General features: G+C 45.4%; 53 protein-coding genes, 1 other RNA gene and 2 pseudogenes (2 of these 56 cut by a window edge). 32 read left to right on the top strand and 24 right to left on the bottom strand.

Features of this window, described 5'->3' with window-relative positions:
* From C4S39_RS06165 to C4S39_RS06140, 7 genes are all read right to left on the bottom strand, one after another.
* Positions 1–322 carry the 5' portion of a DUF4156 domain-containing protein gene (locus C4S39_RS06165; protein WP_103966154.1) on the bottom strand. 8 nt of this gene lie to the left of the window's left edge, so 322 of the gene's 330 nt are visible here — the first part of the coding sequence; it begins with the start codon at positions 320–322; its stop codon lies off the left edge, out of view.
* 287 nt (positions 323–609) lie between these two features.
* Positions 610–1,266 (bottom strand): peroxiredoxin, encoded by a 657-nt coding sequence (locus C4S39_RS06160; protein ID WP_103966153.1) that lies wholly within the window; start codon positions 1,264–1,266, stop codon positions 610–612.
* A 136-nt stretch (positions 1,267–1,402) separates the two neighbouring features.
* The gene (locus tag C4S39_RS06155) at positions 1,403–1,612 is read right to left on the bottom strand and encodes a hypothetical protein (RefSeq protein ID WP_103966152.1); all 210 of its coding nucleotides are present in this window, start codon (positions 1,610–1,612) and stop codon (positions 1,403–1,405) included.
* Positions 1,609–2,181, bottom strand: a complete 573-nt coding sequence (locus C4S39_RS06150) for a hypothetical protein (RefSeq protein ID WP_103966151.1) — start codon at positions 2,179–2,181, stop codon at positions 1,609–1,611. Before C4S39_RS06150 ends, C4S39_RS06155 begins: the two co-directional genes overlap by 4 nt.
* Positions 2,182–2,236: 55 nt before the next feature.
* Positions 2,237–2,398 carry a hypothetical protein gene (locus tag C4S39_RS15270; RefSeq protein ID WP_181023763.1) on the bottom strand — a complete coding sequence of 54 codons (162 nt, stop codon included), beginning with the start codon at positions 2,396–2,398 and terminating at the stop codon, positions 2,237–2,239.
* A gap of 116 nt (positions 2,399–2,514) precedes the next feature.
* Complete coding sequence (locus C4S39_RS06145) at positions 2,515–3,990, bottom strand: DNA/RNA helicase domain-containing protein (RefSeq protein WP_103966150.1); 1,476 nt, start codon at positions 3,988–3,990, stop codon at positions 2,515–2,517.
* Positions 3,991–4,229: 239 nt separating this feature from the next.
* A complete protein-coding gene (locus tag C4S39_RS06140) occupies positions 4,230–7,628 on the bottom strand; it encodes a M20/M25/M40 family metallo-hydrolase (protein WP_103966149.1) in 3,399 nt (1,132 codons plus the stop codon).
* 160 nt (positions 7,629–7,788) lie between these two features.
* Here C4S39_RS06140 and C4S39_RS06135 point away from each other — a divergent pair, with 160 nt between their 5' ends.
* Entirely contained in the window at positions 7,789–8,874 is a 1,086-nt protein-coding gene (locus C4S39_RS06135) for a TolB family protein (RefSeq protein ID WP_258039310.1), read from the top strand.
* Positions 8,875–9,205: 331 nt separating this feature from the next.
* Here the strand turns inward: C4S39_RS06135 and C4S39_RS06130 are convergent, their stop codons facing one another.
* Together C4S39_RS06130 and C4S39_RS06125 are read right to left on the bottom strand one after the other, a co-directional pair.
* On the bottom strand, positions 9,206–10,519 hold the full coding sequence (locus C4S39_RS06130; protein WP_103966148.1) for a hypothetical protein: 1,314 nt from the start codon (positions 10,517–10,519) through the stop codon (positions 9,206–9,208).
* 18 nt (positions 10,520–10,537) lie between these two features.
* Positions 10,538–10,975, bottom strand: a complete 438-nt coding sequence (locus C4S39_RS06125) for a DUF4124 domain-containing protein (RefSeq protein WP_103966147.1) — start codon at positions 10,973–10,975, stop codon at positions 10,538–10,540.
* Between the two features lie 287 nt (positions 10,976–11,262).
* On the opposite strand from C4S39_RS06125, the gene guaB reads away from it, so the two are divergent.
* From guaB to C4S39_RS06110, 3 genes are read left to right on the top strand one after another with little or no spacing between them, the layout of a single operon-like run.
* Entirely contained in the window at positions 11,263–12,726 is a 1,464-nt protein-coding gene (gene guaB, locus C4S39_RS06120) for an IMP dehydrogenase (protein WP_103966146.1), read from the top strand.
* 13 nt (positions 12,727–12,739) lie between these two features.
* Positions 12,740–14,302 (top strand): glutamine-hydrolyzing GMP synthase, encoded by a 1,563-nt coding sequence (guaA, locus tag C4S39_RS06115; protein WP_103966145.1) that lies wholly within the window; start codon positions 12,740–12,742, stop codon positions 14,300–14,302.
* Positions 14,293–16,770 (top strand): hypothetical protein, encoded by a 2,478-nt coding sequence (locus C4S39_RS06110; protein WP_103966144.1) that lies wholly within the window; start codon positions 14,293–14,295, stop codon positions 16,768–16,770. The genes guaA and C4S39_RS06110 overlap by 10 nt, the downstream gene beginning before the upstream one ends.
* 27 nt (positions 16,771–16,797) lie before the next feature.
* Here the strand turns inward: C4S39_RS06110 and C4S39_RS06105 are convergent, their stop codons facing one another.
* Positions 16,798–19,746, bottom strand: a complete 2,949-nt coding sequence (locus C4S39_RS06105) for an aconitate hydratase (RefSeq protein ID WP_103966143.1) — start codon at positions 19,744–19,746, stop codon at positions 16,798–16,800.
* Between the two features lie 303 nt (positions 19,747–20,049).
* Between C4S39_RS06105 and C4S39_RS06100 the strand changes: the two genes are divergently transcribed.
* From C4S39_RS06100 to nudB, 3 genes are all read left to right on the top strand, one after another.
* Positions 20,050–20,364, top strand: a complete 315-nt coding sequence (locus C4S39_RS06100) for an FmdB family zinc ribbon protein (protein WP_103966177.1) — start codon at positions 20,050–20,052, stop codon at positions 20,362–20,364.
* A gap of 76 nt (positions 20,365–20,440) precedes the next feature.
* Entirely contained in the window at positions 20,441–22,228 is a 1,788-nt protein-coding gene (gene aspS, locus C4S39_RS06095) for an aspartate--tRNA ligase (protein WP_103966142.1), read from the top strand.
* A gap of 11 nt (positions 22,229–22,239) precedes the next feature.
* Complete coding sequence (nudB, locus tag C4S39_RS06090) at positions 22,240–22,695, top strand: dihydroneopterin triphosphate diphosphatase (protein ID WP_103966141.1); 456 nt, start codon at positions 22,240–22,242, stop codon at positions 22,693–22,695.
* 197 nt (positions 22,696–22,892) lie between these two features.
* Here the strand turns inward: nudB and C4S39_RS06085 are convergent, their stop codons facing one another.
* Positions 22,893–23,876, bottom strand: a complete 984-nt coding sequence (locus tag C4S39_RS06085; RefSeq protein ID WP_103966140.1) for a cadmium-containing carbonic anhydrase — start codon at positions 23,874–23,876, stop codon at positions 22,893–22,895.
* A 345-nt stretch (positions 23,877–24,221) separates the two neighbouring features.
* On the opposite strand from C4S39_RS06085, the gene C4S39_RS06080 reads away from it, so the two are divergent.
* From C4S39_RS06080 to C4S39_RS06055, 6 genes are all read left to right on the top strand, one after another.
* Entirely contained in the window at positions 24,222–24,911 is a 690-nt protein-coding gene (locus C4S39_RS06080; RefSeq protein ID WP_103966139.1) for a TIGR04282 family arsenosugar biosynthesis glycosyltransferase, read from the top strand.
* Positions 24,904–25,593 carry a TIGR04283 family arsenosugar biosynthesis glycosyltransferase gene (locus tag C4S39_RS06075; protein ID WP_103966138.1) on the top strand — a complete coding sequence of 230 codons (690 nt, stop codon included), beginning with the start codon at positions 24,904–24,906 and terminating at the stop codon, positions 25,591–25,593. Before C4S39_RS06080 ends, C4S39_RS06075 begins: the two co-directional genes overlap by 8 nt.
* 40 nt (positions 25,594–25,633) lie before the next feature.
* A complete protein-coding gene (locus C4S39_RS06070) occupies positions 25,634–26,680 on the top strand; it encodes a methyltransferase domain-containing protein (RefSeq protein ID WP_103966137.1) in 1,047 nt (348 codons plus the stop codon).
* Positions 26,681–26,682: 2 nt separating this feature from the next.
* Entirely contained in the window at positions 26,683–27,627 is a 945-nt protein-coding gene (locus tag C4S39_RS06065; RefSeq protein ID WP_103966136.1) for a radical SAM protein, read from the top strand.
* 654 nt (positions 27,628–28,281) lie between these two features.
* Complete coding sequence (locus tag C4S39_RS06060) at positions 28,282–28,476, top strand: hypothetical protein (protein WP_103966135.1); 195 nt, start codon at positions 28,282–28,284, stop codon at positions 28,474–28,476.
* A gap of 239 nt (positions 28,477–28,715) precedes the next feature.
* Positions 28,716–29,087, top strand: coding sequence for a hypothetical protein (locus C4S39_RS06055; RefSeq protein ID WP_103966134.1), 372 nt, complete (start codon positions 28,716–28,718; stop codon positions 29,085–29,087).
* Positions 29,088–29,201: 114 nt separating this feature from the next.
* Here the strand turns inward: C4S39_RS06055 and C4S39_RS06050 are convergent.
* From C4S39_RS06050 to C4S39_RS06040, 3 genes and pseudogenes are all read right to left on the bottom strand, one after another.
* Positions 29,202–29,336, bottom strand: a pseudogene (locus C4S39_RS06050) (IS3 family transposase); the annotation flags it as partial.
* 309 nt (positions 29,337–29,645) lie between these two features.
* On the bottom strand, positions 29,646–30,455 hold the full coding sequence (locus C4S39_RS06045; RefSeq protein ID WP_103966133.1) for an NYN domain-containing protein: 810 nt from the start codon (positions 30,453–30,455) through the stop codon (positions 29,646–29,648).
* A gap of 182 nt (positions 30,456–30,637) precedes the next feature.
* Positions 30,638–31,567, bottom strand: a complete 930-nt coding sequence (locus tag C4S39_RS06040) for a LysR family transcriptional regulator (RefSeq protein ID WP_219817920.1) — start codon at positions 31,565–31,567, stop codon at positions 30,638–30,640.
* 96 nt (positions 31,568–31,663) lie between these two features.
* On the opposite strand from C4S39_RS06040, the gene C4S39_RS06035 reads away from it, so the two are divergent.
* From C4S39_RS06035 to C4S39_RS06010, 7 genes and pseudogenes are all read left to right on the top strand, one after another.
* Positions 31,664–32,389 carry an SDR family NAD(P)-dependent oxidoreductase gene (locus C4S39_RS06035; RefSeq protein ID WP_103966132.1) on the top strand — a complete coding sequence of 242 codons (726 nt, stop codon included), beginning with the start codon at positions 31,664–31,666 and terminating at the stop codon, positions 32,387–32,389.
* Entirely contained in the window at positions 32,383–32,865 is a 483-nt protein-coding gene (locus C4S39_RS06030) for a RidA family protein (RefSeq protein WP_103966131.1), read from the top strand. The genes C4S39_RS06035 and C4S39_RS06030 overlap by 7 nt, the downstream gene beginning before the upstream one ends.
* A 153-nt stretch (positions 32,866–33,018) precedes the next feature.
* A pseudogene (locus C4S39_RS06025) lies at positions 33,019–33,279 on the top strand (transposase); the annotation flags it as partial.
* Between the two features lie 286 nt (positions 33,280–33,565).
* A complete protein-coding gene (locus C4S39_RS06020) occupies positions 33,566–35,338 on the top strand; it encodes a hypothetical protein (RefSeq protein ID WP_103966130.1) in 1,773 nt (590 codons plus the stop codon).
* Between the two features lie 129 nt (positions 35,339–35,467).
* Positions 35,468–35,758, top strand: a complete 291-nt coding sequence (locus tag C4S39_RS06015; RefSeq protein ID WP_074721539.1) for a hypothetical protein — start codon at positions 35,468–35,470, stop codon at positions 35,756–35,758.
* On the top strand, positions 35,724–35,960 hold the full coding sequence (locus C4S39_RS15130; protein ID WP_146059748.1) for a hypothetical protein: 237 nt from the start codon (positions 35,724–35,726) through the stop codon (positions 35,958–35,960). Before C4S39_RS06015 ends, C4S39_RS15130 begins: the two co-directional genes overlap by 35 nt.
* Before the next feature lie 66 nt (positions 35,961–36,026).
* Positions 36,027–36,629 (top strand): DUF4202 domain-containing protein, encoded by a 603-nt coding sequence (locus C4S39_RS06010; RefSeq protein WP_103966129.1) that lies wholly within the window; start codon positions 36,027–36,029, stop codon positions 36,627–36,629.
* Between the two features lie 101 nt (positions 36,630–36,730).
* Here the strand turns inward: C4S39_RS06010 and C4S39_RS06005 are convergent, their stop codons facing one another.
* Both C4S39_RS06005 and C4S39_RS06000 read right to left on the bottom strand, forming a co-directional pair.
* The gene (locus tag C4S39_RS06005) at positions 36,731–38,419 is read right to left on the bottom strand and encodes a multicopper oxidase family protein (RefSeq protein WP_103966128.1); all 1,689 of its coding nucleotides are present in this window, start codon (positions 38,417–38,419) and stop codon (positions 36,731–36,733) included.
* Positions 38,420–38,582: 163 nt separating this feature from the next.
* Positions 38,583–40,352 carry a hypothetical protein gene (locus tag C4S39_RS06000; RefSeq protein ID WP_103966127.1) on the bottom strand — a complete coding sequence of 590 codons (1,770 nt, stop codon included), beginning with the start codon at positions 40,350–40,352 and terminating at the stop codon, positions 38,583–38,585.
* A gap of 689 nt (positions 40,353–41,041) precedes the next feature.
* On the opposite strand from C4S39_RS06000, the gene C4S39_RS05995 reads away from it, so the two are divergent.
* On the top strand, positions 41,042–42,577 hold the full coding sequence (locus C4S39_RS05995; protein ID WP_103966126.1) for an ankyrin repeat domain-containing protein: 1,536 nt from the start codon (positions 41,042–41,044) through the stop codon (positions 42,575–42,577).
* A 133-nt stretch (positions 42,578–42,710) separates the two neighbouring features.
* Here the strand turns inward: C4S39_RS05995 and C4S39_RS05990 are convergent, their stop codons facing one another.
* Entirely contained in the window at positions 42,711–42,878 is a 168-nt protein-coding gene (locus C4S39_RS05990; RefSeq protein ID WP_258039309.1) for a hypothetical protein, read from the bottom strand.
* A 177-nt stretch (positions 42,879–43,055) separates the two neighbouring features.
* Between C4S39_RS05990 and C4S39_RS05985 the strand changes: the two genes are divergently transcribed.
* Positions 43,056–43,298, top strand: coding sequence for a type II toxin-antitoxin system ParD family antitoxin (locus tag C4S39_RS05985; RefSeq protein ID WP_103966125.1), 243 nt, complete (start codon positions 43,056–43,058; stop codon positions 43,296–43,298).
* On the top strand, positions 43,299–43,592 hold the full coding sequence (locus C4S39_RS05980) for a type II toxin-antitoxin system RelE/ParE family toxin (RefSeq protein ID WP_103966124.1): 294 nt from the start codon (positions 43,299–43,301) through the stop codon (positions 43,590–43,592).
* A gap of 6 nt (positions 43,593–43,598) precedes the next feature.
* Here the strand turns inward: C4S39_RS05980 and C4S39_RS05975 are convergent, their stop codons facing one another.
* From C4S39_RS05975 to C4S39_RS05945, 7 genes are all read right to left on the bottom strand, one after another.
* A complete protein-coding gene (locus C4S39_RS05975; RefSeq protein WP_103966123.1) occupies positions 43,599–44,684 on the bottom strand; it encodes a tyrosine-type recombinase/integrase in 1,086 nt (361 codons plus the stop codon).
* A 152-nt stretch (positions 44,685–44,836) separates the two neighbouring features.
* Positions 44,837–46,252 carry a replication endonuclease gene (locus C4S39_RS05970; protein ID WP_258039308.1) on the bottom strand — a complete coding sequence of 472 codons (1,416 nt, stop codon included), beginning with the start codon at positions 46,250–46,252 and terminating at the stop codon, positions 44,837–44,839.
* A 238-nt stretch (positions 46,253–46,490) separates the two neighbouring features.
* Positions 46,491–46,851, bottom strand: a transfer-messenger RNA (tmRNA) gene (gene ssrA, locus C4S39_RS05965).
* A 90-nt stretch (positions 46,852–46,941) separates the two neighbouring features.
* Entirely contained in the window at positions 46,942–47,589 is a 648-nt protein-coding gene (locus tag C4S39_RS05960; RefSeq protein ID WP_103966122.1) for an HAD family hydrolase, read from the bottom strand.
* 29 nt (positions 47,590–47,618) lie between these two features.
* On the bottom strand, positions 47,619–48,326 hold the full coding sequence (gene ubiG / locus C4S39_RS05955) for a bifunctional 2-polyprenyl-6-hydroxyphenol methylase/3-demethylubiquinol 3-O-methyltransferase UbiG (RefSeq protein ID WP_103966121.1): 708 nt from the start codon (positions 48,324–48,326) through the stop codon (positions 47,619–47,621).
* A 10-nt stretch (positions 48,327–48,336) separates the two neighbouring features.
* Positions 48,337–49,677 carry a TRZ/ATZ family hydrolase gene (locus C4S39_RS05950; RefSeq protein ID WP_103966120.1) on the bottom strand — a complete coding sequence of 447 codons (1,341 nt, stop codon included), beginning with the start codon at positions 49,675–49,677 and terminating at the stop codon, positions 48,337–48,339.
* A 72-nt stretch (positions 49,678–49,749) separates the two neighbouring features.
* Positions 49,750–50,418 (bottom strand): OmpA family protein, encoded by a 669-nt coding sequence (locus C4S39_RS05945; protein ID WP_103966119.1) that lies wholly within the window; start codon positions 50,416–50,418, stop codon positions 49,750–49,752.
* A gap of 445 nt (positions 50,419–50,863) precedes the next feature.
* Here C4S39_RS05945 and C4S39_RS05940 point away from each other — a divergent pair, with 445 nt between their 5' ends.
* The 9 genes from C4S39_RS05940 to C4S39_RS05900 form a co-directional block, all read left to right on the top strand.
* Complete coding sequence (locus C4S39_RS05940) at positions 50,864–51,595, top strand: ABC transporter ATP-binding protein (RefSeq protein ID WP_103966118.1); 732 nt, start codon at positions 50,864–50,866, stop codon at positions 51,593–51,595.
* Positions 51,596–51,614: 19 nt separating this feature from the next.
* Positions 51,615–52,358: an ABC transporter permease gene (locus C4S39_RS05935; protein WP_103966175.1), complete on the top strand. Its 744-nt coding sequence runs from the start codon at positions 51,615–51,617 to the stop codon at positions 52,356–52,358.
* Between the two features lie 18 nt (positions 52,359–52,376).
* On the top strand, positions 52,377–53,738 hold the full coding sequence (locus tag C4S39_RS05930) for a GldG family protein (protein WP_103966117.1): 1,362 nt from the start codon (positions 52,377–52,379) through the stop codon (positions 53,736–53,738).
* Positions 53,735–54,592, top strand: coding sequence for a DUF4340 domain-containing protein (locus tag C4S39_RS05925; protein ID WP_103966116.1), 858 nt, complete (start codon positions 53,735–53,737; stop codon positions 54,590–54,592). The genes C4S39_RS05930 and C4S39_RS05925 overlap by 4 nt, the downstream gene beginning before the upstream one ends.
* A 14-nt stretch (positions 54,593–54,606) precedes the next feature.
* Positions 54,607–55,440, top strand: coding sequence for a bifunctional DNA-formamidopyrimidine glycosylase/DNA-(apurinic or apyrimidinic site) lyase (mutM, locus tag C4S39_RS05920; protein ID WP_103966115.1), 834 nt, complete (start codon positions 54,607–54,609; stop codon positions 55,438–55,440).
* A 162-nt stretch (positions 55,441–55,602) separates the two neighbouring features.
* Entirely contained in the window at positions 55,603–56,415 is an 813-nt protein-coding gene (gene proC / locus C4S39_RS05915) for a pyrroline-5-carboxylate reductase (protein WP_181023762.1), read from the top strand.
* A 186-nt stretch (positions 56,416–56,601) separates the two neighbouring features.
* Positions 56,602–57,177: a YggT family protein gene (locus tag C4S39_RS05910; RefSeq protein ID WP_103966113.1), complete on the top strand. Its 576-nt coding sequence runs from the start codon at positions 56,602–56,604 to the stop codon at positions 57,175–57,177.
* Positions 57,178–57,188: 11 nt separating this feature from the next.
* The gene (locus tag C4S39_RS05905; RefSeq protein WP_374953016.1) at positions 57,189–57,479 is read left to right on the top strand and encodes a DUF167 domain-containing protein; all 291 of its coding nucleotides are present in this window, start codon (positions 57,189–57,191) and stop codon (positions 57,477–57,479) included.
* Between the two features lie 12 nt (positions 57,480–57,491).
* Positions 57,492–57,671, top strand: partial view of a SixA phosphatase family protein gene (locus C4S39_RS05900; RefSeq protein ID WP_258039307.1) — the 5' end (the start) only. The gene runs 294 nt beyond the window's last position; 180 of the gene's 474 nt are visible here — the first part of the coding sequence; its start codon is at positions 57,492–57,494; the stop codon falls past the right edge of the window.

Genomic DNA, 57,671 nt, shown 5'->3' with positions numbered 1-57,671 from the left:
TTCTTGCCGGAAAACATTGATAGACACCAAAACTGCGCCTTCCCTCAGTAATTTCTGAAATGGGAACAATCGTATCGCCTCTCATCAAAGCCGCTTCATTACGCGCAAGGTCCGCAAGTTCAGCTGAGACTTTATCTGCATCACGGTTAAACACTATTATTTTATTTTCAACTTTGGTATTAACTTGCCCTAATCTCTTGCATGACTCGACTGTGCTGGCTGATTGCACCAGGCGCACACTTTCGCCTCTTGAAGTAACCTTAACCCATGTACAAGAAGACAGTATTAAACCACTACAGATAGCAATAAGGATTTTTTTCATTGGATGCCCCTTTATTGAAGGATATGCCTATATACAACGCAACGATTTACTCATCGAGCGGAATTCTGCATGAGTTTGGCCGGATTTCATCGTCAATTGATTTTCTTAACTTCCGGGAATTATCGAAGAAATATCTGACATTAACAATATGGTAAAAATAAACTGTATTTTGTGCGGAAATAAAAAAGGATTGGCATTTAAGCTAATCCTTTTTTATTGGCAGATCATCGTAGACTAAAACCATCGATCAATGGATTAAAGAGTGTAACCGGGGCTGTATATAAAAATCATGGCTGCTTGACCTTGCGCAGGTATGGCTTTACGGTTTCCCAGCCTTGCGGATAAATCTTCTGCGCCTCCTCATTGCTGATTGAAGGAACAATGATGACATCGTCGCCTTGTTGCCAATTCACAGGTGTCGCGACTTTGTGTTTTGCGGTTAACTGCATTGAATCAATAACACGCAAGATCTCATTGAAATTACGGCCCGTAGTCATGGGATAAGTCATCATGAGCTTGATGTTTTTATCAGGGCCGATGATAAATACTGAGCGAACGGTTGCATTGGTGAGTGCTGTCCGTCCTTCCGCTGAACCCGTCTCATCTGCAGGGAACATATTATAGAGTTTGGCCACATGCAGATCCGTGTCTGCAATAACCGGGTAACGAACGGATGACCCTCCGACATCTTCAACGTCTTTCAGCCATTTCTCATGATCATTAAGCGGATCAATACTCAGCCCGATAAGTTTGGTATCGCGCTTATCGAACTCGGCTTGAATACTGGCCATATATCCCAGTTCCGTCGTGCAAACGGGTGTGAAATCCTTGGGATGAGAAAATAATACGGCCCATTTATCGCCGATCCATTCATGAAAATCGATTCTTCCGTGGGTAGTTTCCGCCTGAAAATTAGGTGCTTGATCATTAATACGCAGTGACATGGCCTCTCCTTAGCTTAAATTTATCGTTATATTTTTGCATGAAATGACTTCAATGGGGTAACTATGTGTCTGCTAACCGAAGACTGATCAATTAATCACCCCATTCTTAATGGGAGCATACAGTAGAGGATTCAGCTTAAAAGCCTCTGCCAGCTTCAGAACCGGCAGAATCTTCTGATGCTTTCGGCGCATCCTCGCCGATCATTACTGGCTTGCCATCCCGCCAGATCACGGCGTAATGGCCCAAGCGACGTTTTCTTTCAAGTGCCTGTGACACGGCTTTTTGCAGCGAATCCAGGATTGCTATACTTTCTTCGGATGGTATTGTTTTAAAAGTGATCTTCATTCCTTGATGCTCTTTAATAACTGTTGATAATAAACTTCGTGGAGAATATCACGACTGCCGTCTTTTTGTTCAAACACTAAAATAGGATTTTCACCATCGTTCATAAAACAAGTGCAGCAATCAACTTTGTGGCTGAATACAGTGAGTAAATTAACTAGGCTACGCGGAAAACGCCGTTCGATATCGCGTAGCGGAATATTGTGACCACCATGCGCAACCCTTTCTGTTACACGCAGTTCCGATATTTTGACGCTGGGCAAGGCAAGATAGATCAATTTCACTTGCCAACTATCACGTTGCAGCCGATTGATCAGACGTAAATAACTACGACCTGAAAGCGTGGTTTCGAATGCAAAATTCTCTTGGCGTTTGATGTTTTCTTCGATTTCGTTCAAAAAAATACGGCTTGCCGCAATGAGTTCTCGCTCCGGTGCCAGCGGAGAAAGACCGGCTGCGATCAGATCGGCATTAACAAAATGTGTACACTCCGCTACCTTGGGCAAATATTCCAATGCAAATGTGGTTTTGCCCGCGCCATTGGGACCGGCAATGATCCAGCAGGTAGGCATTACACAATCTCCCTGTGTTGTTTCGGTGTCCGCCTGAATTCGATGATCGTGGCAGTCATGTGGTTTGTAAGAGTGTACCGTGGATGACGGGTATAATTTTGCCAATGGATGGCGGCGGATCAATTACTGTTTTACCCGCGATGCGGTATTGGCCTGAGAGCGATTTGTACTGCCAGGCAGCAAGCAGCAAGAGTACGATAACAATGTTTCGTTTCATGTCGTCCCTAACGTTTGAATTAGGCCGCAGACTCTCGATTCTTGACATAGTAAGCAACCATTTCTGCAATATCGGTTGGTGTGCTGGCCGCTCATCTGTAAAAATCTGTTAAATGGCTATTGCAGGATGGCGATACATCTATTTAGCAATTCTTCATTGCCTATGATTACTAGATTCAATTTCTTTCTGCACCTTGTGATGTTTTGGAATAGCATCTTAGGCGGGTCGTAGTACGCTCCACCTCTATAGTTCAGATCGCCCTTATCGTTGTAGGAGAAGAACTTATCAATAGTTATCGCTACGCCGTCAAATTCTTGCCCGATTACTTGATGTGATGTTCTGTTGGATGCTTCCGAATATTTCTCGTGATGTTCTTTATTGTATTGTGATGGGGTGAATCTCAAAATTTCCCATTTGCTTTCATCTAGTGCGTCGAGGTAACTCTTTGCGTCTTCGGTGGTGTTGAAATAATTGATTTCAATGTTGCCATTGCTTGATATGGGCAGAGATTTTTTGTTGTTGAAGAGCATTTTTATGAATGCGGCGATTTCTTTGTTTGTTCTTATCTTCTCCGATAGTTTGTATTGGGCGATTGGTTTGATTGAGCCAATCTTCGCGCTAACATCACTCTTTTCTTCCCAGTTTGCTAGCGTTTGAAGTTTGTCGTGTGAGAAGATGCAGCAGCATTTTGCTAGTTTTGCTTTTTCAATGATGGTGTCTAGTTGTTTGGGATAGATTCGTTGAGCTTCATCGATGATAACTAAATCATAATTTGCAAGATCGTGGTTGCTGTAGTTTTTTATTGGAGTGATCGCCCAGCCATTTTTTTTCAACTCTGTGTGGCCGTCATTTAGTTGTCCGCAGTGGATGATGAGCGGCTTTCTTATGCTGCCTATAAGATGCTTTGCGATATCGTATGTTAGTAGGGTCTTTCCTGTTCCCGCGCTGCCTATGATTGAAATGAATTTCGCTGCTTTGGGTGGTTTTAGGGAATCAATGATTTGATTTTTCACATCTTCTTGCTGATGTGTTAGGAAATATTCCCCAGCTAAGAACTTTTTCGTGGAGTTGAAAGGTGAAACTAGGTAGTCTGATGGATTGAATAATGCATCCGGAACTTCCGCATCATCTATCTCCTGCTTGGTGAGTAATTCCGCTAAATGGATAACTTTGATTTTTTCTAGTTGTTCGTCATCCCGCAGGAAGTACAGCTCTTGGGATTCAGACACAAATGTGAAGGTGCAAATTTTTCTTCCAATGAAGCTCAAGTAGTATTTGTTTCGTATTAGTTGCTTCTTAATTTTGTCTTCCGAGCAGTTATTCTTGAGTTCTACGTTTATGATGCATTTTCGGCCAAAGCGCAGCAAGTCAAACTCTTTGCCTATCTGCGGAATTTTGTAACCCACATAAAACCTATCTAAGGCTCCTATGCTGCACTCAATGTCGCTCAGAGCCTTGGCTAGACTTCTTAGGTCTTCAATTTCTGCATCTTTGATTTCTATGCCATAGTGCTTCAAGAACCCATTGAAGCCTTCTTCTTTCAATGAATCTTTTGCTTGTAGTAGCGATTGGATGTTTACTCGTTTCAACATTTCTGCTTGTTTGATTCTTGTGAAGGAGGTTCGGTTAATCCGCGTGAATGAAAAAGTGGCTCAATTAACAATTTACTCGATCTATCATTGAAAAAATGCGAGTACGCGCGGTTCAGTTTAGTATGAAAAAAACTAATCTTTCACAGGTTAATACTCTATTATTTTTGACGGCAAGCTTCATTGGACGGCTCGGTTGCAGCTCCGACAATCGAAGCAATCCGGAATCAGCAATCATGCTGCTACCGTTCCACCAACACCACTTCAGCCACCATAACCGCATCATCCCTCCGATATTTCAATTCTACTTTCTCTCCCGCTTTCAGCGTGCGCAAAACAGCCGCATACGACGCCAAATCGTTAACCGGTTGCCCGGCCAGTTGAATCAGAATGTCGCCTTGTTGCAGTCCTGCTTGTTGTGCCGGGGAGCCGGGGAGGGTGTTGTCGACGCGCACGCCTTCGCCCTGGTATGAGAAATCCGGGACGGTGCCGAGGCTGGCGGTGCGTTTTTCTTTAGGTTTTCTGGATTCGGTTGCTGGTGCGGGAGTTGATGATAACGTGACTGTGAGCGGCTCGATGCGGTTGGCGAGATATTCGGCGGCTTCCTTGAGAATCGCGGCGACTTTCACCAGTCCGGCGGTGTCGATTTTATCGGCGGTGTCGCCAGGAGCATGATAATCCTCGTGCGCGCTGGCGAAAAATTGTACCGCCGGAATACCCGCCTGGATAAATGTGGCTTGGTCGCTGGAGCCGAAATCGTCCTGCACCGCGTTGACCGGAATGCCGGTGACAAAGCCTGCGCCACGGAAAACATGTACCAGTTCGCGTGCGGTGCCGGTGCCGAATATCGTGACCGGGTTATTTTCCAATCGTCCGACGGTATCCAGATTCAGCATTGCGATGATTTTTTCAGCGGGGTAATTTTTGCTGTTGCGAATGTAATGCTGGGATCCCAGCAGATTCGCTTCTTCGCCGGTAAACGCGACAAAAATGACGGTGCGCTCCGGTTGCCATTTGCCAACCACTTGACGCGCCAGCTCCAGCATCACCGCAATGCCGCTGGCGTTGTCATCCGCACCGTGATGGATTTTACCCTGATGTGCGGCGCGCACATCCGGCCAGCCGGTGCCCAGGTGATCGTAATGCGCGCCGATGATGAGGCTTTGTCCGGCGAGCTGCGGGTTGGTGCCGGGCAGAATGCCGACGACGTTACGCAAGGTGATGTTGCCTTTCGGCAAGCCGACATCCTGTTGCCAGGTCTGGAAAAAACTGCCGCTATCGTCGCCCGGCAACAAGCCGATTTGCTGGAATTGTTTGGCGATATAGGTGGCCGCTTCGTCCAGTTCCGGGGTGCCGAGTTCGCGGCCTTTGTACGATTCATGCGCCAGATGATGAATATCCGCCATCATGCGGCTTTCGGAAAAAGCCGGCGGTAGTTCCGCCAATGCGCGGCGTGGCTTGGTGATGCCCGCATGCGTGGTATGCGCGGCATGAAGAACGTAACCGTCTTTTTGCCGTACCGGCTGTGACAGTGGCGATTGCATGATCGGCCATTGTCCTTTGTCGATATTGATCAGCTCGTCGCCTTTAAACACCAGATAGCTGTATTTGCGGTAGTGCGGCAATTTATTGGCCAATTCGGCAATTGCCTTGGGATTGTCGGCGGCGACCCATAACAATGTTTTATCCGCATGGGACGGTTGCCGGGTTGTCAGCACCACAGCATGGTCCGCCTGTGGATAGTTTTTCTGATCCAGCTGCAATTGCTTGCGCTGATGAGTAACGCCGCGATCCGCCAAGGTCTGGGTAACGGCACCGGTAAATTTATTCTGCCACCCCATGATCCAGATGGTACGGTTTGCAGGTAACGTTTGCAGTTGATCGTCGGTGATGACTTCCAGCGGACTTGATTGCGTCTTCTGCCAGTTCATGGCCAAGTCCCGGTACGCTGCCAGAATCGACGGATGTTCCTGCGCGGGCAAAATCAGTAATGGTTTTTCCGCGCCAAAACCTTGCGACAACGCAGAGGGAATCTCGCGGCTATCCAGACGGCGGAATACATCGAAATGCGGATCAAGGTCGATACGCACCGGGCGATTGGCGAATTCCAGGACGATGGTTTGTGTACGCTGGTCGACGAGAATATGCGATTCCACTGCCATGTCATCATTTTCCAACGTGACGGAGAGCGGTACTTTCAATCGATATGGATTGCCTGCCTGGGTTTGTTCGACCGTTAAAGTGAGCTTGAATCCTTGTGCGGCAGGCTTGGTTTCCGCATGGCGCAGCACCAGATCCGGCGCACCGGCGCGGTGTATCCATTGCGCGAATTGCTGCGAAAAATCCTGACCGGTAGTTGCATTGAATGTTGCGAGCAAATCTGCAAAAGTTGCCTGTTTGAATTTGAACTGCTTATAAAATTGCCGCAATACGCGCGTGAAAGCTTCGTCGCCCAATTCCTGGCGCAGCATGTGGAAGAACATCATGGTTTTTCCATATCCCACCGCTTCCGAGCTGGCGCTATGGCGGGATACAAAGCGGATGATCGGAAAATCCTTCTCTTTGCTGACGAAATCCGCGTACTTTTGCAGTACGTCACGGCGGTATTCGTCGCCTTTGCCGCGTTGTTCATTGATCAGATGGTCGGCGAGATAAGCGGTTAATCCTTCCGCCCAATTGCCCTTGGCGTAATCGACGAACACGCCGTTGCCCCAGTAGTTGTGCAGAATTTCATGCGGATACGACGAATGCAAAATGAACGGAAAGCGAATCACCTTGGAGCCGAGCAGCGTGAACGACGGCATGCCGTAGCCGCTTTCCCAGAAATTTTCGACCAGTGCGAATTTATTGTATGGATACGGACCGATCAGTTTGTTGTACATGGCGATGTATTGCGCGGTTGCATCCAGGTACTTTTGCGCCAATGCTTGATCGGCGCTGCGCAGATAAACCAGGGAATTCACCGCGCCGGCGGATTGCGTGTAACGCTGATAGCGCCCGGCGGCGAGATAGATATCATCTTGCGGTTGTTTTTCCTCCCATACGACATTTTGCATCGCATTCGTTTGCTGCTCGCGCAATAATGCGCCCTGGCTTACCACATCCCATCCGGCCGGCAGTTGAATGTCCAGTTGGAACGATACCAGGGCAGCACCAAACTGCGGATACCATGCGCTGGAATTGGCCAGGAACACGCCTTCCGGTGAAATCGCACCCGGTGTGGAGCCGAAGCTGCGCGAATACTCCTGTCCCGGCCCCTGAAGCGCGTGATGGATCTTGCCATTGAATTGCAGCATGAAGGTCTGTTGATCTGGCGGTAATGTGACCGTGTAATGGCGGATCGAAATGGGACGGGATTTCAAGGCGACCTGATTGCCATTTGTCCTGATTGTCGCACCCTGCACATCAGTGATCGTCAAACCGGCATGTAGAAAGAATTCAAGTTGCACCGGTTGTTTTGCATTGCGTACCTGATCAGGGATTTGTATCCGATCCTGAACGCGGATTTCCGAAGTGTCCGGCGACAGTTGGATTTGCATCTGGTGATGGAAAGTTGAGGCACCGGCGGACGCGATCATGCCGCAAAACAGACAACCAGCAATAAAAATACATGCCACGCCGAGGTCAGTTAATTTTTGCATTTTTTATTTAAATCTATTGGGTAGTTTATAAAAATTCGAGCGTTTGGACAAAACGATGTGCTATTGCTACCTGCATTCTATCGCATTGAGTGTTTACTTTCCTTTTGTGCCTATGTTTAAATGTTTTCTATTTATCCGGTTACCAGGTATTTTTAATTTTATGAGAAATTTTATACAAATAACATCTTGCGGTTTGTTGCTGCCATTGGTTTTTCTGACAACAGCCCATGCCGGCGCACTTGATTTCATTACCGGCGAACGCCAGCTTTCCGTCAAGGAAAAACGCGCCGGGGAGGCATACTACCGCGCGGATTCGAAGTGGATGATTTATCAGGCGGAAGTGGCGGATGATAATCCGTTTTATCAGATTTTTCTGAAGAATATTGACAGCGGCGCAGTGCAGCAGGTATCTCCAGGAACGGGTAAAACCACGTGTGCGTGGGTTCATCCGGAGCAGGAAAAAGTATTGTTTTCATCGACTCACGAAGATGCGGAAGCCAAAGCCAAGATGGTTGCGGAGATTGAGCGCCGCAAATCCGGCGAACAGAGGTCTTATTCGTGGGATTATGATGAGTTTTATGATATTTACGAGACCGATTTTTCTGGAAAAAATATACGGAATCTGACCAACACGCTGGGTTACGATGCTGAGGCATCGTGGTCGCCGGACGGTAAACTGATCGCGTTTGCATCGAATCGCCGCGCGTATGACGGTGAATTGTCCGCTGAAGAAGCGGCATTATTCAAAGTTAATCCGGCTTCGATGATCGATATTTACATTATGAACGCCGATGGTTCCAACGTCAAAAGGCTGACGCACACACAGAGCTACGATGGTGGTCCATTCTTCAGCCCCGACGGAAAACGGATCGTGTGGCGGCATTTCTCGGAAAGCGGCCGCGAAGCGGAGATATTCACCATGAACATCGATGGTACCGATCAAAAGCAAATCACGCGCCTGAATGTCATGTCATGGGCGCCTTTTTATCATCCTTCCGGCAAGTACATTATTTTTGCGACAAATCTGCATGGGCATCGCAATTTTGAATTGTATATTGTCGATGCCGACGGACAGAAAGAGCCTGTTCGTGTGACCAATAAGGAAGGTTTCGACGGTCTTCCGGTGTTCACGCCGGATGGCAATCATATCACCTGGACCAGTGACCGCACTCCGGAGAAAAAGGGGCTGTTGTTTCATGGTCAATGGAATCACGCAAAAGCGCTGGAAAGTCTTTCATTGAAATAGTTTAAGGAAACACTGATTAATTCGGCGAACGAGATGAAGCACGAGGCGCCCGGAACGCAGCAACTGAGACATATCAACAAGATAGGCGAAGGCGTGAGTACCGCGCAACGAAGTGATTCGCTCGTGCAGTCAATTAATCAGCTTTCCTTAAAACTCTGAAAAGCTTGCAGCAGCCATTCCGGACGCAACAGGAATATTAAACAGCCGATGGGATGGATTTGCCGCCATGCTCGAAATGGCGTGTATTCAGAGTTGTTTAAAAAATATTTTTGTAAGTTCGGCACAGTGAGGAATTTTTAGAATCAGCATTGCGGATTTTCTCACTGTGTTTTTAACTGGCTGCCGATGTGTCAGAGAAAAACTTTTCTCTGCGTTTTTGTTCATCAAAATAAAGCGATTCATTGGGTTCCAACCTGTGTCCAAGGCTCTGAATTTGCCGCCATATGTCAGGAAATATTTTCATTCTCTTGAAGCGCCGTGCGTTCTTTTTGAAATCCCGCTTATTGTTTGATTTGTATAATAATTCAAATAACATCAGCCAGGTAGGTATGTCGTGTTGATTAGCCGCCAATTGTTTTTGTAATAACTCAATAGTCGCTTCGGGTTTTTCCTGTTCGATGAATGCATGTGCTGCCTGGTTGCGCGCATCAGAAGGATTTTCTGCGGATTGAGCGATTTTTTCGGTGTGCTGCAGCAAAACCTCTGCGTAACGATGCCGTGTGCTAGTCAATGATTCATCCGGGAGCCGCGTAAATCTTTCTTTAATCTTTTTATGGCTGCGCAGCATCATAAAAATGATCAATAAAGTCAGTAAAATCCCAAAAAGAAAAGTAGTGTCCGAAAATAAATCCACATCTAATGAAGCCGCATTAAAGTCATCCGGGGGTACCGAGTTTTCAATCGGCTGCACGATGTCTTCCGCCATGACAATGGCGGCATCTATCGGAGAGGTGCTTTCTTCGGGCTGTATCATTGCAATAACCCGGGGTTCTAGCTCAATCTCCGTAATAAGTTCGACGCTTTCGATTTGTTCCTCTTGCGCGGCCGCAGCTTTCAATAACGACAACGATTGCATCGCGGCAATCTGTGTTTCCATTGATTCAACGTGCCGGGTCAGCAGATTGAGTTGATTGGCTTCGTCATCAGCAATTCGTTCCAATTGTGCAATCAGATTGAGTGTCGATCGATGATCTTTAGGTTTGTACTGAGCGGATTCCTGGGTTGTTTCTTGCGATCCACGTTGGGTTGGATTCTTTTCCGGTCTGTTTTGCCGCGATTGGGTGGCAGGTTTTGCAGACGCGTTGATTGTTCTTAAATCCGGGATATGGAGCGTTGCTCCGGCTGGTATGGGTCGATATGCGCCACCCGGAAAATGTTCCGGATTACTCTGTATAATGGCGCGGACAAGATTCCTGCGGGCATGGATATCTTCAGGAAATATCAGACGTGCAATCTGTAAAATATCTTCGCCAGGTCGGATTTGCCATAGCATTCCGGGCCTTGAGCTTTCTTGTTTGGAGACACCAATATGGCTGGACGGATTGCTATCCGATTCAGAATATGAAACAGGTACTTCAGCCGAAACTGAAGTACCTGTTAGCAAGAAAAGAACAACAGTAATTAATTTACCAATAGTTGCGACCATTTAATTTAAGAATATTGATTATCTACAGAATGTAGCGATTGCTTTATTCGCGTCATCAATTCTCCTTTGCCGCAGATCATCATCCACATAGACAATTCCACCAGTACCGTCGGGAATCGTCAAACGGGGTGAATCGGCGTACATTCTAAGTTGAGTCTGAGCTTCCGTACATTTTTTTTTGTTTATTTCAGCTTGCGCCTGATCTTTGGCTTCGTTTTCTTGCCTTTGCTTCCTGCGTTTTTCAAATTCTTCCCGTTCATCTGACAGGACATTCGACTGGTTGCCGGCCGCCGGTGCTGTATTGATATTTAATTGCTGCTCTTTTGTATTCACATGAGGAGGAGGGGGTTGGTCGGTATAATGTATTTTGCCGGTTTCATCCGCCCATTTGTAAATCTGCGCGCCGACGGAAGCGCTGAATAGCAAGGCGGCCACAGTAAACACAACAATTCTCATTGCATGCTCCAAAAATAATAGATCTGAAATCTATCGGACTCGTATTTAGGCAACTTCAAAAGACTCTGGGAAATATCATTTCGGGCGAGACGGAAAATCTGCTGCATTGATTGTTGAAGATTCCTCATCACGTTTGGAATAACAGCAAATGTGCGTTTCTCCGAGTTTCCTTAATGATTCCGTGCATTAAAACATATTAGCTGGAAATATGCTGTATTCTTGGTTGAATTGGCACGAAAATTGTTGCCGTTTTTGGCTATAATGTCGCTTTGCAAAGGATTGACATTATGCAATTGATTCAAAAAGCACTCACCTTTGATGATGTTCTCTTGATTCCGGCTCATTCGATGGTTCTGCCGCGCGATGTCAGTTTGGCGACACAGTTGACACGTACCATTCGCTTGAATATTCCGCTTATCTCCGCTGCCATGGATACCGTGACAGAGGCGCCTTTGGCTATTGCTTTGGCGCAAGAAGGCGGTATCGGCATCATTCACAAAAACATGTCCATCGAAGCTCAGGCCGCGCATGTGGCGCAAGTCAAACGGTTTGAAAGCGGTGTAGTCAAAGATCCGATCACGATTCATCAGAACATGACTGTGCGCGAAGTGCTCGAACTGATACGCCGGCACAAAATATCCGGATTGCCGGTGGTGAATGGCAAAAAAGTTGTCGGTATCGTTACCAACCGGGATTTACGCTTTGAGACCAATCTTGACCAAGCCATCAAGCACATCATGACACCGAAAAGCCGTCTGGTGACGGTCAAGGAAGATACAACGCGTGAAGCTGTGCTGGAATTGTTGCATAAACACCGTCTGGAACGCGTTTTAGTCGTTGATGACCAATTTGAATTGTGCGGACTGATTACGGTGAAGGATATCATCAAAACTTCGGAATACCCGCTTGCCAGCAAGGATGAACAGCAGCAGTTGCGAGTGGGCGCGGCTATCGGGGTCGGAGAGGGTAGCGAAGAACGTGCATTGGCATTGGCGGAAGCCGGGGTCGATGTCATTGTCGTTGATACTGCGCATGGCCATTCACAAAGTGTTCTGGATCGCATTGCGTGGGTTAAAAAGAATCTGCCGTCGATCCAGGTGATCGGCGGAAATGTGGCGACAGCGGCTGCTGCCAGAGCGATGGCGGATCATGGCGCGGATGCGGTAAAAGTGGGCATCGGCCCCGGTTCCATCTGCACCACGCGTATTGTCGCGGGCGTGGGCATTCCGCAAATAACCGCTATTCATAACGTATCCGAAGCATTAAAAGGGAGTGGTGTGCCGATGATCGCCGATGGCGGTATCCGCTATTCGGGTGATATCGCCAAAGCATTGGCGGCCGGGGCGAATTCAGTGATGCTCGGCGGATTGTTTGCCGGAACTGCGGAGGCGCCGGGCGAAATTGAATTGTTTCAAGGCCGCTCTTATAAGAGCTATCGCGGTATGGGTTCACTTTCAGCCATGCAGCAGGGATCCAGCGATCGCTACTTCCAGGATCAGGAACATAAGAATAACGACAAATTGGTTCCTGAAGGCGTGGAAGGGCGTGTTCCATTCAAAGGCAGTATCGCTGCAGTCATTCATCAGCTAATGGGAGGAGTGCGTTCGAGCATGGGGTATCTGGGGTGTGAAACAATTGCGGTGATGCATGACAAGGCGGAATTTGTCGAAATTACCTCTGCCGGCATCCGCGAATCCCATGTGCACGATGTTCAGATTACCAAAGAAGCTCCCAATTATCACGTCAAATAACGGCCAGCGCATAATGCATCAAAGAATCCTGATCCTGGACTTCGGTTCCCAATATACACAGCTGATTGCCCGTCGCGTCCGCGAAACGAATGTGTATTGCGAATTGCATCCCTATGATGTCGATGCGAAATTTATTAAAGCCTTTGCACCCCAAGGTATCATTCTTTCCGGTGGGCCCGCTTCGGTTATCGAAGATGAAACACCGCGTGCGCGCCAGATTGTGTTTGAACTGGGTGTGCCGGTGCTGGGTATCTGTTATGGTATGCAAACCATGGCGGCACAGTTAGGCGGATCGGTGGAGAGTGCACCGGTACGCGAATTCGGTTATGCGGAAATTCAAACAACGCAGCATGGCATATTGTTTCAGGATATTAAAGATCGAGTCAGTATGGACGGAAACAATATTCTGGATGTCTGGATGAGTCATGGCGATGCTGTGATTGCATTACCGGAAGAGTTTGAGGTCATGGCGCTTAACGCTGCTACGCCTATCGCCGCTATGGCGGACGATAAGCGCCGCTTCTACGGCATTCAATTTCATCCCGAAGTCACGCATACGCCGCAGGGCAAGGCGATAATCGACCGGTTTGTGCATGATATTTGCGGCTTGGGGCGTGACTGGAACATGCCGGACTATGTCGAGGAAGCGATTAATGGAATCCGTGCTGCGGTTGGCAGTGACCAGGTTATTCTGGGATTGTCCGGCGGTGTCGACTCATCGGTGGCAGCGGCGTTGATTCATCGTGCTATTGGCGATCAATTGACTTGCGTATTTGTCGATAATGGTTTGTTGCGTGCCAATGAAGCCAAGCAGGTGAGGGAAACCTTTGCCGGAAACCTGGCGGTTAAAGTGATTCATATCGATGCCAGCCGTGATTTCTATCGCAGTCTTACCGGTATTAGCGATCCGGAAACCAAACGCAAGATTATCGGGCGTGAATTTGTCGAGGTATTTCAGCGCGAATCGGCAAAAATCAATGATGCCAAGTGGCTCGCACAAGGTACGATTTATCCCGATGTGATCGAATCAGCCGGTGGCAAGACCAAGAAAGCACATACGATCAAATCGCATCACAATGTCGGAGGATTGCCGGAAACATTGCATCTGAAACTGCTCGAACCGTTGCGGGAATTATTTAAGGACGAAGTGCGCGAGCTGGGATTGGTACTGGGTTTGCCGCGTGACATGGTATTTCGCCATCCGTTCCCAGGGCCTGGGTTGGGCGTGCGCATTCTGGGCGAAGTCAAATACGAGTATGCCGAACTGCTCAGACAAGCCGATCAAATCTTTATTGAAGAATTGCAACACTCCGGCTGGTACGAGAAAACCTCGCAAGCCTTTGCGGTTTTTCTGCCGGTCAAATCCGTCGGTGTGATGGGAGACGGACGCACTTACGAATACGTGATTGCACTGCGAGCTGTGCAAACCCAGGATTTCATGACCGCCAACTGGGCGGAATTGCCATATTCGCTACTCGGCAAGGTTTCTAACCGTATCATCAATGAAATCCGCGGCATCAATCGTGTCGTTTACGACATTTCTGGTAAACCGCCGGCCACGATTGAATGGGAATAGAGCGCAAGTTCAAACGGCCGGTGAGCTGGTTGGCAGGTAGGGAGCTTCTAGCCAGCCTTGAAAGTATTCTAAGTTATCTATTAAATGGTGAAAAGCAGGATTCCAAGGACTGGATGTTTGCGGAAGCCATTACACTTCCTCACTGTAATGAGGGTAAACAAGAATACTGGTTTGATTATATTGCCGATACCGGCGATGGATCGCGAGCAGTCTATAATGTTGCCTATTTATGCATGAGCGGATTGTGGCTCAAGGATGGAAAGATAACACAGGGACATCCCATTTCACTAAGTCAGACTGGCGAATTTAATCAGCGGCTGCCGCGAGGTGAGTTTTTATTCGTCGGTGGAGATACGGCCTATCATACAGCGGATATTGCTGCCTTGAAAGAACGCTTCCAAACACCTTTCAATTGGGCTTATGAGGATATTGCAGTTACTACCGGAGAAAAGATAGCGCAACGCCCAATTTATGGTATCCCGGCTAATCATGATTATTATGATGCTTTGGATGGCTTCAACCGGCAATTCTGCCGCCCGATTGTGCGAGATATTCATCCTCTTGTTCGCGAACAAGAGGATCTTACCGATCCTCAATTGGGATTGCATGGTTTCAGGCGTGAACAAAAATCAAGCTATGTCTGGTTAAATTTGCCTTTTGGCTGGAGGCTGTGGGGGCTTGATTCACAAGCAGGCAAGATGGATAAGCGCCAACAGGCTTTTTTTGTCAGTCAGTTTTGTGACAAGCTTACCCAGGATGGAAGCTTGTTTGATGAAAACAAAAAAGAGGAAGTGCAGGAAACGCTGCGCAATGCAATTCCCGATAAATTAATTGTTGCCACACCCGAGCCCAGCACTGTATTGGGAAAGTGCGCAGCAAGTCATGCCGCCATGACGGAATTATTTTTACGATTGGGATTAGAGCCCGCTTTTCTGCATGACGGCAGGCTGAGCCGTAACAAGTGCCGTCTGGATATTTCAGGGGATGTCCATCATTATGAGCGTTATTGGGGCAACTCCCATGAGCATGGAGAGCCTGGTAATTATGCTTCCGTGGTGGCAGGCGGTGGTGGCGCCTTTCTGCATCCAAGCCATACGGATGCTGGTGAAATCAAGAAACAAAGCGTGTATCCGGCTGAGATGGATTCGCATCGCGAAGTGACGCAGCGGATTCTCAATCCATGGCAGATCTTCCTGGGTGGTTATGCATGGTTAATTGCTGCAATGGTTGGTTTCATCACCTATTTTGCAGTGACCGTTCCACAAAGCACGTGGTCTTTATTCAAGCTCATTCCCGACAACTTACGCCCGGACCGGGGAAGTCAGGATTTTCTGGCGCGTATTCAGAGAGCACTGACTCTTCCGGATACCCATGCAATCCTCAGCGGATATTGGATCGATTTGATTTACCTCATTTTGTTTGTTGCATTTTTGATCGCATGGCGGCTAATGAGCGTCCCGGAGTTATCGAAAGTTAAATATAGCGATTCACGGGATATCTGGAACAGGCGTCTGGCAACATTTCTCATTCCTGTTGTATTGTGGCTTATTCCCTTATTAATTCTGATCCTTGAGCCGGGAGAGTCGACTCCTCCATTATTCCTGGCGGCTATTTTGATTGGTTTGTCGTGTGTGGCAGGGCTGCTGATATTCAGTCTTATCCGATGTTACAGTGATATTTTATTCGAACGCGCCAGAATCAGAAAAGAAACCTGGTTGGATTTTATTCCCTTATGGATATTGAGCATAATGGGAATTTTTTATATTGCTGTGGGTTTTCTGCATTATGGCGTATACAAGGCATCGATCATGAGTTTTGATTTGCTGGTCATCGTTGTCTGGTCATTAGTCATTCTAGGCTTAACCACATTTCCATTTTTTGCATCGGATAAGCCCGGAGTGGCTAAAGCCAATGCAGGCAAATTTCTGGCTTTGGGTTTTTGGCATGCCATCCTGCAAATCTCAATACCGGTGTGTTTGGCTTTGTATGCCGATTGGGCAAGCTGGCTGATTATTTGTGGTGCTGCGATAGCAATAACATTGATTGCTGGACGCTTGTTTACATCTCAATATTTTTTCAAGGAATTTTCGCCGGATATTCAGAAAAAAATTGGTCAAGGGTTATTGATTTCCTGGATTGTGACCGGAATGGCCGTATTCTTTGCAGCTATGCAACAAGGTGAGCTTGTTGCGGTAGACGCATCGCGTTTGCTGATGGCTTTTTTGTCAGGAGCGATATTTGGCTGTATTTGGCTGGGCTGGTATCTGGCGGTATCCTTGGCATTTAATTGCCATAATAATGAAGCTGGCGGAGGCGCGCGATCCGAGAAATTTCGCCACATGATCCGCATTAAGCTAACAGAAGATACCTTAACCGGATATGTGATCGGGATTGATGTACCAGAAAAAGATATCAGCAGAACCAGGATCTGTCTGGTTGATATGTTTACCCTGAAGGCAGGAAAATAAGGTTATGCTGTGCATATCCGCTCGTGATTAGCTCATTAAATCTCTCAGTACATAAGGCAAAATACCGCCGTGCTTGTAATAATCGACCTCAATGGCGGTATCAATGCGGCACAACAGTTGCACTGATTGACGGCTGCCGTCTTTTTTGTGTATCACCAGTGTGACATCTTTCTGCGGTTGAAGATTATCCAATCCTGAAATATCAAATCGTTCATCACCTTTAATTCCAAGGGTTGCAATGTCGTCATTGTCTTTGAATTGCAGTGGCAGAACACCCATGCCAATCAGGTTGCTGCGGTGGATGCGCTCAAAACTGGCTGCAATCACCGCTTTGACTCCCAGAAGTTGCGTACCCTTGGCGGCCCAGTCGCGGCTTGAGCCAGTGCCGTATTCCTTGCCACCGAAAACAACGGTAGGAATGCCTTGTGCACGATATTTCATTGCGGCATCATAAATGCACATCTGCTCGGGTGCAGCGCCGATTGTACCCTGATAGAGTGTAACGCCGCCTTCACTGCCGGGGATCATCAGGTTCTTGATACGCACATTCGCAAAGGTGCCGCGCATCATCACTTCATGGTTGCCGCGGCGGGCGCCGTAGCTGTTAAAGTCTGCCTTGGTGACATTGTGTTCCAGCAGATACTGGCCAGCCGGAGAAATATCCTTGATTGAGCCGGCCGGACTGATATGATCGGTGGTCACGGAATCACCAAATACGCCCAGTGCAAAGGCATGCTTGATGTCATTGCTGTTGCTGTTGCTGTTGCTGTTGCTGGAGGCTGCCGGTTGCAGCGAAAAATTCTCAAAAAAAGGCGGCTCAGCGATGTAAGTGGATTGAGGCCAGCTGTAGGTTTGTCCGGTGACGGTGGTGACGTTATTCCACAATTCGTGATCTTTGGTAAGGTTGCTGTAGAGTTGCCGGAAAGTATCCGCATTCGTGGCAAATTTCATCAACGTATGAATTTCCGCGCTACTGGGCCAGATATCTTTTAACCATACCGGTTGATTGTTTTTACCGATGCCGACGGGTTCCACAGTCAAGTCTTTCAGCATCGAGCCAGCGATGGCATAAGCAACCACTAGCGGTGGAGATGCTAAAAAATTGGCGCGGATATTCGAATGAATGCGTGCTTCAAAATTGCGGTTTCCTGACAGCACCGCCGCGCAAATCAGATCATTCTTGACGACGGCTTCTTCAATCGGCTCGGCTAAGGGTCCGGAATTACCGATACAGGTGGTGCAGCCATAACCGACGAGACTAAAGCCCAGTTGTTCCAGATAAGGCAACAATCCGGTAACGGTCAGGTAATCGGTAACTACGCGCGAACCCGGCGCCAGTGAAGTTTTGATATGATGTTTGACCGACAATCCTTTCTCGACAGCCTTTTTGGCCAGTAATCCTGCGGCGAGCAGTACGCTGGGGTTAGAGGTGTTGGTGCAGGATGTGATGGCGGCAATCAGGATATCGCCATGACCTAATTCGACCGAAAAGCCATTTAATTTGTGCGCAGATAATTCGATCGGATCGGGTGTGGGCCGATTGCTGGTCATCTCGGCGACGTTGCGGGATGCCATTCGTCGTTCGACAGGCGCCGCATGGCTTGCTGTTGAAGGGCTGTCCTCTTTCGATATCTTACGGGGAACCGGCGATGACAACCGGCTCTCATCCGCATCGCCGGAATCGATATGAGTGCATACCTCGGGATCCTGATCCCGGTTAGTACGGGTCGAGTATCGTTGCTCGATATCGTCATCTTGTTTGCCATAACCGCTTTCGTTAACGGGTTTGTTGAAGAGCTCGGTAAATTTTGATTTAATCGCGCTCAACTCAATACGATCCTGTGGTCGTTTGGGGCCTGCCAGTGATGGCGCAACCGAGCTTAAATCCAGGGTCAGTTCGCTGCTATAGTCGATGTCGCCCTGGTGGGGAATGCCATACATCTGCTGTGCTTGAAAGTAGCTTTGAAATGCTTTGATCTCTTCATCGTTGCGTCCTGTGCCTTTGAAATATTCGATGGTGACATCATCAACCGGGAAGAATCCCATCGTAGCGCCATATTCTGGAGCCATATTGGCGATGGTGGCGCGATCGGGCAATGTCAATGAGGCTGTTCCTGCGCCGTAAAACTCAACAAATTTACCCACTACGTTGGATTTGCGCAGCATTTCTGTGATTGTCAAAACCAGATCGGTTGCAGTGACACCCTCGCGCAACTGTCCCGTGAGATTTACACCGACTACATCGGGCGTAAGGAAATAAACCGGCTGTCCCAGCATGCCGGCTTCTGCCTCAATGCCGCCGACACCCCAGCCCACCACGCCGATACCGTTGATCATCGTGGTATGCGAATCAGTGCCGACTAAAGTATCGGGATACATTAATCCATCTTTTTGATGGATGCCGCGCGCAAGATATTCCAGATTGACTTGATGCACAATACCGATCCCTGGTGGAATTACCTTGAAAGTGTCAAACGCCTGCATGCCCCACTTAATGAACTGGTAGCGTTCATTGTTGCGGGAGAATTCAATTTCCATGTTGTGATTCAGTGCATCTTTGCTCCCGTAATAATCAACCTGAATCGAGTGATCCACCACCAGATCAACCGGCACCAATGGTTCGACCAGTTTTGGGTTTTTCCCCAGTCTGACTGCCGTACTGCGCATGGCGGCGAGATCCACCAGCAATGGCACGCCGGTGAAATCCTGCAATACAATGCGCGAAACGACAAACGGTATTTCGTCTACCCGGGGAGCATCCGGTTTCCACTGTGCCAATTGACGGATATGCGCTTCGGTGATTTTTTTATTGTCATAGTTGCGTAACACCGATTCCAGAACAATGCGAATCGAAATCGGCAGACGGGAGATTTTCCCGGCGCCGTTTTTCTCCAATGCGGGAAGTGAGTAATATTTCACGCGATTTCCATGGGGAAGAATTAATTCATGCAGGCTGTTGAATAAATTGTGATTCATGGCAATCTTCCTGAAGATAAGTGCGACTGGGCGGATAAATAAACGATTCTGGCCATAATATATAATTTTGATCCAATAAAGTCACGTGCGGACAGTGGGTTTTTCCTGTCTGTAGGTGTAAATGAAACACAATTCATCGGCATTATGACAATTTTGATACCATGCGGCGCATTAACGGTAACCGAAAAAATAGAATTCATTGTGGTGAGTATGATTTCCCGTTTCGTAGCGATTGCATACTTAAAACAAAACAGGTTAAGGTATAATCCCCGGTTTCTCAATTTTGGATTGTTGGAGGTCTCTATGCCTATTTATGAATATCTTTGCAATTCATGCGGTGCCGAGAAAGAGCATTTGCAAAAGATTAGCGATGCACCCATTGCCGCATGCCCTGTGTGCGGCAGTAATAACTATACCAAGCTGATTTCTGCTGCGGGATTTCAATTGAAGGGCAGCGGTTGGTACGTAACTGATTTTAAAAATAAGACGAAACCAGCAGAGACTAAACCTGCTGCGAAGGAAAGTACCGAAAGTACGCCATCAGCACCACCTGCAGCTGCGGATGCAGCTGCGAAAAAAGAGAGCAGTCCGGCAACGACTGCAACAGCCGTTGATTGATTGACCTGAGCGTCATCATATCGCGGTGATCAAACCAGAAATTATCGATCTCACTACTTAGACCCTTGAAACAATTATGCGTACAAATTACTGTGGCGCCATTAATGCCGAATATCTAGATAAAACAGTAACTCTCTTTGGTTGGGTGCACCGGCGCAGGGATCACGGAGGCGTGATATTCATTGATCTGCGTGATCGCGAAGGTCTGGTGCAGGTGGTATGCGATCCCGATAACGTGGAAACGTTTCAGGCAGCGGAAAAAATACGCAATGAATATGTACTGAAAATTACCGGTAAGGTACGAAGACGGCCTGAAGGAACGATCAACACGTCTTTGGTCAGCGGTGAAATCGAGATCCTGGTGGCGGCTATTGAGGTTTTGAACATTTCATTGACGCCGCCATTTTTGATGGATGACGATAATATCAGTGAAGTCGTGCGGTTGGAACATCGCTATCTGGATCTGCGCCGTCCGGCGATGCAATCGAATCTCCGTTTGCGTCATAAGGTTGCCATGGCGGTTCGCATATTTCTGGATCAACATGGGTTTCTGGATATTGAAACGCCAATGCTGACCAAATCCACACCGGAAGGCGCGCGCGACTATCTGGTGCCGTCACGGGTAAATGCCGGGCATTTTTTTGCCTTGCCGCAATCACCACAGTTGTTCAAGCAGCTTCTAATGGTGTCAGGTTTTGATCGCTATTATCAGATTACCCGTTGTTTTCGTGATGAAGATTTGCGCGCGGACCGGCAGCCTGAGTTTACCCAGATCGATATTGAAACTTCATTTCTGTCAGAGAATGAAATCATGTCTCTGATGGAAGAGATGATGCGCGGATTATTCAAGAATGTGAGCAATGTGGATTTACCCAACCCATTCCCGCGATTGACCTATGCCGAGGCTATGTTCAAATATGGTTCCGATAAACCGGACTTGCGCATTCCACTGGAATTTACCGAGCTGACCGACATCATGAGAGATGTTCCTTTCAAGGTTTTCCGTGAGGCAGCGGAAAAACCGGACGGACGGGTGGCGGCCTTACGTGTACCTAATGGCGGTGAATTGTCACGCAAGGAGATTGATGATTATACGGCTTTTGTGGCTATCTACGGCGCCAAGGGCTTGGCTTATATCAAGATTAACCGCCTCTCCGATGGTTTGGAAGGATTGCAGTCGCCGATTCTGAAATTTCTGCCGGAAGCTACAATTCAAAACATTCTTGCCCGTACTAAGGCTCAGGATGGCGACTTGATTTTTTTCGGTGCGGACAAGACCAAAATCGTCAATGAATCTTTAGGCGCATTGCGCATCAAGGTTGGTCATCAGCACGGTCATGCCGAATCGGAATGGAAGCCGTTATGGGTAATTGATTTTCCGATGTTCGAGCGGGATGAGGAAGAAAATCGCTGGCAGGCGTTGCACCATCCTTTTACATCACCGGCTGATGGGCATGAGGATTTGCTCGAAACCGATCCCGGCCAGGCGCTTTCCAAGGCTTACGATATGGTTCTGAATGGCTCCGAAATTGGCGGCGGCTCAGTCCGGATTCATCGCCAGGATGTCCAGTCCAAGGTATTCCGTGCTTTAAATATTTCCGAACAGGAAGCGCAGGAAAAATTTGGTTTTCTGCTGGAAGCGCTTCAGTACGGCGCTCCGCCGCATGGCGGCATTGCATTTGGCTTGGATCGTATTCTGACCATGATGACCGGCTCAGAATCTATTCGTGACGTCATTGCGTTCCCTAAAACCCAGCGTGCGCAATGCCTGCTGACTCATGCGCCCAGCACTGTCGATGAAAAGCAATTGAAGGAACTTAATATTCGCTTACGTCAGGTTGATACCAAATCAAGTAGCGGATAGCCATTGTTTTAATGTACAAGATTCCGGTTTCCGTGCTGGTGGTTATTCATGCGATTGATTTGCAGGTTTTATTGTTGGAACGCGCGGATCATCCAGGTTACTGGCAATCGGTTACAGGCAGCCAGGATCCCGGAGAGACGCTACTTCAGACTGCGATGCGGGAAGTATCTGAAGAAACAGGACTCAATTCCGCTGATTATGAATTGACCGATTGGCAGATTCAGAATCGATATGAAATTTACCAGGAATGGCGCTGGCGTTATGGACCTGATGTAAGATTCAACACTGAGCATGTATTCGGTTTACGTTTGCCGGAAGTAACGCCGATTAGAATATCGGCCAGGGAACATTTGAATTATGTCTGGCTGCCTTGGCAGCAAGCAGCTGAACAAGTATTTTCAAGCAGTAATGCTGACGCTATTCTGAATTTGCCCGCGCGCGTGCAATTTGCTCAAACCGACACCTGATCGATATCGCCCGTACCGTGCAACTGTTTGAAATAAATTATTAAAATCTCTTGTATTTTGATTCTAAGATTGATAAACGGATAAAATGCAAAAAGAGGTAGTATCACAACATCACAGCGATGCGCACCTCCCCGTGACAGTCCACGGAGAGGTGGTTCGAGATAGAATTCGTCCCGATAATGTCTCACAAGCCCGAGTTATGCAATTGGGATAATGGGTAAAGATCCATGACCCAGAATCGAGGCAGTGGCTACATTTTGCAGGGTGATGGCTTTGGCGATGCGTTGCTCATCTTCCCCATTAGCGGTTGAATTGATATCCTTTGCCGCGTTGCCGAATGCCCAGGCATCAACTACAAACATGTCGTATTGTGGTCCGTATTTGGAACGAATTGCAGAACGATCCACAGTGGTACCCACCCGTGTATTTAAAGCAATACCTAATTCATTGTGTTGCCCCGTTAACTCTTCATAGACTGCGCCTGTATCCTGCGCGGCCTGGATTATGGATGCCCTGTTTTCAGCGAAGAAACCTGCCTGACTTAAGCGATTCTTGGCCTGTTGAACAATGGATTCTTTTTCTGATCCGGTTATATTAATACCCAGTTGGTTAGTCAGTGAAGCAAGATCATTAATGCGCTCGGTGATATGCTGATATATCGTCGGCGCTTTGGAGCATGCGCCGCAACCGCAGTCACTATGATCGTCGCCATGTACGCCAGTCTGGTGCCCCTTTTCTTTAAGTTTGTTAATGGTTTGTGTGGTTAACTGTTCTTCATTGATGTCAGTGGCGGCTGAATTGCTTCCAAGATCGCCACCGTACACTATGCTTAATGTACCTCCGGCTGCACAAGGAGCACTTTTGCGATAGCCGCTTTTATCGGTACGGCCATCAACACATATTTCCGGTACTGAGCCGTCTACCGGAACATTAAACAAACCGGCTGAGATGGCTTGATACATTTCATTTAAAATTTTCCGGTCAATATCGTTGCGATTGTCAGGTCCAATAGACCCTATGCCTAAATTGAATTGACCCAGGGTAATGTATTGAGCATTACTTTCTTCATCGGTAGTTGATGAAGTTGCCGTTTCTTGCTGCGTGCTGGTACCTGGAGTAGCCGAGGCTGATTCTTGACTGCCTGTAAAATGTTTTAACAGATTCTTTAAACTTTCAAACATTTTATATATCCTTTGTAGTAATTGGTCAGTTGATCATAATTTCTATTTCATACTTGCCATATTCAAAGAAATGCGAGGAAAGGGCAAATCTCGTCAAAGCCACATAACCGGTATGTCATGATTAAAACAGGGTTAATTGACTAGACGACAGAATTCTAACACTACTTTTTCAGGTAACAGGTAGTTATTCTGCATTTTCTGCATCAGGAGCGACGAATTTATAGTATATTTCAGTTTATTTATTTGATTATTATGAGTAAAATATTAAATAGTGCAGTGGTTTGATGTGATTTCCTTATTTTTCATGCAAGGTTTTGAACTGAGAGAATTTATCTTGATGATCACATGAGCAAAGTTATTCTTGTTTTACTGTGCAAGCGGTCGGCTCCCGGAGTAGGTAAGCAAAGGCTGGCTGCGAGCTTAGGTGTGAAAGCAGCTCGGAAAGTTGCTGATGCATTACTGGCCTGCGCACTGGAAGATGCAAGGGCATGGCCGGGCCCGGTAGTCATTTCCCCCGCCGATCAGGGCGACGTGGAGTGGGCGCAAGCCTTATCATTGTCAACTCATTTTCCGGTAACTGTTATGCCGCAGGTGACGGGAAATCTGGGGCAACGGCTCAATGCGCTAGATCGGGCATTGCGTGCGCAAGGTGGTGAGCAATTAATATTTATTGGCAGTGACGCACCAGGATTGACTACGGTAGATTATGAGACAGCGCGCGCCGCACTGCAGCATCATGATATCGTGTTGATCCCCGCTCTGGATGGCGGCGTTGTGCTGATGGCAAATCGATGTGCATGGCCAAACCTGAGCGTTTTGCCGTGGAGCAGCGATCGCTTGGGCATCTCTTTGAGAGACATTTGCCGCAATGCAGGAAAATCCGTGACGACGATAAAACAAGGTCATGATGTTGATGAGCTGAAAGATTTGATAAGGTTGAGTAGTTTGCTGCGACAGGATAAACGGCCTGCGCGCCGTATGTTGCTGGAACTTGTTGATACGATTGTTTCGTCTTCAGAAATACCTTATGGTTAAGTGTAGCGTCATCATTCCCTGCTATCACGATGATGGGGAATTAGCGCGTCTACTGGAGCAATTGCAGCAATTACCGAATGAGCCGTACGAAATTATTGTTGTTGATGCTGCCAATAGCGCCTGCTGCTTAAATATTTGTAAACAATTCAGGGTGCAGCGGTTGGTGAGTGATCCTTGCCGCGGGCAGCAATTGCGCATTGGCGCAAGTCAGGCTACGGGTGATGTGCTGTGGTTTTTGCATGCGGATGCGCAACTCTCAACCGATTCAATCAGAGCGATATCAAGCGCGTTAGCACGAGGCGCGATCGGTGGTTATTTTCGGTTTCGCTTTGCCAAACCGCGTGCCTGGCAAGCTTTTATCCTGGAACCGGCGATTGCGCTGCGATGCCGCTTTGGCGTTCCCTACGGTGACCAGGGGATTTTTATCAAGCGTTCAATTTATCAACAAACCGGCGGACATGCACCTTGGCCGTTATTCGAGGAAGTGCCTTTGGTGCGATCAGTCCGCCGTTGTGGTAAGTTTGTATCTTTGTCCGAGCCTGTTTTTGTAGATTCGCGCCGTTGGCAGCGTGATGGCTGGTGGCGGCGTACCTGGCATAATCGCAGGCTGGCCTGGAATTTTATGCGTGGCGCCAGACCGCAGGAACTTGCCGCAAGATATCGTTCTAAAATTGGTTCGTGAATGACATAATGGTACAAACCATTCAATAAGAGGAAACATAATGCAAGAGAGCGTGCAAAAATATTATGGCGAAACTCTCACGGGTACTCAGGATTTATTGACGAATGCATGTTGCACCGATACCGGGTTGCCGTATTTTGTAAAACCACTGCTGAACCGGGTGCATGCGGAAGTGCGAGCGCGCTATTATGGCTGTGGCCTGGTGCTGCCTGAATTACTGGAGGGATTAACCATTCTGGATTTGGGATGCGGTGCGGGGAGGGATGTGTATGTGCTCTCGCAGTTGGTCGGAGAAAAAGGACGAATTGTCGGCGTGGATATGACTGAGGAGCAATTGGCGGTTGCACGTCAGCATGACAAATATCATCAGAAAGCCTTTGGTTACAAACGCAGCAATGTGCGCTTCCTGCAAGGCTATATCGAACGGTTGCACGAACTTGAATTGGCGGATGCCAGCATGGATTTGATCGTATCGAATTGCGTTATTAATCTGGCGCCGGATAAGGCGGCGGTATTACGTGAAGCCTTTCGTGTATTGAAGCCCGGAGGCGAATTGTATTTTTCCGATGTCTACAGCGATCGCCGCATACCAGCGGCATTGACGCATGATCCGGTGTTGTATGGCGAATGCTTGAGCGGTGCACTATATTGGAATGATTTTTTGCAATTGGCGCGCAAGAATGGCTTTTCCGATCCACGTTTGGTCGATGATCGATCAATTGACACTAATAATCCTGAATTATCAGACAAGATTGGCAGTATTCGTTTTTATTCCGCAACGTATAGGTTGTTCAAATTGCGCGATCTGGAACCAGCTTGTGAGGATCATGGGCAAGCGGTGGTATATAGAGGCACGATTCCCCATTACCCTCATGCCTTCCGGCTGGATAAGCATCATTTCATTGAAACAGGCAAGCAGTTTCCAGTGTGTGGCAATACCTGGCGCATGCTGCATGACACGCGATTCAGGGAGCATTTCGATTTTTATGGCAACTTTGACCGGCACTTCGGTATTTTTCCAGGTTGTGGCATGGGCATTCCGTTTGCTGATGCAACCACCAGTGAGCGAACCAGCGGGTGTTGTTGAGCATGAATGCTACTGTTTTATCTGCATCCGAAAAATTTCATGCTCGTTCTAGGTCATGGTACGTCACACACGACGATAAGCCGCGTGGCTTTATCCGTTCGCATGCTTTAGAAGAACTGTGGTTTCATACCGGTACCGCGTGTAATCTGGCTTGCCCTTTTTGCCTGGAAGGATCAAAACCGGGTGATGATCGTCTGCAGCTCATGCGTCTCGATGATGTTAAACCGTTTATTGACGAAGCGATGGCTCTGGGTGTTAAGCAATTTTCCTTTACCGGAGGAGAACCTTTCATTAATAAGGACATAGTGCGAATTCTTGATCATGCGTTACAGTATCGCCCTTGCATGGTGTTGACCAATGCTACGGAACCACTGATCAGGCGTTTACCGCAATTGGAATCATTGCGTGAGCATTTTCATACCGTGCATTTCCGGGTTAGTTTGGATCATTTCCTGGCGCATGAGCACGATAAAGGCCGTGGTGAAGGAATGTTTTCCATGGCATTGGATGGTTTATGCGCTTTGAACGATATGGGATTCAGTGTATCCGTAGCTAATCAGAAAATTGCCGGCTTGCCGGCAAGTAAAGTGGCCAAGTGCTTTGCCGAGGTCTTTCGCGGTGCGGGTTTGCCGGAAGATTTGCCGCGGATTGAATTTCCTGAATTCTATCCACCCAATGCCGCAGTTCCTGCTCCTCAGATTACACAAAGTTGCATGGTGGATTATCAGACCGAATCGACCCGGCGTAAATTCATGTGCGCTTTCAGCCGCATGGTGGTAAAAAATGCCGGCGAGTGCAAGGTCTATGCGTGTACGCTGGTTGATGATGATGCCGATTATGCGTTGGGGAAAACATTGGCTGAGAGTCTGCAAGAACCGATAAGTATGAAGCATCATCGCTGTTACAGTTGTTTTCGATTTGGTGCTTCATGCAGTGAAATGAAATGATCACGATGGGGTGCCATTGATCGGTTGAGTCAACATGAGCCTTGATAGAGGCCATCTCATGGTGTTTGCGCGTGCTTGAGATCTCTGCATGATTGTCATCCTGTGCCGGATTTCAAATGCTCTCAATTCTTTAATTCCTGTTTTTTCTTATAAAATAAATAGGATACTACATTTTTCTCAATGGGATTTGACTGGATGGCGACCGAGGTTTTTCCCGATAAAACATCTCATAGCATGAGAAAAGAAGGTTATTTAACCGCATAGCAAAAGTTCCGCAGGCTTACTCGCGATCTTGAAATATGGTCGATAGAGATTGTGGAGCTCGTGATTCTAATAGACCATATTCTATGGTGGTGAGAGAGGGGTGAAGGATTCAGTCAGAACATGTTACGCAAGTTATAAAAAAGAAAGGTATATCAGTCCGGGAATTTTTCCGTATTTGCCCAGAGATAAAAAGAAGGTATTTTTGGGGAGGAAATATGTGGACAAAAGCTATTTTGTTGAAATGATACGAAGAGGTTATTCGTGGATATGTATAAAATCAGCTCAAAGCAATGGATGAGATGGAAGGTTTGAGCAACTATCCTTCTTTCAAAAGCTGGTCGATTGCGATCGAGTTTTTTATCCTGAGTTTAATAGAAATGAAAAACGATCATGCAAATTAACTGGATCAAATGCAAAGAACAGATGCCGCAGGATGATGATTCGGACATAATTGTTTCAGATCAAGGGACTTATTACATCCTGCCAAGTTACATGATCAGCAGAATGCGTAGATCTGCAATTATGAATGCTTATGAATGGATACCCTATACAGAAGAAGCCTGGAAGGAATTAACCAGGAAATGAAAGAGATCGCTCCTGGTCATACATACGAACTGAGGCATCTGGATAGTGATCAGGTTCAAAGATTGCAGTTTGTTAACCGAAACCCAACAGTCTTGTAACTGTGAATAGAAAAACAACCGAATTCATTTAACAGATATTGGTAAAGTGATGGTATCAACATAACATTCAATGAGGTAACTAAATGATATACGATATTCTTACGTTGAAAATTAATATGTTAAATGTAGAGAGGTTATCGAATGGCTGACTGGAAAGCATGGACCGGGACTAAAGAACAACTTCAAGAAATGACGATGTCTGAAGATGGATTCATAATGAAGAATATTCTTGGAACCGAATCCCCTGTTCTAAAAGTAACTGACTTTGATTCTGATGAGCATGTTTTGGAATATATTGATAATAATGATTCGACGCATTACTTGATAATTGAATACGATTCATTGCGTAATATAAAAATCAGGCAGGCAGAAACAGGTCAACCAATTTGGTATCGCTCCATATTTTCTTCCAAGGAATTCCCTGGAACGCAGACTTGCTTCCCTAATTGGTATATGAAAGATGTTGAATACTCACTAAAACCGTTCGATGTAACAACCAACTCGCAAGAATAAGAAATCCCGCTGCTTGCGGCGGAGTTCTTTATCTGTATTAGTTTCGAGCTAATCGTACAAAGCACCTGAAATAGGGTGAATCGCCCCGGGTTTCCTGAGACTGTTTGGTTTGAGTCAAATCGCATCGACTGACTCGCTTAGTTGCCGATAATATGCCATTTCAAATTCCACTGGTGGAATATTTCCGATCGGCTCCAGTAACCGGCGATTGTTGAGCCAATCCACCCATTCCAAGGTAGCAAACTCCAAGACAGCCGTTTTTCTGCCTCAACCACAGTTAATCCACTTTCTTTGAAAAATTTAACTGATTGCTCCCTGGATTTCTGACTATATTGTGTGCGGGGTAATTCCATCTCTATCCTCCATTGCATGTTTCTATTTTATGAGACTTCGGATTCCATGAAAATCAGCATACCTCATTATCCAGTCATCAATGTCGAAAATTGTCCACCAGTTTTTAGTTATTCACCTGACATGCAATTGCTGGTGACTGAAATGATGTTGAGATAGGCAGAAATGATTGCCAATGAATCGGCTGCCTAACCGCTGATAAATCTTTCAGTTTTTAGTACGAAGATAGAAAATCTTCCTATTTGATCCTGATGTTTGCCGTTCTTCGGTTTCAAACAGGTCCTTCTTGGCTTTTACGAGATCAGAGAGTTTTTTATAGCCATATAGCCTTGAATCAAAATCTGGTTGCAGTTTAGTCAAGTAGCTACCAAAAACACCGAGGCTTGCCCATCCTGTATCATCTATGGATTGTTCAAGTGCGGTCAGCACAAACTCTTCTGGAAATTGGGGTTTTTGCTCTACTGCCTTTGTAGCAGCTTTAGTTTCTGTAGATTTCTTTTTAGTCTTAGCTTCGGGTGGGGGTTCGGTCAATTCGCTGGCTGAGCTTGAACGCAGAATTTCAGTAAATACAAACTTGTGGCAAGCATTGCGGAAAGCATCTGGCGTTTTCTTTTCACCAAACCCAAGAACCATAAGACCCTCTTCACGAAGTCGTATGACAAGGCCAGTAAAATCACTGTCACTGGTGATCAAACAAAATCCATCAAATTTTCGCGTATAGAGTAAATCCATCGCATCAATAATCAATGCGCTATCCGTAGCATTCTTACCAGTTGCATACGCAAACTGCTGTACCGGCTTGATGGCATATTTTTGCAGCACTTTCTTCCAGGATGAGCTCGCTGAGGCAGTGAAATCGCCATATATGCGTTTTACAGTAGCTTCCCCAAACCTTGCGATTTCGGCAAGAAGACCTTCGATGACGGCTGCTTGAGCATTGTCAGCATCAATCAGAACTGCTAATCGTAGCGTTGGTTCTTCTGGTTCATTTTTTGCTGCAAGTCGTGTAGATGCCAAGATAGCTCCAATTTATAATCACAATCTATCAGTATAGGACAAACATAATGAAACATAAATAAACCTAATCCTCTTAACTTTAAGTGTTGAACTACAGCATTAGTAATAAATAACACAACCGATATTATAATTCTATAAACAATGTGTTAATGCTATTCAATTTTTTAAAGTATCAAGCTCTTCTATTTTTGGGGAATGGGCAGAAATAGCCAAAATGGACTTTTCCATTCCTTTAAAGCTTCAAGAAAGACATGAAGCCGTGAAGGTAGGAATTTCCTTGTTGGATAAACGGTATGGACTACAATTTCAGGAGAAGACCATTCGGGCAAAAGGCGGATAAGCTTGCCGTTTCTGATTTGCTCATCACAATACGTCATCGGCAACAAGCCGATCCCATGCCCCCGATAAGTAAAGTCGCTGACCGACTGAAAATCGCGGCTGGCTATTGAACCAGCTACCTGCACTTTCGCTGTTTTTCGCCCATTTACCAGTTCCCACTCTGTCTCATTATTTCTCCCGCCAAGGATGACGCATTGATGCTGCATTAAATCATGTGGCTTAGAAGGAAGCGATCGCCCTTTTAAATAGTCAGGTGCTGCGACGACATAGCGGATACTCGTACCGATACGTTTGGTAATGAGTGTCGAATCCTTCAATCCCCCAAAACGGATACCGGCATCGATGTTTTCCGCTATTAGATCAAGATAGGAATTGGTAATGAAAAGATCGATTTTGATCTTCGGATAATTGTTCTGGAAGTCTGAAAGAAACTTATAAAACGGTTCTTGCCCCATAATTACCGGCACGGTGATTCTGAGCGTGCCTTCCGGGTTTCTTTGGATCTGCGTTAAGACATTCTCGGCATCATAGAGATCGTTCAGCAGCCCGTTGCACTGATTGTAATAATCGCGGCCCTGTGCAGTGAGGTTCAACTTACGTGTCGTTCTTTGCAGCAGGGTCACGCCCAGCTGCTCTTCAAGGTTGGAAACCGCACGGCTCACGGTTGAGACAGGCATGCTCATAGCCTGCGCGGCGCGACTGAAACTTCTGAACTGCGCCACTTTTACAAAAACTGCGATATCGTTCAAATTCAACATATCCAATTTTTGCATAAATGGAAAAGAGATTCCATAAATTCTCATCTAATCAAATAACTCTATTTGATGCACAATCTTCTTCGTCAACTTAATATAACAAAGGAGAATTTTATGTTTAAGCAAAAAACCATCATTGTCACCGGAGGTTCTCAGGGTATCGGCGCGGGCGTTGTCAATGCCTTTATTGAGCGTGGTTACAATGTCGTTGCGACTTCACGCAACGTAACCAAATCCAAAGAGCTTGTGCAGTCTGACAATTTAGCGTTAATCGACGGCGATATCGGACAGGCCGTTACAGCGCAGAAAGTCGCCGAAACTGCAATCACCAGGTTTGACTCCATCGATGCGCTGGTCAACAACGCAGGTATCTTTTTATCCAAGCCTTTCACCGATTACACAGCAGAAGATTTCAGGTCCCTGATTTCGACCAATGTAGAAGGCTTCCTCTATATCACGCAGTTCGTTGTCAAGCAGATGCTGAAGCAAAAATCCGGGGGTAGCGTCGTTAGCATTACGAGTTCGTTGGTAACACATCCGATTGCTGGTTTAAGCGCTTCGGTTCCCATGATTACCAAAGGTGGCATAACGGCAAGTTCATTAAACCTTGCCAGTGAATATGCAAAGGAGGGCATACGTTTCAACACCGTTGCTGCCGGTATTGTCGATACGCCGCTGCATAAGGATAACCCGAAGGAATTTCTTAAATCACTTTCTCCCATGGGGCGCATTTCGGACACGAAGGAAATCGTCGATGCAGTCATTTATCTGACGGAAGCGCAAGCTATTACTGGGGAGGTGCTACACGTGGATAACGGCGCACATGTCGGCAAATGGTAAGCGCGGAACAGAAACTCAAGACTCTCGGCATTACGCTCCCGTCGATGCCGATGCCGCTCGGAGCTTACGAAATGGCTGTGCAGGCCGACAATCTGCTCTTCCTCACCGGTATGCTTTCGATTAAAAGGCGCGAGCCGAAATTTATCGGGAAGCTTGGCAAGGAACTGAATGCAGAAGCAGGGCGAGAAGCTGCGCGTATGGCAGCACTAAACGCGCTTGCCGTCGTTCGTAAGCATTTAGGTTCACTCGATAAAGTAAAGTGTATCGTCCGCACCAGCTTCTTTTTGGCGGTCTCGAATGATTTTATCGATCACCCGATAGTGGCAGACGGAGCTTCTGAGCTTTTCCGTGATGTCTTTGGTGCGGACAGGCTATCCGTTCGCTCGGTGGTTGGTGTTGTGAGTTTGCCGCTTAACACGCCTGTTGAAATAGAAGTCACTTTTGAAGTTATTCTTGAATCCGCCCCGTATAGCTAATGATAATTTTGACCTGGTCAAGGTGATGTATGCCGTCAAATATGGGGCGGCGAGTAGATTTGCAGAGTGTATCCCGTCAGCGCAAATTGGACAAAATAGCCTGATTGCATAAGAGAGAGTTTTGGCTCATCGTAACTCTAAATAGAAGGTACGATGATGACAGAGAAGAACAATCAAAACCGCAGTGTTGAGAAAACCATACGCGATATACGTCGTGCAACCCGCCGCAATTATTCAACAGAAGAAAAGATCCGCATTGTGCCAGAAGGTCTTCGAGGAGAAGACAGTATTGCAGAGCTATGTCGTCGTGAAGGCATCAATACCAATATTTATTACCGCTGGTCGAAGGAATTTCTGGAAGCTGGGAAGAAGCGATTATCCAGAGATACCGTTCGCGAGGCGGCGTACAATGAATCCTGATTTGATATCCGCGCACTATTCAAACATACACGATTAACCGCTGTCAAATCCGCTAACAAGCCGTCAAAAAACGTTTTCGAGAAAGCCGATGCAAGGTATAAACAGGTGAAAAGGCGCATTTTATAGGTCATTAATGAACCTTTTGATCCTGTTCTTAACACATCGTAACAGCAACGCAGATCGTTTTTCAACGTGCTAATAGCAATTGCGCAATACGGGGTACAATTCCCTTCATAAGCGCATTGATCGTTTCCGAGCCATAACCTTACCGAGGTCATCAATGAATTTTTTGCGACTAAATTTTTGGATGATATGTCTATGGGCGTGGCTTCACATACCGTTGGTATCGGCCAACGATATTGCATGCGAGCAAACCGGTGCGGCACGTATCTGGATTTCGCCGCTGTCTCCTCAAACCGGTCAACCGGTCAAAATCATGGCTGTGTCAATTGACGGCCCGCTATCGGAATTGATTCTGATGGATTCGCAGGACCAGCCAATACCGTTGCAATTCCGGCAGCGCGGCGGGCCACCCTGGAGTTTAATCGCAAGCTTGAAAAACCTGGATAGCGGCCTCTATCGCATCACCGCAACCCGAAATAGCCAACAAGCTGGATGCCGTTCGATGGTCATTGGCGAAGCCGCCGTTCAGGAAAAACCGGAGACATGGAATCTGGCCACCGAAGCCTTTTATTCTGCCTGGATCGAGGAATTATTCGGCGCGCCGCCAGAGGAAAATCTCAGTTTCAATTCGCTGGAACCGGTGTTGCGCAACAACGAGCGAAATTTTCTTCATAATTATTTAGGACTTAATGAAGACAGCAACCTGCCGCTGACGCCGGACTGCGCGGATCTGCCCTACACGTTGCGCGCTTATTTCTCCTGGAAAATCGGCCTGCCGATGGCTTTTCGCGCGTGTGGACGCGGCTCGGCCAAAGCACCGCCGAGTTGCGGCACACCCACCATCATCAGCGAATTTACTCGTGGCGTGCAGTCGCAAACCAATTTCCGCAAGCGCTACCGGCAACTGGCCGATACCGTGCATTCCGGTTCGTTGCGAACCGGTCTCACCGCTGATAATACCGACTGGTACCCGATTCCACTCAGCCGCGAAACGTTATGGCCGGGTAGCGTGTATGCCGATCCCTATGGCCATATTTTGGTATTGGCCGAATGGGTGCCGCAAACAGCCGATCGACCCGGCATGCTGCTGGCGGTCGACGCCCAACCGGATAACTCGGTGGCACGTAAGCGCGTATGGGAAGGAACGATGTTATTTTCCAACACGGAGAATGCCGGGCCCGGTTTTAAAGCATTCCGCCCGGTCGTGCTGCCCGCATCGGGCGCAGGGCGCATGCTGTCGAATCAGGAATTGAATGATCACCCCGATTTTATGCCCTTTTCTTTGGAACAGGACTATCTCACACCCGATGATTTCTATGCCCGGCTAACGCAGTTGATCAATCCGCAGGGATTGGATCCATTGCAAGCGTACGAAGCCATGCTGACGGCACTGGTCGAGCAAGTGGAAACCCGCATCAATTCAGTACAGAACGGTGAAATGTATTTCCACAAAAATCCGCGCAACACAATCGCGATGCCCAGAGGCGCAGCAATTTTTCAAACGATCGGTCCTTGGGAAGATTATTCGACACCATCGCGCGATATGCGCTTGATCATTGCGATCAATGTGTTGAACGGTCTTCCGGAGAAAATCGTGCGACACCCGGAATTATTCGTGCTGAACGGCCAAAGCCCGGAACAAGCCAAGACCATGATCGAACGGCATCACGCCAAGCGCGCCAAGGAACGTAGCATCCGTTATATCCGTTCGAATGGCAGCGAATGGGAATTGACCATCGCTGAGGTACTGGCGCGCAGGCCCGATTTCGAAATCGCTTACAATCCCAACGACTGCGCCGAGATACGCTGGGGTGCGCAACCGGATACCGAAGAGTATGCGACTTGCCGCCGCCAAGCACCTGCGGAACAACGCGCCCGGATGGCGCAATACCGCGTGTGGTTCCGGGAAACGAGCAGACCAGTACCTTGAAAACAGCCGCACTCCGGATTGCAAGTCATTATCGCATTCCTTTGATCAGCAACAATACATGCAGTAATTTTGCTGATACTATGGCCATAGTGAAAGACGTTCAAATTTTATCAACAAGGAGATATTAAAATGACTGACAAATCCATTCCCCAAAGATTACAAGAGGAGCTTACCAATCTGCAATCGGTCGTTGACGAAGTTAAATTGCAAATGCACCTCGGGACTAAGGAACTACAAGATAAACTACAGCCGCATCTGGAAGAACTCGAGCAGGAATTAAGCCAGGCCAAAGAAAAATGGGAGGCTTTTGAAAGCAGCTCGGAAAGCGCGTGGGAGGATATTCAAACCGGCTTGAGAAAATCGTTCAAATCGATGGAGCAAGCGTTTGAAAGAGCGAAACAGCACTTTCCACCAAAATGAAATTTTTCAAACAAGAGCAGTTGCAAAGCCTGTTCGGCCAGATCATGAATGCATTGACTCACCTGGCGAAGATGGCATGATTTGTCCGGCTGAAATAGAAACTGCTAAGATGAATCTTCTTCTTTATGTTTCAATTATGTTTATTCAAAACAGAAGCGCTTTAACTTCAATTGCTAATACTTATGCTTCGAGTGCTTTTTAGCGGCCTGTCAGGAAATATGTTTTAATCCTGCATCGTTCAACAAATACCAGATTAACCGGCAATCATATGACCAGGCAATGCTTCGACAAAGCAAAAGCGCTAATCGACGCAGCGAATTGTGAAGATCCGAACCGCGAAATCAGCGAAGGGAAGGATTGGCCGAAAGAATTGCTTTATTCGCGCCGCATGTCTGACATGCTCGAACGCTATGCGCCCGATGCCGATGATGCCATAAAACTGGCGGTGAGTGCTCAGCACATCCAGCGCTGGAAATCGCCACGCAGCGATTATCCGATGGATCGAAAGGGGTATCATCAATGGCGTACCGAGTTAAACAAATTTCATGCCGACACCGTTGCCGATTTGCTCGCTAAAGCTGGATATGAAAATACATTCATTGCACGCGTAACCCAGGCCGTTGGCAAGAAATCGCTTAAAACCAATCCGGATACACAGTTATTGGAGGATGTTGCCGGACTGGTTTTCTTGGAACATTACCTGCTCGACTTTGCTGGCGAGCACCCTGAATACGACGAACAGAAGTGGCTCGATATCATTCGTAGAATTTGGAATAAGATGTCCGCTCAAGCTCATCAATTCATACTCGCAGGACACATCAGATTACCGGATTCACTGGCGGCGCTGATCAAGCAAGCGGTATCCGAATAAATCACGATTCTGTAATAATGGATAGAAAAGTTGTTTGATGTAGCCGGCCTGTTGAAAAACCCCTGATACAGTCGGATCGGCATCGCAAGTTGTTCTGATGGCTAATGACTATGTGCAATCGGCGTGTTGATCACTTCTTCGATTTCCATCATGCCTAAGTCTTCGTGATCGAGAATGTGGCAATGCATGACAAATTTTCCGGTGTAGGTCTGATAGTGCGTATACACATTGGTCACCGCCGGGCCTTGCACCAACAGCGTATCTTTCCAAACCATTTGCGGTTTACCGTCCGGACCGATTCGCTGCCACTGGAATGGATTGACATGAATATGAAATACATGCGGTAACGGTGGAATAGCACCCGGTACTGCAGCCGGATCACCAACGGTCGTGAGCGACCACATATCGACAGCGCCTAACTCCAATTGACGTACATGGTCGGGATTAAAAGCGCGGTAATTGACTTGGAAATAATTTTTTTTGCCTGCCATGTCCTGACCGAGCTTGAACGCAACTTCCTGCACGCCTATAGCTTGTTTGCTCAAATCGAGATTGCCAAAGGGCGCCAGCGCAGCCATTTCCTCGTTGGTTGGCAAAGCCATGTCGTTGGTTTCGTCAACGACTTTCAGAATGGCCAGTAAATTTTCCGGTTCATCAGCTTGCCGTAGCGATTTCAAACTAGAGGTCGGCTGATCGATGATGCGATATTCTCCTGGCTTCATGCTGGCTTTAATCAAGATGTCGCTACGGTAGCCCGGCTGCAGATCGATCGGCGTTCCTGCTTTCCAGGTATCAATGCGCCCTAGGTAATTGCCGTCCAAAGCAATTTCATGTAAATCATGCTTCTCAACCGCGAATGCGATGGATTCACGAAAAGCGGTATCGATCAAACGCCAGCGTTGTACTTCGCCGCGTTTCATGGTGATGATCGGAACGATCTGGCCATTGATAGTGATACGCCGGTGCGAGCAAGGCCATGTGTCCTTGTTGGTGGCAGTGCTGCAATCTTTCGGATTGGGTGTGGATGGGCCAGGGAACAGGCTGGTGATATTGTTCAGTTCGCCTTTCTGATTGTATAAAATCGTTTGCAGTACGAAGATTTTTTCGTTGGCATTAGCGGCCAACAGCGCTTTCGGCGTGGTACTTGGATTATCCTCAATTACAATGGCGCCAGCCATGCCGCTGCCGACCTGAATCGATGTCGAGCCATGTGCGTGGGCATGATACCAATAGGAGCCGATCGGATGGTCTTTCGGCAACGTCACTTCATAAGGGAAATTACTTTGCGGCGAAATGGCGAGCAGTACATTGTCGCTGTTACCGGTGGGCGATACGTGTAAGCCGTGGAAGTGTACGTTGGTGGTATTGAAAGACGCCGGAATGGTATCCAGATAAGCGTTTTGGTTCTCCTGATCGAATTGTGCCTGAATTTCATCGGGTGATTCTTTCGGCAACTGGTTTTTCAACAACAAATTGACGATATCACCTTGCTTGACACGCAATGTCGGCCCCACCAGTTTTCCTTCATAGGTGCGCAGTTTCACGCCGCAACCTGCGATGCTGGTGGTTTTTGGGTCGGTATATTGTACGGTCAGTACAGTTTCGAGCCTACCATTTTGTGCGTGCAGATCGGGTGGATTCTGGAACGGTTGCTTGCCGTATTTTTCAATATCGATGGGTTCGTAGGCACAAGAGGGATGATTTTTTCCCGCCGAGGCAAAAGAACTACCAAGCAGTAAAGTGGACACGATCAATAAATTCTGTAGGTATTTTTTTGACAAAATTTGCATAGCTTTTCCTTTACTTGAAAATTCTACTGTATTGCACCTTTAATATCGGGGAGGATTATCTTGGGAGCAACATAGCTGTTTGTAAACCGTAGCATAATAGTAATGTGCATCGTTTCAACCTGCGCAACTTGGTAACACAGGTTGAAACAGCATGACATTGCTTTTATGGTTTACTAGTCACGATAGGGCTGGCGTTGAGGAAACCCCAAATGAAGTCTGTTTGCATTACCATCAGGTTGGGACGGCTGTTGTTATCGTTGTAGAACCAGAACGGATTAGGGATACCGTGATGGCTGCGTGCATAGCCAAAGTCGGTCAAATTGCGCTCAAACACTGATAATGCAAGAAAATTAGCTGAGCCATCGCCATTCAGTGCCGCACCTGCTCTTGCGTGACAACTAATACAACTCGAACCATCCATAAAACCAGCTTCGGTTACCGAATTACCCAATAGCGTCGATTGACCCATTGAGTTAACAAACTCCACTTGCGAACCTTTGAGGCGGAAGTTACGCCACGCAATATCCTCCGGATCAGGTTCAATCTGACTCGTGCTGCTGCCGTCGCCAATATTTAATTGAATTAGCAGCTTGTCCCATTCCGGGCGAATTTTTTCCAACGGATAACTTTTGTCAGAATTGAAAACGATACTGGGAGAGTTCAATTGATCGCTATGTTGATTGGGTTTGGTGTAATTATCTGCAGTGCCAGCTGGGCGATTCTTATCGCTGCTTGCATAACCGTAAGCATCATTGCAGCCGGTGATATCACAACGACCTGGCAGGCTAATATGCTCGAAGGTGGTCCATACCCAGTTGGGAATATCTTTAGAAGAAATATGGAATGCCACTAGGTGATGAATCCCTTCCAAATTGCAAGTGAGGGATGATTTGCTGATACCAAGCGCTTGAAGATCAATCTGTGTCTGTAATAATTTGCTAATGTACTGCTTGGGGTCCTCCGGCAATCCAAGTGCAACAGCAAGATCATGATGCAGCCAGTTACTCTTGATCATGATGGCATCTGGCGGTAAGTCTATGCGCGACAACGCACCGGGCTTCCCGCCCTGAGACGAATGATTGGCTAAATGATAAGGTGCTTCTGTTTGCAGATTTTTCTGATTAATCTTAAATATATCTATTACGCCGTTGGCATTATATAAATTATTGGTGAAAAGGTAATCATGAAATACCTTATTGCGAATGGTCAGCTCAGCATTTGTCTGACGAATGACGCGACCTGTACTTTCTGCATCGGATGGATTAAATTTCTTTATGATATCTGGTATCAGATCCTTAGTCTTACCATCGACAGATACCGCAGAACAGGAAGATATCGGTGCATCTGTTGCTTTCTTCATTGACTTCAATTTAACCATACGACCGAGGGGATTAAGTACGTCATGGAAGGGTAGACGGGTATCGCGCTGTAAAGCAGGATCGCGCGCCTGCACTTGCGCTTCCTCTGTCAAAGCATCAGTCAGACTTTTGAGTTTAGCGGCGTGCTGAACCCCTGGATAAACTGGACAATGATCGAGATCGTTGTTTGTTGATCCAGGTTGACAACAATGATCTTTACCAGGGGCTTGTCCAGACTGACAGAGTGCATAGGGCTGTGCTGGCCAATTGTCGTTCTCATCAGCCCAGTTTGACCAGAATTTAGCCTGAACTGCTTCGGCAAATAGCTTCCAGGAAAACATATCCGGACAAGTCATGGCAGCATTGCTTAGTATCTTGCCTGTATTGCTATTAATGGTAAGCAATTCACCATCTTTAACAATCATTGAACAGTATTCAGCATCCTTAATACCGGCCTGAAAATACAAAATTGAATCTACACTTGTAGGTTTATAGTCATCCGCATGGACAGATTGAATGCTACTCAAGGTAATGCCAATCAGAATAATAAACAGTAAATGAGAGCGCAGGATCATAGTGTTTCTTCCAATTAATAAGGAGGGATAAAAAGTTACTGAAGGATCGTAAAAGAAACTCTGTATCGATATCTCGCAGAAAAAAGCGCTTTAAACGACCTTAATCGCTCCTATCCTCATCTAAAAATGTGCTATTAGGTGTCAAAAATCAACATGCAATAAAAAACCCGCTATTACGCGGGTTTTAGGATTGTGTTAGATGTTCTCGGATGTTTAAATGGTACGGCGGGAATCGAACCCGCATCTAATTCTAAAGAATTAATCATTTACTGTTAGCCTTTGTTATTTATGTGCCAATCTTTTTACCCAATTTGGTTGATTCTGTAAATTACTCTAAACCCTATAATACAATTTCTCAATATTTTATTCTTAACAAAGTAATTCAATTTTTTACTCAGAATTGGATAAGCACTTGCTTATAAGAATAAAGTAAGTTTAATATTTAACACGATATAGTAGCATTTTGAAAAGATTCAATCTACTTAGAAACTTTAGATAATTATTTTCGATGGTTTCTCAAATAAACGATAAATCATAAAATTAACAAGGCTGTGTTTAAGTTGTAAACGGGAAGGAATTAGAATTTATTTATTCTTAAATGAATTTTTTGCTGATCCGGTAAATAGCTTTAGCATGTATTATATATTATATGATATTGTAATTTCTTAATGTTTTGAAACAATTATGTTATGAACCAAGATTTTTATTATAAATGTAATAAACTTTCTTTATCTTCTTCAATTCTTTTAATAATATGGTATTTTTTTGGTATTAATATTTCAAAAATAGATTATCTTCAAAATTTTGACATTCAAAATCAACAAATAACATCATATATTTTATTATCGATAATTGCGCTTTGTAATATATTAAGTCTTATAGAATATTCAAAAAATGATTACAATTCTTGGCAATCAAATCTTCAATTAATAATATTCATAGCAATACCTCTAATTTCCCTTGTTATTATTTACCCGAAATTAATTGAAAACACTTTTCTTCAAGAAACTAATAGATTAGATCTCATCATACCTTTCTTATCAGCTATTTTCTCCACAATAGCTGCGCTGCTACTGAATGTTGTTATAAATACTACGTTGGTTTTTTATAAATTTAAAAAATCAATATCTCCCTTCCTGTTAATAATGATGGCGTTTTTTGGCACTATGGTAATCGTTGGAATTGCATCTATCAATTGGTTTAACGGAGAAGAAGAAATAGCTATTTTCCCCGTTCGCTATTTAATTTTTGCAATTGTATTTTTGATCCTCTTCACAATCTTAGCTCCAAAGAGAAAGATATTTTCTATTGAAAATTTGGAGACTATGAAAAAACACTTAGCATATATTGATAGGGATGATGAAGTTTTGGAATATATTTCCTCCTTAAGGAAACCATTTTCTGTACCAAAAAAAAGAGCTTTTAAATACATCATGTCGAATATAAAAAGAGACAGGGAAGAGCAAAAAAAATCTACCTTTCCAAGATTCACTATGCTTGAACAAATAGCTTTTCAGGAAGGAAATGCCCACCCTGTTCCTTTCATTGAAGGAGCTAATGATAATGATTCTATTATAAGAGTTGATTTAATTAAAAAAAATACTCAAGAAATTATAAAAACAGATGATATTAAATTTAAATACGTAAAAATGGCTTGTGAACAAGCTCCAAAATTAATACCTGGGAATGATATAAGAAGTTTTTTTAATTCCATGGCTTTTAAAGCTTATACACTTCAGATAACTCATGAAAAAGATCCAAATGAATTGATGTTTGAATATGCTTTTAGCGATGCAACTAACAGTAACTTAAAAGATTTATTTAAAAACAGAAACCCTATGATAAATTTTATTGCTCCAAATGGGTGGTCATCTTTGCTGGTATCAGTAGCAAATGGAGCAGAAAAAAATGCTAAATATTTATTACAAAAGGCTGCAGACCCAAGTATATCAACAAAATATGGTGCAACGCCTTTACACTTTGCAGCGCAATACGGCAAATTATCTTTGTGCAAATTGCTCATACATTATAAAGCCGATGTAAATCAACGTGATTTCGCTGGTCTCACAGCTTTGATGTTGGCTTCAAAATTAGGTCATACATCTATTGTCAAATTTTTAATTCAATCTGGTGCAGATTCTCAACTGATTGATAAAAATAAAAAGTCAGCGCTTAATTATGCAATGGAAGGTAACTATGGTGAAATTTGCAAGCTACTAAAATAAAAAATAATTTTCAATAAAGATGTTTTCATAAGTAATGAATTAGTTAAACGAAGATTGAATGTTAAAGCAACCAAAAAGCTAAGTTATATTTTATTCGCACATAAGTCGGTGTCAGGTCCAGAATGAAGAATTATCATTTTTTATCAAGCAAGAAGTGTTTGAGCTCGTATGCTTCAATTAGTGTAACCAGAACATCCAGTTTCTTGCCTTCCGGCGTGTTGAAATCTGCTGTCATCAGTGATTCTGTTTCTTTTAGTGCTTCGCGGTAATCGGCATCTGTTTTGATGGGTTTGATGTTCATATAGGTTGTTCCAAGTGTTAAATCGTTTATCCATTAATTTGACCATAGCTTACATCAATGAAGTTGAGCCGATTGATAATCAATAGACTTGAACATACTAATATGCTTATTTATTGTAACGTACCAATAAATATTATAATTCAATATTGATGTTTGCAATTTTGCATGGAGGTGGTTATGCCTGTACAAAAGAATACGAGTGTGACATTGGGCGAACATTTCGAGAAATTTCTGGCCAACCAAATTGAAACGGGGCGCTATGGTACGGCCAGTGAGGCCATACGGGCAGGGTTGCGTTTGCTTGAAGAGCGTGAAACCAAATTAGAAATATTGCGCCAAGCTTTGATTGAAGGCGAACAGAGCGGCTCATCCAACTATTCTTTGCAAAGCATCTTGGATGAATTGGAAAGTGAAGATTAGATGGGATCATTTATCCTCACTCAAAAGGCAAGAAGTGATATGCGTTTAATTGGACGTTACATATGCAAAGAATTTGGAAAGGTACAGCAAAGAAATTATCTAAGGCAACTTGATCTGGCTTTTTATGATCTCGCTGACGAACCGGAACTAGGTCATTTATGCGATGATATCAGTAATGGGTACCATAAATATGGTGTTGGTAAACATTTAATTTTTTATCACTATAAAGAAAAAGATCAAATCGAGATTGTGCGTATTCTCCATGGTCGCATTGATATTGAGCAGCATTTATAAGTTAGTTCATTTTGATTGCGGAATCCATCGGCCATAAACTTTGATGATCATGCTCCAATCTTTGTGTCCCATTTGCTGGGCAACCCACAACGGTTTTTCACCTTTTGAAAGTAATGTTGATGCAAAAGTGTGGCGGGTTTGATAAGGATTGCGGTATTTGATATTTGCTCTTTTCAGTGCCGGAATCCAAACATTCTTGCGGATAGGTTGATCGTTTTTCCAGGGCTGGTTGGTTTGCGGATTATGGAATACGGTTTCGTTTTGTTTTTCTGTAAATGCTTGCTGATTAAGCAAAGCTTCTTTGGCTTGTGGTTGAAGTGTGACTTCCCGTTTTCCCGATTTTGTTTTGGTGTCTTTCAGTTGGCCGCGTACATGAGCTTGTTTAATAAATATTCGGTTTTGCTCAAACTCAACATCTTGCCAGCGTAATGCGATGAGTTCGGAGGTTCTGAGGCCTGAATAAAAAGCAAATTGAATCAAGTTTCTTTCTTGGCCTTTCAGTTCGTTTAAAATTTTGGTGATTTCGTCTTGCGTGAAAGGTTCGGGTTCACGGGTTTTGTTTGGGAGGTTTTTAACTCTTGAAAGTGGGTTCTTGTCAATAATTTCATCAAGGTAGAGCTCTTCATACATTTGACGAAGTGGGGTCAGAATGTTGCTTTTGCGTTTGTTGGAGCAGGGGAGTTCAGATAACCATTCCTTTATTTTGCTGGCAGTCAGTTCGGAAATAGTGAGACTGCCAAAGGTTGGAATCAAATGGTGATAGATGGCGCTGTTATAGTCTTGCAGGGTGCTTAATTGCAGTTTTGCTTGATTGCGTTGCAGCCAGCTTATCAGGGCTTCTTTGATCGTGTAGAGATCAGGATGATTCTTTCTGAATTCTTTGGTTTTCTTGCTGTACGGAAAATGCCGGTTGTAATCGAAAGTGCCGGTCTTGATTTCGTACTTGATGGATTGCAGCTTAAGCGCCAGTTCCTTTTGCGCGGTTTTGGTTGGAGGTATGGGTATTGATTCGCGGCAGCGTTCACCTTGATAGGTGAACGATATCTGGGCGCTATTGCCGCGGATCGTTATGCCTCTTTGCCTTGCATCCATAGATTTGCAGCCTTCATGCTTATGAAAATTCTGCCATTCGCAGATTTAAACCAGTGAATTCCAAGAGAAACAGCTCCGGCGTGACATTGCGTGCGCTCGGCTTGCGCCTCGCTCCTTAATGTCACGTCCTCGCTGTCGACTTTGAAAAGCATCTAAACATGTTTGCGTGTGCTATAGCTCGATCCTTTCCAAAGTATTCCGGATACGCGCAATGGAGCAGAATCGCCATAATGTCCGGTTGCCGGGGAATATACTTCGCCATTCATTGGATTTAATCGCTTGCTCTCATCGTAGAATGGTTTGATAGCATGGAAACGATGCGCAGTTTCAGGGTTTCCCATCGCCAGCATGAAAGCTGCCCAATCGCTGGCAGTTACTGATTGACGGATGGATTCGAGTTCCGGATCGTCGGCTTTGTCGAGTTTTCTCAATTGACGCCATACGGTCACGCTCGGGCCGCCGATTTGCTGAAACTGGCGAATGCCCCATGTATTGGCCCATGCGGTAATACGCTCGGCTGCTTTTGCAGCATCATTGCCATACAAATCCTGATCGAGTGCAAAGCCGTCTATGTTTTTGGAAACGTACTTGGCGATGTAACCCACTGCCGTGCCTTTCGCTGGATCAATCGACTCCGCTTTGAAACGGCGTTCTTGCGCTCCTGGTTCGTTGCCATTATCGAGAAGGGCGTAATGAAGCATGACTTTTCTCACGGCTTCGCGGTGTTTTTCCGGCATGAATAATAGTAAATGCCAATGCGGGGTGCCGTCGTGATGCGGTTCGACTACGCGGAAGCCATAGGGTTGAATACCCTGACGATGCAATTCAGCGCGGATCAGTGACCAAATATGGGTGAGGTATTCGTGCGCTTGTAAAACGCTGGTGCCGTCATAGCGTGGATTGGTTACGCCATGATGCAGACACGCATGCATGCGCGAAGGGGTGGTCACGGTATAGAATTCGCCCACATGCCCCAGATGATCGGCCACCATTTCAAAACCTCTGATACGGGTCATCAATTCAGCACGGCGAATGGCTGGATTGGATACCGAACGATCGGCTAGGGTCTGCAGGGAAAAAATATCGCCGTTCTGGTTACTTACAAAATTCGTGGCCAGATACAGACGATTTCTTTCCTTTTGTTTGCGTTTAGCATGAATGATGAAGTCGCTGGCATACGTGCCACGCAAGCGGCTGACCAACTCAATATTTCTGGCTATGGTTTCAATCTTGCGTAGTCGTAATATTTTTATTCTGCGAAACCACCAGTGATGACAGCACATGCGAATCAGTGCCGGTTCCAAATTATCGCCTTTAATGGATGGCCGCTTGACTTGATAATGATCGACTATGCGCAAACAGGCTTGATAAGCATCAGAAGGTGATTTTGCGCGGTTGCGTGCCAGATAACATTTTTCTGCATAACGCCGGGCGGCATTGAGCAATTCTTCATGATCAGCGCATAAATTTAAATCTTCAATGCGCAGCTGATTATAAATATCTTGCAGTTCATGGTTTGCTTGCCCAAAGTTGGAACGTTCAGCCGTTTTGATGTAGTGAGCCGCCAAGTCTCCCGCAATCGGGGAAAGCTCGCTGAAAATATGGCGCCGTATGCGACGGCAATTTTCTGTTCCATAGGCTGCGCGGTGTGATTATCGGCATAAACAACTTGTGCCAATTTTGTGTCATTTTTGTGCCACAACCGAGGCCTTTGGAGACCTAATGGGGTATTTGTGAGACCGGTACTAAGACCCTGTTTTTTATGGGTCTTAGTTGGTCTAAGGTGGTCTGAGTTAGACCGGAAGTTGGTGGAGACGGCGGGAATCGAACCCGCGTCCGCAAGCCCTCTACAGACAGTTCTACATACTTAGCCATGTTATTTAGTTTGACCTGGCAACCGCCAACCGGCAGGCTGATGACAGGCGAGTCACCTTGCGTTTAACGTTCTATAAAGTAACCCTATAAAACGCGATCCTCGTTAGTAACTCTGCTGTCTGTTGCCAGACCCGGCGTTGAGGCCCATCGGTGCAGAGGCTAGCCGAATTAAGCGGCTAAAGCGTAGTTTTCGTCGTTTGCGACTATTGTTTTCAGATGGATTTACGAGGTAATCTGATCCTCGGTATGCCCTGCGCTGCTTTGCAACCCACGTCGAAACCAGATCGTCCCCGGTATTCGTTTTGGTAGTGCTTAGGATGGTGATGAAATCTAAAAGTTCAAGTTCTGCGTTGATATTCTAACAGAATTAATAAGTATTTCTTTACAGATGAACCAGCAATTCTTCGGGGTGATCGATCAGGTGATGTGCACCCCAGGTTTCAGGGGCTTGATCAATGCCCAGATAGCCATAGCGTGCAACGATGGATTGCATGCCGGCTGCCAGACTGGCTTGAACATCGCGAATGTCGTCTCCTAAATAAATGCAGTGAGCAGGGGAGATGATCATTTTGTTGCTGGCTGCCAGGAGTGGTGCAGGGTGTGGCTTGGTATGAGCGGTTTCGTCGCCACATATGACACAGGCAACTCGCTGTCCTAGCCCAAGTGTTTGGATGAGTGGATGTGCAAAACGGGCAGGTTTGTTGGTGACAATGCCCCATGGTATATTCATCATTTTCATTTGATTCAACAACGCTTCTACGCCCGGAAACAAACAAGTGTCGTGACACAGACACTGGGTGTAAAAATCCAGAAATTCATCGCGCATGAATTCATAGCCCTCATCACCTGGTTTGATATTAAAGCCGAGTCCTAGCAATCCTCGCGACCCAGCGGATGCCAACGGACGGATCTGTTCAATGGGGAGTTCAGTGAGGCCTCGTGCAGTGCGCTGTCGGTTTAAGGCATGACCAAGATCAGGTGCGGTGTCGGCTAAGGTTCCATCAAAATCAAAGAGAACAGCTTCAATCATTAAAGTACGCTTGCTGAGATTGATGGAAGTTAGTTGCGGTAAGCCATGATGTAGTTGACATCGGTATCCTCTTCCAGTGCATAAATTTTAGTGAAGGGGTTGTACGTCATGCCGATCAGTTTTTCATCGATCAGGCTGGCATTACGCGCCATGCGAGCAAGCTCGGAAGGTTTGATGAATTTTGCATACTCATGCGTACCGCGCGGTAATAGATTTAAAACATATTCCGCGCCAATAATTGCAAATAGGTAGGACTTCGGGTTGCGATTGATGGTTGAGAAAAATATCCAGCCATTTGGTTTGGCTAATTGCGCGCACGCGCGAATAACGCTCATTGGATCGGGCACATGCTCGAGCATTTCCATACAAGTGACAATATCGTAATGCTGTGGTTTTTCTTGCGCCAACGACTCTACGGTAATTTTGCGGTAATCAACGTCATAGCCGCTTTCCAACAGGTGCAGCTTGGCAACCTTGAGCGCTTTATCACTGAGATCAATGCCGGTGACATGTGCGTCCATTGATGCCATGCCTTCGGATAGAATACCACCGCCACAGCCGACATCCAGTATGGTCTTTCCCATTAATCCATTTGTCAGATCATTAATGTAGTTAAGGCGTAATGGATTGATTTCATGTAAGGGTTTAAATTCACTGTGCGGATCCCACCAGCGGTGAGCGAGTTGGCTGAATTTTTCAAGTTCCAGCGGATCAGCATTGATACCGTCATTTTCCATACGTGTTCCTTTAAAGCAATTGTTTTGACGTTGCTGCGATACGTTCTTGCCACATGGTTGCGCGATAGTGCAGTTCAGCTTGGTTCAGCGTCTTCAATTCTTTATCTTCAAGCAGCATTCTACCATTTACCCACACATGGCTCACGTGTTCGCGGCTAGCCGCATAGACTAAATGTGAAACGGGATCATAGCAAGGAGTAAGATTAAGATGAGAGAAATTAATGGCTGTGATATCGGCTGCTTTGCCAACGATTAATGAACCAGTTGATTCACCTAATCCTAGAGCATTAGCGCCGTTCAGAGTGGCCATTCGCAGCACTTGATGGGCGGGAAGGGTATCAGCCCGACCACTGTTTGCTTTAGCCAGCAATGCTGCGAAACGCATTTCTTCAAACATATCCAAACGATTATTGCTGGCGGCACCATCTGTGCCTAGACCGACATTAATACCTTGATTGACTAATGATGGAATGGACGCAAATCCGCTGGCCAATTTCATATTAGATGAAGGACAGTGAGCAATGCTGCAATTATATTGATGTAACAATTTAATTTCGTGGTCGGTCAGGTGCACCATATGTACGGCAATTAAATTGGGACTGAGCAATCCTAATTGCTGCATGCGTTCTAAGGGCCTTACGCCACTGGATTCCATGCTGATACGAATTTCATCCTGGGTTTCGTGTAAATGGATATGAATCGGGGCATTGAGTTGTTCTGCATAAGTCAGAATGCTGCTGAAGGTTTTGTCGCTGACGGTATAAGGCGCGTGGGGTGCAAAGCAGAAAGATAACAGCGGATTATGTTGATACTGGTCGCGCAATTCCAATCCTTTGGCCAGATAATCATCCGCATCGCTGGCATAAGTTGTCGGGAAATCAATGACAATCATACCAATAGCAGCGCGCATTCCTGAGCTTATTGTAGCTTGCGCGCAGGATTCAGGGAAAAAATACATGTCATTGAAGCAAGTGATGCCTCCTTTGATCATCTCGGCACAAGCAAGCTGGGTGCCATCCAGTACAAATTGTGCGTTGACATGCTGATTTTCTGCTGGCCAGATATATTTATTGAGCCATTCCATTAGAGGTAAATCATCAGCAAGCCCCCGCATGAGAGTCATGGCTGCATGAGTGTGCAAATTGACCAATCCCGGAATCAGAGCATGATCGTTTAGAGTGAACGTTTGTTGTGGCTTGTAACGTTGACTGGCTTCGGCAATCGGAAGGATATTTTTGATGATGCCGTGATCAATTGCAATGGCATGTTGATTTAATACAATTTTAGCGGGCTCAACAGGAATAATCCATTTCGCTTCAATTAGTGTATCAATTTCTTCCCGATTACTCATGGGCTGGTAATAAGAAAAAAGCCCTGCGGAATGTGCAGGGCTTTTTTAATAAAAATAATAAATTAATCTGACTTATCGAGTGCCTGCTACTTCAATTTCAACCCGGCGATCAGGTGCTAAACACTCAATCAACGCTTTGGATCTTCTTTCACCGGCACAACTGTTACCTGTTACCGGATTGGCCTCGCCTTTACCATCAACAAAGATGAGGCTTGGATCTATGCCTCTTGATACCAGATGCGATTTTACCGATTCGGCGCGACGTAGCGAGAGTGCTTTGTTGTATGCATCCGACCCAATGCGATCAGCATAACCCACAGCAATGATGAGATCATATTTTACACCCTCTATGCCCGTAACGAATTCATTAAGAGATTGGATGCCATTGGGTTTTAATTTTGAGCTATCAAAATCAAATAAGGCATCGGCAGAAAATGTGATTTTTTCAGGCGGTAGTATAACAGGCGGAGGGGCCTCTGCTACGACTTCTGGTTTCTTGAGCAAATCCGGATCACATTCATGAATAGCCATCGCCGGTGTCCAATAGCTGGTGCGCCAGCATAATCCGGTCGAGTTTCTTGCAACCTCACCACGGCCATCAATACTGTAAGCTTGCGGCTTAGCTGCTGCGGCGTCTGCCGATTGATCAGCGTTTGCTTCTTGTGCTAAGACAGCACCAGAAAACATTGCTGATATAAGAACCATTCCAATAAGAGTATTTTTGGCTGATATTTTTTTCATGATGTTGTCCTTTAATGAAAACTATGTTTCTGAGAATTCTATCGGTAATGCAAATAAATGCTTTACCATTACAATTGAAAGTCTTTGCTATTCTACTACTTCGAACTAATTAGTGTTCTATTATCAGTTTGTTTGTACATTATCGCAAATTGATATGTTGTTTAGTTGCAACAAAGCTGTACTGTGCATTAAAGTGAAATGAGTGGATTAATATGCTTAAGTAGTAGAAATTATATAGTTTTCATATTAATAATCAATCGAATCAGCATTCCAGTGAAAAGAGAAATATTTCTTTGTTTCATTTGTTATTGTGGCAATTAAGCCAAAACTAGCAATTCCAGAGTTATTCGAAATATACTATTCAGTCAGGCAATTCGAACTGCGCAATCTTGCAATTAATTCATCAGTTAAGTGATTTATTAGGCGATTATAGGAATTTACTGGTATGGTCGATGTGACGGGGCTGGTAACTTTGTCCACGCAAAATCTGCATCGTAATTTTGGACATCATATTGCGGTATGTGATGTTAACTTGCAATTAAGGCGAGGAGAAGTATTGGGGTTGCTCGGACCTAATGGTGCAGGTAAAAGCACTGCCATGCGCATGTTGACGGGAAATCTTGCGCCAAGCAGTGGCAGTATAGAAATCTGTGGCATCGACTTATTGGATAAGCCGTTAGAAGCCAAGGCGCATTTAGGTTATCTGCCTGAGATTCCACCGCTTTATTTTGACATGACGGTCAATGAATACTTATTGCTGGCTGCTCGATTACATCGCGTTAATAAACAAGTTATGCAGATTGTATTGAAAAATGTAAAGCAACGCTGTGGTTTAAGAGATAAGGGGAAGTATTTGATCGGAACGTTATCCAAGGGCTTCCAGCAACGGGTTGGTATTGCGCAAGCAATTATACATAACCCGGATGTGATTATATTGGACGAACCTACGGTTGGCCTTGATCCTAATCAAGTACAAGAAATAAGATTATTAATTAGAGAATTAGGTAAAACGAGCAGTGTTATTTTATCAACGCATATTTTGCTTGAGGTAGAGAATGTCTGTGACAGAGTGCAAATCATGCATAAAGGGGCGGTAGTTTTTGATCAAACCATGATCGAATTGCGACAACAGGATGCGAGTCTGGAAGACATATTTGCGCAGCTTACGCGATCATGAATAAACGGAAATGTTTGTCATGCTAGCAACTATTATCCGTAAGGAATTAAGAATGCTGTTTATTTCTCCTTTAGCATGGATATTGCTCGCACTGATTCAGCTCATGTTTGCAGGTTTCTTTCTGATGCGCTTGGATGCTTTCCTTGAGATACAATCACAATTACTGCAAGTGATCAATTCCCCGGGAATTACAGAGATTGTTATTTCTCCCAGCTTTGCATCAGCAGCGATTGTTTTGCTGATGATAACACCGATACTATCGATGCGCTTACTGGCTGAAGAACGCCGTAACCACACCCTGACCTTACTTATTTCTGCGCCTGTTTCTATCATCGATATCGTACTGGGTAAATTTCTCAGCATAATGATTTTTTTTGCGCTCGTGATTATGCTGATAATCGCATTATCCATATCATTGCGGATAGGCGGTATGTTGGATTTCGGTTTGTTATTCAGTAATGCGATAGGATTATTTCTGCTGACTGCGTGCTTTTCAGCGCTGGGTCTTTATATTTCAAGCCTAACGGCACAACCGGTGATTGCTGCTATTGGTTCTTTGGGGATGCTATTAGGATTGTGGATGATTGATCTGGTTGCAAATGAAACAAATGGCTGGATGCATTATATTTCTTTACTGAAGCATTTCAGATATTTTAATCAGGGTTTGATTGATACCTTAAGCATCGCCTATTTTATATTGTTTATCGTGACCTTCTTGGTGTTGACAATTCGTCACCTGGATGAAGAGCGTTTACATGGATAGGTAATTTGACGATACGTCATGATCATACTGAATAAGAAATTACGGCGGCATTACCGGATACAAAATGGCGTATTTGTTATTTTGTTATTATTATTGATCATAATGCTTGGTTTTATTGCAGTGCAATATCGTTTCCAATGGGATGTCAGTCAGAATGGACGTAATAGTCTGAGTGAAACCAGCATTGAAATTCTACAAAAACTGCATGCTCCGATCCTAGTTACGGCTTATGCAACTGAACAGCATGCACAGTTAGGTGATATTCGGAAAATTATTGCCGATTTTGTTGCGCTTTATCAGAGAATAAAGCCGGATCTTTCCTTAACGTTTATTGATCCAGTCGAACAACCCGTGCTGACGCAACAAGCTGATGTGAAAGTCAATGGTGAATTGGTAATCAAATATAACCAAAGGACTGAGCATCTTACTACTATCAATGAGCAGGCGTTTTCCAATGCTTTGATGCGCCTGGCACGAGCAGAAAATAAATTGGTCGTTACATTGAGCGGTCATGGAGAGCGTCGGCTGGAAGGGGATGCTAATTACGATTTAGGTGAATTCGGCAGATACCTTCGTACCAATGGTTTTAGTAGTCAAGCAACGAATCTTGCGATTGAGCAGGATATTCCCATGAATGCAAGCTTATTGCTGATTGCCTCACCTCAGACTGACTTGCTGCCGGGAGAGGTCGATAAGCTCCTGAATTACATTGACCGAGGTGGAAATTTGTTATGGTTGGTTGACCAGGAATCACTGCGTGGATTACTGCCGTTGACGGAGAAATTGCGTTTAACGCTTACACCCGGCGTTGTGATTGATCCTCAAGCCGGACAACTTAAAGCACCGATTACATTTTCCCTAGGGGCAATTTATGGGCGGCATGCAATAACCAATGATTTTAATTATATTACGGTATTTCCCTATGCGCGTCAGATTACAATAAATGAAAATGAAGATTGGAGCAGTGTTGCACTGGTTGAAGCAGCTCAACAGGGGTGGATAGAAACCGGTGATCTGAATGGAAACATTACGTTTGATCAAGCGACTGATGTGTCTGGTCCGGTTACCATAGCGGTTGCATTGACACGTAATATCAGCGATCGCGAACAACGCATTGTCGTTGTTGGTAGTGGACACTTTCTAGCCAATACGTATTTGGGAAATGGCAGCAATCTGGATTTTGGCATTAATCTGGTTAACTGGTTGACCGGAGACGAAGAATTAATGGTGATACAGCCACGTGCAACGATAGATGGCAGCTTGATTTTGAGTGAATCTGAGCTTACTTGGATTGCCGTGGGTTTTCTTGTATTACTACCAGCGTTTTTCATGATATGTGGGTTCTTTATTTGGTGGCATCGTAGAAGAATAACAAAATGACACACCACTCCCGTTTAAATCTGATCATGCTTGTCACTATCGGCGGCTTAGCGATATTTCTCTACTTTAGACCGCAATCTGCCGCGATTCAGCAATATTCGACTTCTACCACTGCTGCTGATGCGGTACAGAGCTTACGCATCCTGAATAAGCATCAAGAAATTGTTCTCAAGCAATCGAATAATCAATGGCACTTGATAGAGCCGGTGCAAGTACGTGCAGATGAGGAAAAAATCGGAAAAATTCTGGAAATTTTAACGGCGAGTAGTTATCAGCGCCTTGCACTGGAAAATCTGGAGCGTTTTGGTCTGGATCAACCTTATCTTCAGCTGCATGTAGATAATGAATATTTTGGTTTTGGCGGATTTTCACCGACAACCAATCAGCAATATCTTGCGACCAATGATTTTGCTTACTTGATTTCACCGCGCTATGCGCTGGCACTCCCGTTAACTGTCAGCGATCTGATTAACCCCGGATTGCTAGTGTCCGGAGAAATTCCTGTCAGGTTTGAAATGGAGCGATGGACGGCAGAATTTCAAAATGACGGATGGCGCATAATCAAGCATTATTCTGATGATGAGCTTGACGATGAAATACCGGAAAAGTGGATTCAATTGTGGCAAACTGCCCGAGCTGAGGCACTGAAATTAGAGAATGAGCTTGATTCTGATTGGGTCGAAGCGGGTGTCATTCGAATCAGCCTGCAAAGTGGAAAAGTAATAGAGTTTAAGATTCTGCAAAATAAATATTCACTCGTACTGTTGCGCATGGCAAAAGGGATTGGTTATCAGTTTCCGATTAAATTGGGACAGCGACTAATTAGCCCCCATGCTATAGTGCTAAATCAATAAATCTCTGAACGCTGATGCCGGAATTGCCAGAAGTTGAGACGACAGGTCGTGGTATTGCCCCGCATTTGACTGGCCAAGTGATTGCAAGCGTAATTATTCGTAATGCGATGCTGCGTTGGCCAATACCAGAAAATTTACCTGTATTATTGCCGGGATTGACGATTCAGAGAGTGACGCGCCGAGCTAAATATTTACTGTTGGATTGTGGTAAAGGAATGCTGATTCTTCATCTGGGTATGTCAGGCAGTTTACGTGTTTTGCTGCCAGAATTGATGCAATTGCCGGAATCCTCACCACGCAAGCATGATCATTTTGATTTAATTCTTAATAGTCAAACTGTACTCAGGTTGCATGATCCCCGCCGCTTTGGTGCAGTGCTATGGCATGCAGGGAATGTTGCGCAGCATCCGCTTTTGATGAATTTGGGGCCGGAGCCGTTGACGGCGGATTTTAATGCGCAATATTTATTTAGAGAGACCAGGGGATTGCGAGCGTGTATCAAACAAACTCTGATGAATAGTCGTGTGGTAGCGGGTATTGGTAATATTTACGCAAATGAAGCCTTGTATTTAGCCGGGATCAATCCTAAAGCAATCGCTGGCAGAATCGGAATAGGACGTTATGAAAAATTGGTTCAAGCGGTTAAGCATACTTTGCAGTTGGCAATCGAAGCTGGAGGGAGCAGTTTGCGTAATTTTGTGCACAGTGATGGAACCCGGGGATATTTTCAACAGCACTATTGGGTTTATGGGCGTAGTGGTAAACGATGCAAGCAGTGTTCAAGCGTAATCAAGCAGATTAAGCAAGGCCAGCGTTCCAGTTTTTATTGCTCAGGTTGCCAGCATTGAAGAAGATTATAACTTGAATCGAGTTGCAAATTTTTTGCGAGGGGAGGGTTGTCTTAACCGAATAAATTTCGGGAGATTGCTTCTACCTATTGGATTGAGGGAGTTTTTTAATATGCAAGTTCTTTCGTTTTATTGATGAATCAATCAACTAATTACAATGTTATGAATATTACATTCATTGGTGGCGGTAATATGGCGTCTGCATTAATCAGCGGATTGTTGCAACAAGGTTTTGCAGCAGAGCAATTGTATGTGGTCGAAATTAATGTAGAAAATTGCGAAAAGCTAAAGCTTGAATTTGGTATTCTGGCTACGAGCGATCTTGCCGAGGGCGTCGCAAAGAGTGATGTTGTTTTATTATCTGTGAAGCCGCAGCAATTACATGAGTTGACTCAAGATGTTATGCCCTTGTTACAGAATCAATTGTTAATATCGATTGCTGCAGGCATTCGTGCATCAGATATTATGCGTTGGCTGGGCGGTTATGAAAGAGTGGTGCGTGCTATGCCGAATACCCCCTCACTGGTGCGCTCAGGTGTTACGGGTCTTTATGCTGCTTCAAGTGTGAATGAATTGGATAGAAAAAATGCCGAGTCGATTTTAGCTGCAGTGGGTTCGACACTGTGGGTGGTAGAAGAGGAAATGTTACATGCAGTGACTGCAATTTCCGGGAGTGGGCCCGCATATATTTTTTATTTTATTGAATCCATGCAGCAAGCGGCGATAGAATTAGGGTTAACGCCGGTTCAAGCCAGACAGCTCAGTTTGCAAACTTTCTTGGGTGCTAGTAAGTTGGCTAGTTTAAGTGATGAAGATGTGATTACGTTGCGCGCCCGGGTAACTTCAAAAGGCGGCATTACCGAACGGGCGATTCAAGCTATGGAAAAAAGTGATATTAAGCATAAGATCATGGCTGCCATTCATGTTGCAAGTGATCGCTCCCATGAAATGAGTGATGAGTTCGGTAGAAGATAAGGTTTAAGAAACCAGTTGGAATTGCTTAACAAGTCATTGAAAAGTTCTTTCTTTTTCTTTCCAAAAGATCGATATAAAGCAAAAGCAGACGATAAGGAATAGTTTTTATTATTCCTATCTGTAGTGCCGTAATGCAACGCAGATGGCTTTTCAATGGTTTTAATTATCGTTTTTTAGGAAATATCTATGTCCAATCAGATCTTGGTTTTTCTTCTTGATACCATTTTGGGGTTGTTTTCTTTGGCGTTATTGCTGCGTTTTTATTTTCAATTACTGCGCGTTCCTTACTACAATCCAGTATCTCAGTTTCTGATTGCTGTAACTGATTTTATTGTAAGGCCCACACGTCGTTTTATTCCCGGTTGGGCGGGTATTGATTTATCTACGCTGATGCTTGCCTGGTTACTGGAATGTATTGTCGTGACCATTATGTATGCGATGCAAGGTTATGACCTTGAAGCTAATATTATTACCTCATCGGGGGTAATCGGATTGCTGGGTATTGTTGAGATTATTAAAACAACCCTTTATATAGTATTGTTGATGATCATCGTGCAAGCTGTTTTGTCCTGGGTCAATCCGAACAGTCCGCTAGCACCATTGCTGAATAGTTTTACACGTCCATTTCTCGCCGTTTTTCGTAAACATATCCCGCCCATTGCGAATGTGGATTTGTCGCCGCTATTCGTATTGATTTTAATTCAGGTACTGTTAATGCTGATTGCGGGGGTACATATGGAAATCGCTGCAATGCTGTTATAGGTATGCCGCAAGTGAGCTGGTATCGATATGATGGAACAAACAATCTTGTTCTGACATTGTATATTCAGACTGGCGCAAAAATTACTGAAGCAGCGGGCTTATTCGGAGATGCCCTTAAAATAAGACTTGCAGCTGTACCTATGGAAGGCAAGGCGAATGCGACATTGATTAAATTTCTTGCGGCGCAATTCGATGTGCCGGTCGGACAAGTAAGATTGAAACAGGGTGGCAAATCGCGCCATAAAGTAATCGTGATCCATCGATCTATGCATAATCCCAGTGTACTATCCAATATTGTATAGGGATTATTAATAATGACTTATCTGATAAATACGATGGATTTGATTTTATGGCGTCACGCAGATGCTGAGGAAGGTTTTCCAGATGCGGCTCGTAAGTTGACCGAGGAAGGATTAAATCAAGCGAAGTGTATGTCTGATTGGCTTAAATCTAAATTGCCAGAAAACACTAAGGTGATAGCAAGTCCGGCACAG

It is taken from the genome of Nitrosomonas ureae, assembly GCF_900108305.1.
Classification (GTDB): domain Bacteria; phylum Pseudomonadota; class Gammaproteobacteria; order Burkholderiales; family Nitrosomonadaceae; genus Nitrosomonas; species Nitrosomonas ureae_B.
The sequence above is the reverse complement of the archived record's forward strand: the minus strand, read 5'-3'. Positions and strand labels throughout refer to the sequence as shown.

Bases quoted from the DNA above. Each gene is read 5' to 3' on its own strand.
- C4S39_RS06075 (WP_103966138.1), top strand. From the start codon at position 24,904: ATGGTTAAGTGTAGCGTCATCATTCCCTGCTATCACGATGATGGGGAA.
- C4S39_RS05980 (WP_103966124.1), top strand. From the start codon at position 43,299: ATGGGATCATTTATCCTCACTCAAAAGGCAAGAAGTGATATGCGTTTA.
- C4S39_RS05925 (WP_103966116.1), top strand. From the start codon at position 53,735: ATGACACACCACTCCCGTTTAAATCTGATCATGCTTGTCACTATCGGC.
- mutM (WP_103966115.1), top strand. From the start codon at position 54,607: ATGCCGGAATTGCCAGAAGTTGAGACGACAGGTCGTGGTATTGCCCCG.
- guaB (WP_103966146.1), top strand. From the start codon at position 11,263: ATGCAATTGATTCAAAAAGCACTCACCTTTGATGATGTTCTCTTGATT.
- C4S39_RS06060 (WP_103966135.1), top strand. From the start codon at position 28,282: ATGCAAATTAACTGGATCAAATGCAAAGAACAGATGCCGCAGGATGAT.
- ubiG (WP_103966121.1), bottom strand. From the start codon at position 48,326: ATGGAAAATGACGGTATCAATGCTGATCCGCTGGAACTTGAAAAATTC.
- C4S39_RS06130 (WP_103966148.1), bottom strand. From the start codon at position 10,519: ATGGTCGCAACTATTGGTAAATTAATTACTGTTGTTCTTTTCTTGCTA.
- C4S39_RS06110 (WP_103966144.1), top strand. From the start codon at position 14,293: ATGGGAATAGAGCGCAAGTTCAAACGGCCGGTGAGCTGGTTGGCAGGT.
- C4S39_RS06140 (WP_103966149.1), bottom strand. From the start codon at position 7,628: ATGCAAAAATTAACTGACCTCGGCGTGGCATGTATTTTTATTGCTGGT.
- C4S39_RS05910 (WP_103966113.1), top strand. From the start codon at position 56,602: ATGTCCAATCAGATCTTGGTTTTTCTTCTTGATACCATTTTGGGGTTG.
- C4S39_RS05930 (WP_103966117.1), top strand. From the start codon at position 52,377: ATGATCATACTGAATAAGAAATTACGGCGGCATTACCGGATACAAAAT.
- C4S39_RS05935 (WP_103966175.1), top strand. From the start codon at position 51,615: ATGCTAGCAACTATTATCCGTAAGGAATTAAGAATGCTGTTTATTTCT.
- C4S39_RS05975 (WP_103966123.1), bottom strand. From the start codon at position 44,684: ATGGATGCAAGGCAAAGAGGCATAACGATCCGCGGCAATAGCGCCCAG.
- C4S39_RS06035 (WP_103966132.1), top strand. From the start codon at position 31,664: ATGTTTAAGCAAAAAACCATCATTGTCACCGGAGGTTCTCAGGGTATC.
- C4S39_RS05990 (WP_258039309.1), bottom strand. From the start codon at position 42,878: ATGAACATCAAACCCATCAAAACAGATGCCGATTACCGCGAAGCACTA.
- C4S39_RS06125 (WP_103966147.1), bottom strand. From the start codon at position 10,975: ATGAGAATTGTTGTGTTTACTGTGGCCGCCTTGCTATTCAGCGCTTCC.
- C4S39_RS06040 (WP_219817920.1), bottom strand. From the start codon at position 31,567: ATGCAAAAATTGGATATGTTGAATTTGAACGATATCGCAGTTTTTGTA.
- C4S39_RS05945 (WP_103966119.1), bottom strand. From the start codon at position 50,418: ATGAAAAAAATATCAGCCAAAAATACTCTTATTGGAATGGTTCTTATA.
- C4S39_RS05940 (WP_103966118.1), top strand. From the start codon at position 50,864: ATGGTCGATGTGACGGGGCTGGTAACTTTGTCCACGCAAAATCTGCAT.
- C4S39_RS06005 (WP_103966128.1), bottom strand. From the start codon at position 38,419: ATGCAAATTTTGTCAAAAAAATACCTACAGAATTTATTGATCGTGTCC.
- C4S39_RS05950 (WP_103966120.1), bottom strand. From the start codon at position 49,677: ATGAGTAATCGGGAAGAAATTGATACACTAATTGAAGCGAAATGGATT.
- C4S39_RS05960 (WP_103966122.1), bottom strand. From the start codon at position 47,589: ATGATTGAAGCTGTTCTCTTTGATTTTGATGGAACCTTAGCCGACACC.
- C4S39_RS05995 (WP_103966126.1), top strand. From the start codon at position 41,042: ATGAACCAAGATTTTTATTATAAATGTAATAAACTTTCTTTATCTTCT.
- C4S39_RS06100 (WP_103966177.1), top strand. From the start codon at position 20,050: ATGCCTATTTATGAATATCTTTGCAATTCATGCGGTGCCGAGAAAGAG.
- C4S39_RS06015 (WP_074721539.1), top strand. From the start codon at position 35,468: ATGACTGACAAATCCATTCCCCAAAGATTACAAGAGGAGCTTACCAAT.
- C4S39_RS06150 (WP_103966151.1), bottom strand. From the start codon at position 2,181: ATGCCTACCTGCTGGATCATTGCCGGTCCCAATGGCGCGGGCAAAACC.
- C4S39_RS06055 (WP_103966134.1), top strand. From the start codon at position 28,716: ATGGCTGACTGGAAAGCATGGACCGGGACTAAAGAACAACTTCAAGAA.
- proC (WP_181023762.1), top strand. From the start codon at position 55,603: ATGAATATTACATTCATTGGTGGCGGTAATATGGCGTCTGCATTAATC.
- C4S39_RS15270 (WP_181023763.1), bottom strand. From the start codon at position 2,398: ATGAAACGAAACATTGTTATCGTACTCTTGCTGCTTGCTGCCTGGCAG.
- C4S39_RS06030 (WP_103966131.1), top strand. From the start codon at position 32,383: ATGGTAAGCGCGGAACAGAAACTCAAGACTCTCGGCATTACGCTCCCG.
- C4S39_RS06085 (WP_103966140.1), bottom strand. From the start codon at position 23,876: ATGTTTGAAAGTTTAAAGAATCTGTTAAAACATTTTACAGGCAGTCAA.
- guaA (WP_103966145.1), top strand. From the start codon at position 12,740: ATGCATCAAAGAATCCTGATCCTGGACTTCGGTTCCCAATATACACAG.
- C4S39_RS06145 (WP_103966150.1), bottom strand. From the start codon at position 3,990: ATGTTGAAACGAGTAAACATCCAATCGCTACTACAAGCAAAAGATTCA.
- C4S39_RS05985 (WP_103966125.1), top strand. From the start codon at position 43,056: ATGCCTGTACAAAAGAATACGAGTGTGACATTGGGCGAACATTTCGAG.
- C4S39_RS06000 (WP_103966127.1), bottom strand. From the start codon at position 40,352: ATGATCCTGCGCTCTCATTTACTGTTTATTATTCTGATTGGCATTACC.
- C4S39_RS06010 (WP_103966129.1), top strand. From the start codon at position 36,027: ATGACCAGGCAATGCTTCGACAAAGCAAAAGCGCTAATCGACGCAGCG.
- aspS (WP_103966142.1), top strand. From the start codon at position 20,441: ATGCGTACAAATTACTGTGGCGCCATTAATGCCGAATATCTAGATAAA.
- C4S39_RS06070 (WP_103966137.1), top strand. From the start codon at position 25,634: ATGCAAGAGAGCGTGCAAAAATATTATGGCGAAACTCTCACGGGTACT.
- C4S39_RS06155 (WP_103966152.1), bottom strand. From the start codon at position 1,612: ATGAAGATCACTTTTAAAACAATACCATCCGAAGAAAGTATAGCAATC.
- C4S39_RS06105 (WP_103966143.1), bottom strand. From the start codon at position 19,746: ATGAATCACAATTTATTCAACAGCCTGCATGAATTAATTCTTCCCCAT.
- C4S39_RS06160 (WP_103966153.1), bottom strand. From the start codon at position 1,266: ATGTCACTGCGTATTAATGATCAAGCACCTAATTTTCAGGCGGAAACT.
- C4S39_RS06065 (WP_103966136.1), top strand. From the start codon at position 26,683: ATGAATGCTACTGTTTTATCTGCATCCGAAAAATTTCATGCTCGTTCT.
- C4S39_RS06020 (WP_103966130.1), top strand. From the start codon at position 33,566: ATGAATTTTTTGCGACTAAATTTTTGGATGATATGTCTATGGGCGTGG.
- nudB (WP_103966141.1), top strand. From the start codon at position 22,240: ATGTACAAGATTCCGGTTTCCGTGCTGGTGGTTATTCATGCGATTGAT.
- C4S39_RS06135 (WP_258039310.1), top strand. From the start codon at position 7,789: ATGAGAAATTTTATACAAATAACATCTTGCGGTTTGTTGCTGCCATTG.
- C4S39_RS06080 (WP_103966139.1), top strand. From the start codon at position 24,222: ATGAGCAAAGTTATTCTTGTTTTACTGTGCAAGCGGTCGGCTCCCGGA.